The following is a 55614-nucleotide window of genomic DNA, read 5'->3' as shown; positions in this document are numbered from 1 at the left end:
AGGTCCGGGAGCATGCCCACCAGCGCTAGCGCCGCCGGGAGCGTTCCCGCGGCGCCCATGACCGCCATCCGCTTCATCCTGGTCTTCGGGATCATCAGCGCCCTGATGGACATGGTGTACGAGGGCGCACGGAGTGTTACCGGCCCGTTCCTCGGTGCGCTGGGCGCGTCCGCGCTCCTGGTCAGCGTGGTCACCGGCGCCGGGGAGGCTGTGGCCCTGGTCCTTCGCCTGGTGTTCGGGCGGCTGGCGGACAGGCCCGGGCTGCGGTGGGCACTGGCGATCAGCGGGTACGCGCTGACGGCCGTGTCCGTGCCGTTGCTGGGAATCACTGACGCGCTCTGGATTGCCTGCCTCCTGGTCCTGGCGGAACGGCTGGGCAAGGCCGTCCGGAGCCCGGCGAAGGACACCATGCTGGCCGAGGCAGGTTCGGCGCTGGGCCAGGGCAAGGCGTTCGCACTGCACGAGGCGCTGGACCAGGTGGGAGCGCTGCTGGGGCCGCTGCTGGTGGGGGTGGCCCTGGCGTTGTCGGGCAGTTATGGTCCGGGGTTCCTGCTGCTTGCTGTTCCAGGCCTGGCGGCCATGCTGATTCTCTTCCGGCTGCGGCGAAGGGTCCCGGATCCGGCCGTTTACGAGGCGGCGGACGCATCACCGGCCACCGCGGTCCCTGCTCCTGGCGGACCCGGTCCCGCTTCCGTGAAGGCCGTTCCCATGCCCCGGCAGTACTGGCTGTATGCCGCGTTCAGCAGCCTGACCATGTTCGGCTATGCAACGTTCGGGCTGTTGTCCTTCCACCTGGTGGCCACCGGGCTCCTCCCGCCGGCGGTGGTCCCTGTCCTCTACGCCGCGGCCATGGGAGTGGACGCCGTGGCCGCCCTGGCCTCCGGTTGGCTCTTTGACCGGGTGGGGCTGAAAGTCCTCCTGCTCCTGCCCGTCCTGGCGGCTGCGGTGCCGTGGCTGGGCTTCAGCAACAACACGGCGCTCGCGGTCACGGGCGTGCTGGTGTGGGGAGCGGCCATGGGCGTCCAGGAAAGCACCATGCGGGCAGGCGTGGCGGGCCTGGCCCCGGTGGCACGGCGGGGGAGTGCCTATGGAATGTTCACTGCGTGCTACGGCCTCGCCTGGCTGGCCGGGAGCTTCCTCATCGGTGTGCTGTACGAGTACTCAATCCCTGCCCTGGCCATCACCGTCACGGCAGTGCAGGCAGCCGCCATGGTGATCTTCGCCGTCGTCCGTCCTCATGCCGTGCGCCCCGGGCTGCAGTCTTCGGGGAACATACCTTCCTAGGCGACCGCTCCGGCGACCTCGGGGCATTCAGCGCAGCGGACGTCCGCAACCAGGGAACCGGCGTCGTCCTTTTGGAAGTGGGTGACGTGATTGGTGGTCCTGCCGCAGGTGGGGCAGAAGCTCTGGCTTTGTTTAGTCCACATGCATGAATAATACGGAACACCGTGATAAAGGAAAGATTGCCCACCTAAACCATGTGGATTTCCGCATGCCCGTGACCGGATCTTGACCAAAGCTGCTGGCGATTCTTCAGCGAACACTGAGTTTCGCCACGTAGTTTGGGCGCATCAGGCAGTACGGAGGCAGGACGGAAGGAGCGCAGGACAATGACCATCACCGATTACATCGTGGCTCTCGGCGGCATGCTGGCTTCACTCGGATGTGCAGGACTCGTGGCGGCCGGACTTATCAGGGCGCGGTCGCGGCACCAGGCATAACTCCCGCGGACCACAGGGAAGCTCGCTGCAGTTCCTAGGCAATCGCCGGGGGTTCGAAACGGGTTCTGGGCGCACCACTGGGCATCGCCTTCAGGATGCCGTCTGCCACGCTGCGCACCTTCAGGTTGCGGTTCCGTGAGGTGCCGGCGAGCCTGCTGAAGGCTTCGGCGTAGGAGCAGCGGTTTTGCGCCATCAGCACGCCGCAGGCAACGTCGATGCTGGTCCTGCTCTCCAGTACCTGCTTGAGGTTGTCACCCGCACGGATCACGCCGTGGACGTCGAGGGCCAGTTTCAGGCTCTGCGATGCCACCTCGCCGAACCATGACGCGTCAGCGAGGATCCTGGCGGGGAAACCGTAGTCGGGTGGGCCCAGGAAAACGAGGGCCGCGGACGAGCCGGGCTGCAGTTCCAAGGGGAGGGCAAGGGCTGCGCCGAGGCCGTGCTCCAGTAACCGCTTCCGGTAGGCCTGCCAGCGTGCGCCTGCCTGGCCGATCACTGTCGGAGCGGCCAAGGCGGAGCCCAGTGCCGTGGGGCCGTCCACGTGCTCGTCCTCCGAGGCTGCAAGGGCGGCGGTGCCCGCCGTGCTTCCGGCTGTGACGGTACAGGACCGTTGCCGGTGCAGCACGGCTGCGCACTCGACCGGCGTGCCCGCCGTGGTGCTCATCCAGCGGGCCGCTGCGCCGGCGAGTTTTTGCAGGGACTCTGCCTCGCCGTCGGCCCCTGTCACTAAATCCAGCAGGAACCCTTGCCGGTCGGGCCCCTTATTATCTGCCGGGCCAAAAGCCACCCTGCACCCCCATCTGCGATTGCCCCGTGGCCGTACTGCCTTGGGGGTTGCACAAAAACCTATTGGGCCCGCGCGGCAGCGGCACGAGTAGCCGGTACTCTACTTTTCCTGCAGGCCCTCCGCGGGTACCCGTTCGGCCGTTGACCCGTGGAGCCACCGCCGCGGCAAGTGGGCTACGATGGGTTTGTTAGACGGCCAAGCAAGTAGGATATCGAAGGAATTCGCATGAACCCGCACGGTGCAAGCGAAGGCTACTGGTACCCACCCCGCGAGGGCGCGCAGCCCGGTGCTGTTGACGTCATTAACGCCCTCAGGGAGTTCCGGACCTCTGAAAGTGCCATGAGAAGGCGCACCCGCTCCTCCGCCGCGATGGGGGAGACCGACCTGTTGGCGCTTCGGTACCTGATCGATGCGGAAGCTGCCGGCGTTGGCATCCGCCCCACCCAGCTTGCGGCCCGCCTGGGCATCACCTCCGCGTCCATGACCAGCCTGGTTGACCGCCTGGTGGCAGCCGGCCATGTGACGCGCGAGCCCCACCCCTCCGACCGGCGGGCTGTCATCATCCGGCCCACGCCCGGTGCCGACGAGGAGGTGCGGCACAACCTTAACCAGATGCACAAGCGCATGCTTGAGGCCGCCGAGTCGCTGTCGGTGGAGGAGATCAAAGCGGTGATGCACTTCCTGGGTTGCATGCGCGAGGCTGTGGATGCGGTGGTACCCGGTGACGTGGTGGGCTTGCGCTAGACAAGCGGCTAATCCTAGTTAGACTAGCTACATTGTTTAGAAACTATCGGATGGCGGATCGCATGACTGCAGTACTTGAACCTCAGGCAGCGGGACAACGGATCCACGTCCAGGCCGATGACGAATTTCAACTCCAGCCGACTGCACCCAGTGCGTTCGATGAATCCCCGGTGTCCGCGCTGCTGGACGGTCCGGCGCCGGCCATGGACCTTGACGGTCCGGCCGCACCCTTCCATTGCGGCGTGGCAATGACCTCCGGCCCGGTTCCGATCGCGTCCCTGGGGTGGGCGCCGCTTGAGCTCGGTGCATCGGAATGGTCCTGTACCTGCGGCTACACGGAGGACGGCAGCCCGGCCGGCGACCCCCTGGAAGCAGTCCGGCTGGCTTCGGCACGGGTGGAGAGCCTTCAGTGGGAGCTCGACGCTGCGCAGGAGCAGTTCGGGAATGCAGTCAGGAACGCCTCGAAGCACGGCGCGGGGGAGGGGGCCCTGGGCAGGGCTGCCGGCCTGAGCGCGGTGGAGCTCCGGGAATTCCTGGATGGCGGATCACCGCTGATGTAAGTTTTGGGCCCCGCGGGGGCCCGGGGGCTCCGCACAGCCCCGAAGTGCAGCCATCCGTCTGTTCAGATGCAGCTGCACTTCGGGTTGTTGGAGCGGTGGAAGAAGTGGTTGGCGGCCTGCTCTGGCCCGAAGCGTGGGCGCGGCGAGCGGCCGGGAGTCCTATGCGGCGAGGCGGGACGGCGCGGTGCGTGGATGTCGGCGGTCGGCCAGCACGCTGATGGTGCATGGTGCCTGGTCCGGATCGATCATTGCTGGCAGCTGCCCGCTCTCGGAAGCGGCGTGGAGCATATCCAGCGCTTCCGGATCCACCCAGGCGCTGGAGATATCGAGCTCCAGGTCCAGGCCTCCCCTGAGGGAGTTGGCGCGCTTTGCCACTACGTAGAGGGCGTTGATGCTGTGGATGGTGATATGCCCCTTTGCAATCACCTGGGCCTTGCTGTGGTCCAGATCGATCCGGACCACGATGTTCAGCTTAGAGTTCAAGATGTAAAGCCTTCCCCGGCATTGGCTGCGACGCTGCAGCTTCTTGCATGGCCTGTTTGCTTAAGCCTCAATTAGATTAGGCAACCGATGTGATGTGCGCAACACGGTGACGTTTATTACATCGACCGCAGTTTCCTATCACTTTGGGGTTCGCCAGTTGGCAGCCCGGACCGCTGCTTGGCCGTGGCCCGCCAAGCAATGAAACAATCGGACGGGGTGATCAGGGCACGCACAGAAACTACTGACCAACCCACTCCTGCCCGCGCAGCCCGCGGACGCACCGCAGTACCGCCACCGAAGGACACGCAATGAGCAAAGAACAGCTGATCATCATCGGCTCCGGCCCCTCCGGCTACACCGCCGCCATCTACGCCGCCCGTGCCGGACTGAACCCCCTGGTCCTGGCCGGATCCGTCACCGCCGGCGGCGCGCTGATGAACACCACCGAGGTGGAAAACTTCCCGGGTTTCCCGGCCGGCGTCCAGGGCCCCGAACTGATGGACGGGCTGCAGCAGCAGGCGGAAAAGTTCGGCGCGCGCATTGAGTACGACGACGCCACGTCCGTCGACCTGAAAGGTCCCGTCAAGCGCGTGGTCACCGGCGGCGGGGAGACCTACGAGGCCCAGGCCGTCATCCTGGCCACCGGCTCCGCCTACAAGGAACTCGGCCTGCCGGAGGAGAAGAAGTTCAGCGGGCACGGCGTCTCCTGGTGCGCCACCTGCGACGGATTCTTCTTCCGCGAACAGGACATCATTGTGGTGGGCGGCGGCGACTCCGCCATGGAGGAGGCAACCTTCCTGACCCGCTTCGGAAAGTCCGTCACCGTCGTCGTTCGCAAGGGCGAACTGCGGGCCTCCCGCATCATGGCGCAGCGCGCCAAGGACAACCCCAAGATCCGCTTCGCCTGGAACTCCGCCGTCACCGCCATTCACGGCGACGGCAAAGTCAGCGGCGTCACCCTCACGGACACCCGCACCGGTGAGACCCGGCACCAGGACGCCACCGGCATCTTCGTGGCCATCGGCCACCTGCCGCGCACGGAACTCGTGGCAGGCCAGGTGGACCTGGACGACGAAGGCTACATCAAGGTGGACGCGCCCACCACGTGCACCAACCTGCCCGGCGTCTTCGCCTGCGGCGATGCCGTGGACCACCGCTACCGGCAGGCCATCACCGCCGCCGGCACCGGCTGCGCCGCTGCCCTGGACGCCGAACGCTTCCTGGCCGCGCTTGAGGATGCCGCAAGCATCGCCACGGCGCTGGTGGAGGAGCCGACCCACAGCTGAACAGTGTGCAGCGGGAACGCTCCCCAGGTCAGACGACTTCGGGGAGCCTTCCCGTTAATACGGAAACGGGGGCCGATGACCAGCGCTCGCGTTCCGGCTCGTACGAGATCACCATGGACGCGTCGCTTTCGCGCGCCTCGTCGATGGCCAGCAGCAGGGCGTCCTCCATGTGCCTGGCATATTCCAGCCGCTCGGGCAGCGAACCCTGCAGCCCGCCGTCGTCAATCAGTACGTGGCCCTTGCCGTCCACGATGACCTTCAGTGAATACCCGCGGTCCTCGTGCAGGGACCCCCGGGTGGATGAAATCTCGGTGACTCGGTCTGACCGGACCAGCCCGTTGCCCAGCGTGCGGATCCATACTTCACCCATGAACTGACCTCCCCTTGGATTGGGACGCGCTTCAGCGCCCCATAAGGCGAACGCTACTCCTCGCCGGGCCCTTTGTGACCCCCACAATTTTGGGGAGCCTGCCATGGAATGTGACATATGGCCGGCAAGTAAAGTTATGGTGGGTGCCTTGCTTTCGGCTGGGTTCGGCTGACTTGAGAAGGACAATATGTGGTCAAAACTGGATACGTATCTCTTTCCGCTCCAGCCCTCTGCCCAATGTCCTTCGGGGACCTTTAAATTGCACGTCCCCTCCGGAAAGATGGAGTGGTCCGAAGGCATGTACGGCATCCACGGGCTCAAGAAGGGCGATGTGGTGCCTACCTGGGAACTGTTCATGGCCCACAAGCACCCGCTGGACCGGGAGCCGGTCCGTGCCCTCTGGACGAACCTCCTGGACGGCGGAGGCCAAGGGGCCCTGCTCCACCGGGTCATAGACGCCCGGGGCAGGGAACGGCGTGTCTTCTCCGCGGTCCAGGCCGTTGCAGAGCCGTCGGGGCAGGTGGAGTATGTCCGCGGACTCATGGTGGACGTGACCCAGAGCCTGCGCATCGAATCCCAGCACGCGGCTGAGGAAGCGATCGAAGGTGCGTACGGGCACAAGGCCCTCATTGAGCAGGCCAAAGGCATCGTCATGGCTCTGCGGGGTGTGGACGGCCAGGCGGCCTTCCAGGTCCTGGCCACCCGAAGCCAGCACGCCAACACCAAGCTGCATATCGTCGCAGAGGAACTGGTCAACGCGGCCGCGGACGGCAAGGCCGCCGAACTACTGGCCGGTTACTGAGCCCGGCTCTGGGGACCTTCGGCACTTCCGGGCAGGCTACCCTCCGGGCCACGCTGGTGGGCATGGCGGACAGGACTATCAGCCGCAGCGGCAGCATTGGCTCTGCCATAGTCAACGCCCTGCTGCTGTACGGGATCAACGTCTGGCCCGGGTGGCGGGTGCTGCCGTTCCTGACGGCGGACATGCCCCGCGCCCTGGACCTCATCAATGCCACCTTGATCGCGGGCATCATCGTGAACCTGGTCTGCGCGGTGATTCGCGCCAGGGTACTGCTGGCACTGGGAAACCTGGTGGTCATGGGCGTCGGCGTGGCCGCCATGATGCGTCTCTGGGAGGTCTTCCCGTTCGACTTCGGCACCAGCTGGTCCGGCTGGCCCGTTGTGGTAAGGGTGCTACTGGTTCTTGGGATCGTGGGCTCGGTCATCGGCGCCATTGTTGAGCTGGTCAACCTGTTCCGTGCCCTTGCCGGGCTCGAGCCGCGGGCCCGCTAAGACACCGGAGGCGCCGCGGACCGCCGGCGATGCAGGGGGTGCGGATCCGGCGGTCATAGGATAAATCTGATGACTTCCCCGGATGACCCCGTGCCCTTCAACCTGCGCAGCATTGCGGTGGCCGCCTTCGGCCCCACACTGCTTTTCGGAATCGGGCAGGGCGCCATCCTCCCGGTGGTGGCACTGTCTGCCCGCGACCTGGGCGCCTCGGTGGCGGTGGCAGCCCTGATCGTCACCCTGATCGGACTGGGGTCCTGGTTCTTCAACCTGCCCGCCTCCCTGGTGACCCTGCGCTTTGGCGAACGCTGGTCCATCGTGGGCGCCGCCGTCGCCGCCGGCCTGGCCCTCGCGGCCGCCGCCACTTCCTCCCTCGCCCCGAACGGACTATGGCTCCTCGCCGTGGCGATGACCGTCGTCGGGATGTCCGGTGCGGTCTTTGGCCTGGCGCGGCAAAAGTACCTCACCGAGGCCGTGCCCGTGGCATTCCGCGCCCGCGCGCTGTCCACGCTGGGCGGCGTGAACCGGATCGGGGTCTTCATCGGCCCCTTTGCGGGGGCAGCGGTAATGCAGTTCTTCGGCATCGCCGGCGCCTACTGGGTGGGGGTGGTGGCCATGGCGGCAGCCGCGATGCTGTCCCTGACCATCCCGGACCTTACGACGCCGGAGGTCCGCTTGGGCGCGGACGCAGGCCCCCAGCCCACGCTCCGCAGCGTCGCGGTGTCCCATGCCGGCGTGTTCCTCTCACTGGGGATGGGCATCCTGCTGCTCAGCGCCTTGCGGTCCTCCCGGCAGGTGGTGATCCCGCTCTGGTCCGACCACCTGGGCATGGATGCCACCTCAGCGTCCCTGATCTACGGGCTGTCCGGCGCCATCGACATGCTGGTGTTCTACCCGGCGGGAAAACTCATGGACCGCAAGGGCCGGCAGTGGGTGGCGGTTCCGTCCACGCTGCTCATGGGGACCGCGCTGCTCCTCATTCCGCTGACCGGGTCCTTTGTGGGGCTGCTGCTGGCTGCGCTGCTGATCGGGTTTGGCAACGGCATCAGTTCCGGGCTGGTGATGACCCTGGGCGCCGACTTCTCACCGGACCGCGGCCGGGGACAGTTCCTGGGCCTCTGGCGATTCATGGCGGACGCCGGCTCCACCGGGGGACCGGTGCTCCTCTCCGGGGTGACGGCCCTCGCCTCCCTGGGTCCGGGGATCGCCGCCACGGGCGTCCTGGGCTTCGCCGCGGCGGCCGTGTTCGCCGTCGTGATTCCCCGCCTGAAGCACCGCCGCAACTACTGAGGCGTGTTTGCGGGCCCGGTTGGTGGGTAGGCGCCCCGCCGAGGTTATTCTCGACTCATGAGTGATCCCGGCGCTGCTGCCCGCATCAGTCCGCTGCAGAAGGCTGTGTGGTGGGCGCAGGACTATGTGTACGCCGCGGGCTGGCAGGTCCGCGGGTTCCTCTCGCGCGTGCAGCCGGCGTCCTTCCGCAACGGCACCCGCCCGCCTGTGGTGATCATTCCCGGCGTGTACGAAAACTGGCAGTTCATGATGCCGCTCATCCTGGCCATCCACGACGCCGGGCATCCGGTGCATGTGGTCACGGTGCTCCAACGCAACAAACTGAAGGTGCCGGACGCCGCCAAACTGGTGGCACAGCACCTGGAGGAGGCGGGGCTGCGCGATGCCATCCTGGTGGCGCACAGCAAGGGCGGCCTGATCGGCAAGTACACCATGCTGTCCCTGGATCCCGAGCACCGGATCGCTCGGATGATCGCAGTGTGCTCGCCCTTTTCCGGCTCGCGTTACGCCCGGTACATGCTGCTGCCCAGCCTCCGGATCTTCTCGCCGCGGAACGCCCTGACCCTTCAGATGTCCCGCGAGTTGGCCATCAACAGCCGCATCACGTCGCTCTACGGACCGTTCGATCCGCACATTCCGGAGGGGAGCGTCCTGCCCGGGGCCACCAACATCGAGCTGCCGGTGGCCGGGCATTTCCGCATCCTCGGCGACCCCGCGACCGCCCGCATCATTGTGGAGCAGCTGAACCTTCCGGCCTGACGTCCCCGGGCAGTTGCGTTGTCCCTGATCCGCTTGGCGCTTTGGCGGCGATGCACCGGGCTATGAAGGCTGCGTCCCTGCCCACGCCGTGCACCATGGAGGATGCCAGCGACTGCTGGAACGTGGCTCCCAGGAAGTACAGTCCCGCCCGGGCTTTGGCCACCCCGCGGTCCTGGTCCGGCTCCCCGTCCGGGCCGAACACCGGCAGGTCAATCCACGCCAGGTCCGGCCGGAAGCCGGTGCACCAGATGACGTTGGCGATATCCGGTGTCCGTCCGTCAGCCAGCAGCGGCCGGCCGTCCCGGACGCCTTCCGTCCTGGGGACGCGTTCGACGCCGGCACGCACCAGGTCCCGGTTCTTCACCCTGACCAGTGGCCCGCTGTGTGCAAGGATCTGCGGGCGGGCCTTCCGGCCGGCGGGAGTGTTGAGGTTGAGGACGTGGGAGAACGCGAAGAAAACAGCGAGGGTGAGGGGCCGGGCCGCCACGGCGTCGATGGGCCAGGGGATCTCGCCGGGGTGCCGGCCGGAGAGGTAGGTCGTGCGGCCGGCGGCAAGCTCCAGGGCGATGTCCGCGCCGGAGTTGCCGGCCCCCACCACCAGGACGGGTCCTGGCGCGAGGTCCTTCGGGTTCTTGTAGCTTCCCGCCGTGAGTTGCTTGATGTCCGGGGCGAGCTGCCGTGCGAAGGCCGGCACCTTGGGTGTTCTGTCCCAGCCGGGTGCCACCACCACGTTGTCGGCTTCCAGGTATAGGCCGCCCGCTTCGATGGCGAAGCTGTTTCCGTTGTGGCTGAGGCGGTTGACCCGAATGTTGTTCCGGACCGGCAGCCCAAACTTCTCCGCGTAGCTGCTGAGGTACTCGGCAAACTCTTCACGCGACGGGTAAGACCAGGGCGGGGCAGGGTAGCGGCTTCCGGGAAGGGCATCGTACCGGGCAGGGGTGAAGAGCCTGAGGGAATCCCAACGGGTGCGCCAGCTGTCTCCGGTCCGTGGGTTCTCATCGAGGATGACGAACGAACGCTTGGCGCGGGACAAGTGGTGGCCCATGACCAGGCCTGCCTGGCCGCCGCCGATCACCACGGTGTCGAAGTGCTCTGACATGATGCCCTGCCCTTCCGTCCCCAGTTCCGCTGCGTTGACGCCGTGCGTTGCTGTCCGGGGCTTCCTGCTACAATTCATCCGAATAGTATTCGGATGAATTAAGGCTAGGCCCGGCGATGAGTGAAGTCAATGCCCCCGCACGGCGCTACCACTCGCCCCGGCGGAAGGAGCAGGCGGCCGCCACCCGCGACGCCGTGCTGGCCGCCGCCCGCGAGCTCTTCGTGGGGGAGGGGTACCGGGCCACTACGGTGGCGGGTATTGCGCGGAGGGCCGGAGTCGCCGTTGACACCATCTATGCCACCATCGGTCGCAAGCCGGACCTGCTGCGGGAGGTGGTGGAAACGGCCATCTCGGGCACCGGCCAGGCCGTGCCCGCTGAACAACGGGACTACGTGGTCCGCCTGCGGGAGGCGAAGTCAGCATCCGAGAAAATCTCGATCTACGCCCACGCGCTGGCCGCTATCCAGCCCCGCCTGGCGCCGGTCTATTTGGCGCTGCGCGACGCCGCCGGCACTGATCCCGACTGCGCTGCGCTGTGGACCGAGATTTCCGACCGCCGTGCCGCAAACATGCGGCTGTTTGTTAGGGACCTCGCCGCCACCGGGGAGTTGCGAACGGACCGCCCCGCGGCCGAACTCGCCGATGCGGTCTGGAGCATGAACGGGCCCGAGTACTGGGTGCTCCTGGTGGACCAGCGGGGGTGGGGTCCCCGGCAGTTCGCTGAGTGGCTGGCCGATGCCTGGTGCAGGCTGCTCCTGGCGGGGGACCGGTCCTAGGGGGCTGCCCGACAGCTAGGAATCAGCAGGCCCAAGGCGGCCTGTGTGGGCGGCCTGCTCATCCACGCCGGGGATCTCCCGACGGGGTTCCTTCAGCTCGATAAAGAGGCAGTGAGTCGGGGAAGAGCCGGTGTTCGTGCCGGAATGTTCCTGCGCGTCGAGCCAGCGTGCCTGACCTGCCTCCAGCTCTACGTCCGCTTCCCGGTCCCCTGACCGGAGGCGGCGGGCGAAGGAACTGAGTGTGACCATCACGCTGTCAGGGTGGGAATGGGTGCCGGTGGTGTCTCCGGGACCGTCGCTGTACTCGAGGACGCGGACCCGGTCGTTTTCGAAGACGAGCCGGTAGTGCTGCGGGTTCACTGCAATGGGATCGGCCACGGGAAACCCCTAGGTGAGTCTTTTATGGGACATCCGTACCATAACGGTACGTCTGTATCATAAGTCCTGTGTCCGTACGCCACAATGAAAAATATCTGGAGACCGGCAGGACCCGGCAGAAGTCGCGCACCCGGGAAGAACTGGTGTCCTCGCTCCGGGACCTGTTGAAGGACGGGCAGGATCCGTCGGTTGCGGAAGTCGCCGCCATCGCCGGGATATCGCGGACGACTGCCTACCGGTACTTCCCGGACAAGGAAGCCCTCCTGCACGCGGCCCTCCCCGAGACCGGGTTGGCGTCGCTGCTTGGCGAGGAGCCGCCGTCGGACGTCCGTGCCCGCCTGGTGCGCACCCTGGACGCGCACTTCGAGTTCATCCGGGCCTGGGAACCGCAGTTGCGGGCATCGCTGCGGCTGTCCCTTACCCCGGGGACCGCCCGACCCACTCTTCGCGGAGGCCGCGCTGTGGGCTGGTACCGCGACGCCCTGTCTCCGCTGGAAGCCGCCGGATCCGGGATCGACATCGCCGCCCTTGCCGTGCGGCTCCGTGCGGTTGCCGGAATTGAACCCTACGTCTGGCTGCGGGATGTGGCGGGTCTCCGGCCGGACCAGGCGTTCAGTGCCATGCGTGCCAACGCCCTGGACATTCTTGACGCCGAGATGGGTCGGCAACAGTAGCTGCCGCGGTGCCCCGGCAGGCGAGGTGCCAAGATGGCCATTTGCGATAGAAGCGCAGGTCAGACCTCGGTTGAACTTTCAAATACCTTGAGCCTTTGTTGACGTTTTCCCTCCTCGCTTCCTGAGGTTGGCCCGGCAAAGTGGTCCTCAGTTAGACCACCGCACGCCAACCAAGTCTGAAGGGACACATCATGAAGAACAGCACTCTGATCAAGGGCACCGCTGCCATCGCCGTGGGCGCAGCACTGCTGCTGGGCGGCGGCGGAACCCTGGCCGCATGGAACGACCAGGCAACCGCGGCTCCCGGGAACATCGTCTCAGGCGACCTGAAGGTTGGGTTGAACAGCGCTCCGGGCGTCTGGACCGACCGGGCCGGCGTGGACATCACCGCCAAGATTAAGGACGGCTCGTACTTGGTAGTTCCCGGCGACCTGCTCACGTTCAAGCAGGATCTGGACGTCACGCTCACGGGAGCCAAAATGGCCGCGAACATCACCGCAAGCGGCGCGAATGCCACTAACGGATTCGTCGGGGACAGCGTCAATGTCTCTGCGCCGGTCCTCACTGTTGGCACTGATGCTGTGGCGAATCCTCTCACCACTTCGAAGAAGGTCACTGCGACTATCACGTTCGAATTCAAGTCGGGCACGAAGGACCGGGTTGACGTCAACAAGACCTACAACTTCAATAACGTCGAGTTCACCCTCTCCCAGGTGCTCCCTGCAGGCGCGTAGTCCATGGATGCGGGTGGCTCTACCGCCACCCGCATAAATGAGCAGGCGACAGGACCATAACCAGGAGGGACCATGCGCACCAAGCGCAGGCTGCAGGCGGCGGCACTGACCGCCCTGGCAGTGGTCCTGGGCCTGTTCACGGTACAGGGAACCTATGCATTGTGGAGTGCGGCGGCGTCGTCCTCCCCGGGGACCATCACGTCCGCATCGTTCGATATGGCCCTCCAGGCGGTCAACACAGGTGCGACGACCAACATGACCCTCTCGGACGGGAAACCGGCAACTTTGACCCTGTCGCCGGCGGGAACGTTGGGGCCGGGCACGTCGGTTTACGGCGGCATGGTGGTCAGCAACAACACCAATGCCGGCGGCCAATTCAACACCGCCATCACCGCAAGCCAACCGAGCGTGGCGAACCTCAACGGGGGAGCCCTTGCCACCTACATCATCGTCAAAGCGAAGGTGGCAGCGTCACCCAGCGAATGCAGCACCGCCACCGCATACACAGCGATTGATACGGCCGGGCTCGTCTCGCCCACAGTCGCCAAAGCAGGGTCAACCGTCTTCTGTTTCCAGGTCAGCCTCATGTCTGGCACCCCATCAACAGTGAACGGACAACCACTGAAAGGACAAGCAGTGACTATCCAAACCACGCTCAGCGCGCGTCAGCTCTGCGGGGTACCCAATGTCTGCTGACCTGACCGAACGCCTGCTCGGCGGCGCAGCCGAACCCTCAAGGCAGTGGACCGGGACTGCGGCAACCACCCCGGCAAGAGGAAGCAAACGCAAAACCGCCTGGGCCGCCGTCGGACGCTTCCTGAGCATGGCCGCCATGCTGGTGGCGCTGTTCGCCGCCCTGGTCCTGGTTGTGGTGCCGGTGGCGACGGGTTCGCAGACCTACACGATCCTGACCAAGTCCATGGCGCAGAAGTATCCGCCCGGCACCTTCATGGTGATGAAGCCCGTGCCGTTCGATGAACTCACATACGGCGACGTCATCACGTTCCAGCTGTACTCCGGCCGGCCGGACGTGGAAACACACCGGATTGTGGGCTTCGGTTCCACCCAGCAGGGCGAGAAGACGCTGATTACCAGGGGCGACAACAACGGCGCCAACGATCCCAATCCGGTGCGTGCCATCCAGGTCAAAGGCAAGCTGTTCTATGCCGTCCCGTACGTGGGTTTCGTGGCCAACTTCCTGGGGAACTCCGACCGGGGGACGTGGACCGTTATCGCCGCCGTCGCCCTCATCGGCTACGGGGCCATCACGGTCTACAAGTCCGTTCGCAAGACCCGCAAGCACGATACCCCGGCTGCCGAGGCTGGGTAGATGGCACGGTTCCGGGACCTCCCAGGTGCGGCGCCCGCCGTCGGGGCCTTCGTGCTCACGGTGCTGCTGGGTGTTGGCGGCGCCTCGGCGTCGGCACTCTGGCAACAGGGCGCGACGGCGACGATGACGGTTACTGCCTCCGGAACCTGGCCGCCACCCGTGTTCAACACCCCCGTCTGCAGCAACGTAGACAACGCGAACAAGTACGTATCCCTGGCCTACTCGGGATTCTCCGAGGCTCCAACGAAACTCACCTTCTCGGCAGCCGGAACCAACGGGGTCTACGGGGCAAGTTCGGACCTGGCTGGCCCGTTCGGTACTTCCGGGAGCGTATCGCTCTTTGGAGACTCCGCGATCTTCACCCAAATCACCACCACCCCGGCGACTGTCAGGATCGTGGCCACGTTCGCAGGCGGTGCCCAGGCCACCGCATACGTGAAGGTGAGCCTGGAGATCGGCACGGGAAACAAGAAGATCTACTGTGCCTGAGCTTTCCACCCGCCAGTTCGGCGGAAGAAGGTGCCGCTGCATCCCCCCATGCAGTGGCACCGTCTCCCGCCGAGCTGGCATTTTGCGTGTTTGGGGAGGATGCGGGTCGCGGATGCATCTCCGCGTCGATGGGCCAGGCGCGCCGGGGACGGATATCAGGCCGGGGGCCCGCGGAAGGTGTTGTGCCGCCGTCGTGCCATCCCCGTGTCCGTACGGCCGGTGGCGTAGGGCGATCCGTACACTGGCACCATGTCATGCCGAATCAGTGAACTGGTCCTGAACTGCGACGACCCGGAACTGCTTGCGCGGTTCTGGAGTGACGTCCTTGGTTATGTCGAGCTGGACAGGGAGGACGGGATGATTGAGATCGGTCCGGCTCACGCCGGGTTCGGCGGCCTCCAGCCCACCATCATCCTGAGCGCCAGCAGCAACCCGCGGGTGGGGCGGCTTCCCCTGCACATCGACGTCAACCCGGTGGACCGGGACCAGGACGCCGAACTGGAACGGCTGCTGGCCCTTGGTGCCCGGCCGGCCGACGTGGGGCAGACCGGGGACGAACAGTGGCACGTCCTGCAGGACCCCGAAGGCAACGAATTCTGCCTCCTGCGCAAGCGCCTCAGTTCCTGAAACGGGGTCGCCGCGCGCCTCAACGGAAAGGGCGGGGAGGGGAGTGCCGGGTGGCGCCCACTTCAAAACGCCGCCCTGGCACCTGCAACTATTCACCGCGCCGATCAAGTTGCGGCACTCCAATGCATCAAGGTTGCCGCAAGACTTCCCGGCAGGACGCTGGATCGTGCTAGCGCGGGGCGCCATCCTGAAGGCGTTCCTCGGTAAAGCGCGATTTGCGTGAGCGCGGGACGCGGGCCGGGCATTGCCCGCCCAAACGGAGTCCCAGGCCCACCAATAACTTAGGGCCCATGACCCTTACGGGCCGGGCGCGGAACCGCTACATTGTTGCCACGCATGCGGGCGCTTCCCATCCGAGCCTGTTTGCCACTAGGGGGCGACGTGGAACTTTTCAGCGATAAACCCGCGCTTGCCGCGGCTGCCCTCACCCGGCTCGTCGCCGCGGATGCCCGGAGCCAGGGCATTCCTGCGGGCCGCCTCCAGGCCTACCTCAGCGACCTCGTGGTGCGCAACGGACCCAGCATCGTTGAGCAGCTGGCCATTGAACTGGCACGCCAGCACCTTGCCACGCTGGACCGGCTGGCCCGGGCCACCGGCAAACCCGCCGCACGCTACCTGGACGAACTGGAACTCGCCGCCGCCATGCAGGAAAGCATCGGCCGTGACAGTGCGCAGCTGGACACCACCGATCCCGGGGAGAGCACCTGAGAAGTGGACCGGTGGGGGAGGAAGCGCCCGGGTGAGGGGTTTACCGCTTGGGCGCCCCCTGCCGCCGTGCGGCGTACGCGAACAGCGACGTGGTGGCCATCGTGGCCAGGTATCCCGCGATGACGATCAGCGAGATGCCGGCCCAGAAGTAGTTGGTGGTGCTGGTTTCCTGCCACGGGCTGGGCGCAATCCGGATGAGTGAATACACGGCAACCCCGGCCGAACCCAGCCCGATCAGCACCGGCAGCGTGAGCCAGATCCGGGCCGAGCCGAGGTGGTCGCCGAACCCGTCCCACTCGTTCCAGGACCCGCGCCGGAGGATCAGCCAGCCCGCCGGAATCATGAAGGCCCCCACCAGCAGGAACGCCGCCACCACGTCCGCGGGCCGGTGCCACTGGTTGATCAGGGTGGACACCCCGGACGCGATGGCGAAGGAGCCGCCAACGAAGCCGGCCATGGGTCGCCAGCGCGGCGACGCCATGAGGAACACCGCGGCGGCAGCGGATGCCGCCAGCGTGGTGTGCCCGGAAGGCAACGAGTTCAGTTCCAGGGTGAGCACGCCTTTGTCCGGGCGCGGCGGCAGCAGGTCCTTGAGCACCTGCGTCGCCACGTTCGCGCCAATGCACGCGGCCACGGCAATCCCGGCCTCCGCCCAGTGCCGCCGGATCACGGTGACAAACAGGACCACGACGGCGGCCATCACCAGGGAGATGGTGGGCAGCCAGTCAAGGAACTGGGTGGCGGCCTTGCCCGCGGGCCCGTGGATCTCCACAGCTTCCACCAGCGCGGACTCATCGATGAACTGGCCCGTGGTGGTCTGGACGAAGAAGTAATAGGTGGCAACCAGCCCGGCAATGCACGCCACCGTGGACAGCACAAACAGGAACGCCGAGCCCGGGGCAGGCCGTGCCGGAGTCCTGATGGAGAGTTGCCGTGAGGAAGTCATCGCGATTAAGGGTGACACAAAAAGCTGGAAGGCCGCTCAGGCGGTGGGCTTGACAGGGTCCAGCCGCGGGACGGCGGCGGCGGCCACCAGCAGTGCCAACGCGCCCAGCCCGAACGGCAGGGCGGTGGCTGTGGCAATGGCGCCCACCAGCAGTGGTCCGCCGGCGTCGCCCAGTTCGCGCCCCAGCTCGGCCGAGCCCATGGTCCGGCCCATCCGCTCCGGCGGCGTGGTGTCCGCCAGGTGCGCGAACCCCAGCGGGGTGGCCACGCCGATGCCCGAGCCAACCAGTGCAGCCGCAAGGAAGATGGTGACCACTCCCGGGGCGGCCGCCACCAAAGCGATGCCCGCGGCAATCAGCAGCAGGCCCGTCGTCGTGCCCTTGTTGTCGGTGACGGCGTGCCGGTCCCGCAGACGGCCGATCCACGGCTGGGTGAGCACCGAGCCCAGTGCCACCACGCTCACTGCCGCCGTCCCGGCGAAGGCGTCCAGGCCGTGGCGGGTGGCCAGCGCGGGGAGGAAGCCGACGGCGGCACCCAGGGCACCTGTCGAGGCGGCAAGCACCAGCGTGGGGACCAGGAAACGGCGCTCGCCCACCTGCCGGGCCAGGTCCATCACGGTATACCGCTTGCGCGGCAGCGGCGCCAGGTGCGGCACCGACACCAGCACCCAGACGGCCGTGGCCGCCGCGAGCGCTGACAGCGTGCCGAACAGCAGGGAGAACCCGCCGGCCAGGATCAGGCCGGCGCCCAGCGGCGGCCCAATGATGTAGCCAAGGCTCTTCCAGGACCCGTACCGGCCAAAGTAGGTCCCGGCCTTTCCGCCGCGGGCCATCCTTGCCACCATGGCGGACGACGACGGCGAGAAGGCCGACGCCGCGGCCCCCTGTCCCAGCCGGGCCAGGGCCAGGATGAACGGGTCGGCGCCGCCGAGGCCAATCAGCGACAGTGCCGCGAAGGCGAACAGGCCGCCGACGATGACAGGTTTGGCGCCGATGCGGTCGCTGAGGGCGCCGAAGACCGGCTTGAGGAACACCTCCGCGACGTCGTAGAGGGCCAGCAGGATACCGAGGTTCAGCAGGGTCAGGCCGATGTTTTCGCTCTGCGCGCCCAGCCCCGCCGCGATGCTGTGGGCGCCGAAAGCCGTGACGAAGCCCGCCGCATACAGCGGTGCCGTCGACGAGCGGGTGGCCTGCGCGCCTGGCACGGATCTGTCGGGGGTCATAGCTGGGACTTTAGTACCTTCACAAAGTTGTGAAAACTTCTAAGACTTGGACCATGAATACCGTTGTCCAAACAGTGGGGTTGCACAAACACTTCGGCCACGTCAGGGCCCTCGACGGGTTGGACCTGGAAGTCCAGCGCGGGGAGATCCACGGATTCCTTGGCCCGAACGGCGCGGGAAAGTCCACCACCCTGCGCGTCCTCCTGGGCCTGGCGCGGGCAACCTCCGGCTCTGCCACCGTCCTGGGATACGAGCCCTGGACCCAGGCCGTGGAACTGCACCGCCGCCTGGCCTACGTGCCCGGCGACGTCCGGCTCTGGCCCAACCTCTCCGGCGGTGAAACCATCGACCTGCTCTCGCGGCTGCGCGGCGGCGCGGCGGACGGTGCCGCGTACCGCCGGCGGAAGGACCACCTGTGCCAGGTGTTCGACTTTGATCCGGCGAAGAAGGGCCGCGCCTACTCCAAGGGCAACCGGCAGAAGGTTGCGCTGATCGCCGCCCTCGCCACCGAAGCCGAGCTCTACCTGCTGGACGAGCCCACCAGCGGCCTTGACCCGCTCATGGAGGAAGTGTTCCGCCGGGAGCTGCTCGCCGCCGTCGACCGCGGGGCCACCGTGCTGCTGTCCAGCCACATCCTCTCCGAGGTGGAGGTGCTGTGCCAGCGCGTGAGCATCATCCGGGCAGGCAGGATTGTCGACGGCGGCACGCTGGACTCGCTGCGGCACCTCACCAGGTCGGAAGTTTCCTTCGCCGCGGACGGGCTGGACCCGGAGGCCCTGGCCCGGCTGGGTGCGGTGCATGACCTGGCGCTCGACGCCGGACGGGTCCGGTTCAGCGCGGACTCGGACCGGATCGCAGAGGTCCTTCCCGCCCTGGGCGCCTTGGGCGTGCAAGGTTTGACGATCGTCCCGCCGTCCCTGGAAGAGCTCTTCCTGCGGCACTACGGGGATACCTCGCTGGGCGCTGAAACCGGGGCCGAAACGCCTTCCGAATCCACCCACGGCTCCCGGCGGCACCTGCTGGGCGCGAGGGGGCGGAGCTGACATGGGCGTCCTCCTGGTCCTCTGGGGCCAGCGGATCCGCCGGGACCGCTGGCAGCTGCTGAGCTGGGTGGTGGCTATCGGTGCGTTTGCCATGTTCGCGGCCGCCGCCGTCACCCAGACCTACGGCAACGTGGCGAGCCGGACCGAGATCCTGCAGGTGGCCATTGCCACGCCCGCCATCCTGATGCTGCGCGGCCTGCCCCGGGGCGCAGACCAGGGCGCCTTCACGTTCTTCCTGATCTACGCGTTCATCGCCCTGCTGGCAGGCCTGATGAGCACCTTCCTGGCGGTACGCCACTCCCGGGCCGACGAGGAAAGCGGCGGCGCGGAAATGGTGGCCGCCACACCTGCCGGACGGCTGCTGCCCAACACCGCCACCCTGCTGCACGGCATCACGGCCAACATCCTGGTGGCGCTCGCAGTCTTTGCCGGGTTCATGTCGCAGGGCCTGGAGCCCCAGGGTTCCCTGCTCGCCGGCGCCGCGACGGGCGCCGTCGGCTTCGCTTTCCTGGGCGTGGGGCTGCTGGTGGCCCAGTTCATGGGGACTTCACGCGGAGCGAACGGCGTCTCCGCCGCGCTGGTGGTCCTGGCCTACGTCCTGCGCGGGATCGGGGACGCCACGGGGACGCCCGGCGCCAGCGGGACCACGATGACCGAAGGGGCGGCCAGCTGGTTCTCACCCATCGGCTGGGGCCAGCAGACCTTTGCGTACTCGGGCAACCGTGGCTGGCCGTTGCTGCTGCCGGTGGGGCTGGGCGCAGGCTGCCTCGCGGGGGCGTGGCTCCTCTTGGGCACGCGCGACAGCGGGGCCAGCGTCTGGGAAGCGCTGCCGGGACGGGCAGCCGCCCGGCGGGGCCTGAGCAGTCCGGTGGCCCTTGCCCTGCGGCTGCAGGCGGGATCCATCATCGGTTGGGGCTTCAGCGGCCTGGCCCTGGGCCTGCTGGCGGGGTCGCTCGGAAAGGCGATTGCCGCCGTCGACACCCCGGACACCAACATCACGGCGATGCTGCGCGCGATGCTCCAGTCGCAGGGAACCTCACTCACCCAGCTCATGGTGTCGGTGCTGTTCTCCATGGCCGGGGTCCTGGCTGCCGCGTGCGCCCTACAGGCGGTGATCAGGCTGCGGCAGGAGGAAGCGGCAGGGACCGCTGAACTCCTGCTGTCCGCCCCGGTGGGACGGGTCCGGTGGCTGGCCGGCTACCTGCTGCTCGGCGGGGCCGCCGTGGTGCTGGTGGTGGGCCTGGCCGGAGTGGGCGCGTGGGCCACTCTCACCGGCACCGGCGATGAATCCATGCCTGCCGACGCCCTCTGGCAGACCGCCGCCGCCCAGCTGCCGGCGGCACTGATCTACCTGTCGGTTCCGGCACTGGTGTTTGTCCTGTGGCCCGCCGCCACCATCGCCGCCAGCTGGGCCTTGCTGGCCCTTGGGGTGATGCTGGGAATCTTCGGGGCCATGCTGGGCATTGACCAAAGCCTGCGCGACCTCTCGCCGTTCGCCCACACACCAGTGCCCCGCGGCGACGCGACGGACTGGAGCGGAGCATGGTGGATGCTGTTGATTTCCGCCATTGCCGCCGCGCTGGCCGTTGCGGTGATGCGGCGGCGGGAGGTGGGTTCGGCATGAGCGCCGGCCCTGAGGTGGCAGCTGCCAGGGACACGCTGGCCACCGCGGCGTCCACCGCCGCCGCGGCCGAACGGACTGCGGCCGCGTTCGCCGCAGCAGGGTTCCCCAAGATGCCCGCCAGGACGCTGCTGGCGCTGGTGTCCTCCGAACAGGGGAGCCTCACGGCCGCCGAACTCGCGGACCGGCTGGGCGCCAGCGCCGCCGCGGTATCCGGCGCCGTCCGGTACCTGCAGACCGTGGGCTTTGTGCACCGGATCTCGCAGCCCGGCAGCCGCCGCGACCTCTATGCCCTGCACGAGGACGAGTGGTACGTGGTGTCCATGCGCAACAGTCCCGTCTACGAGAAGCTCGCGGCACTGACCGATGCGACAGCGGAAACACTCCCGGAGGGCTCCCCGGCACGCGCCAGGGTGGCCGAGATGGCCAGGTTCTACCGCTTCCTGAAAGCGCGGATGCCGGCACTTTTGGACGAATGGGAGCGCGAGCGGGAGGGGGAGCGGTGACCATCATCGACAACGCCGTCTACGTGAACGGGCTGCGCACCGAGGACCCGGAAGACCTTGACGAGACGTACTTCCTGCTCCGCCAGCGCGAGGGGATGGCGTGGATCGGCCTCTACCGGCCGGACGCGGAAGAACTGCAGTCCGTGGGCGAGGAATTCGACCTCAACGCCCTGGCCATCGAGGACGCGCTCGCCGGCCACCAGCGGGCCAAGCTGGAGCATTACGGGGAGTGCCTGTTCCTGGTCCTCCGGCCGGCCCGGTACCGGGATGACGTCGAGAAGGTGGACTTCGGCGAGATCCACGTCTTTGTCGGCGATGAGTACGTGGTCACCGTCCGGCATGCCGAGTCGCCGGACCTGGCCAAGGTCCGCCGGCGCATGGAGGCCATGCCGGAGTTCCTGGCTCTGGGACCCGATGCCGTGCTGTACGGCATCCTGGACCAGGTGGTGGACGAATACGAGCCCGTAGTGGCCGGCCTGGAAAACGACATTGACGAAATCGAGGACGACCTCTTCGGCGCAGACCCCGATGTGTCCCGCAGGATCTACGAGTTGTCCCGCCAGGTCATCACCTTCCAGCGGGCCACGAGTCCCCTCGCGGGAATCCTGCAGGCCCTCATGGCCGGAACCCCGGACCGCGATCAGGCCACCGAACTCAGGGACCATTACCGGGACGTCCTGGACCACGTCATCCGGCTCAACGAACGGGTGGCTTCGTTCCGCGCCTTGCTCCAGAACGCGCTCGCCGTCAACGCCGCCCTGGTGGCGCAGCGGCAAAATGACGAGATGCAGCGCATGACCGAGTCCAGCTTTGAACAGAACGAGCAGGTCAAGCGCATCTCCTCCTGGGCCGCCATCCTGTTCGCCCCCACCCTGGTGGCATCCATCTACGGCATGAATTTTGCCAACATGCCCGAGCTGGCCTGGACCTACGGCTACCCGTATGCGCTGGGCCTGATGGTGGCCATGGGCCTGGTCCTCTACCTGGCGTTCAAGCACAACAAGTGGATCTGAGCCGCCTTTCCTGAAACGGACTTCCCAGATTCATGCCCTACCATGGGCTACGAATCCTAAGCTTGCTTAGTAGTGGGGGGCTTGGCAGCCGATCTCGAGCGGAGAAGACCGGATGAGCAAGGCCGAAACCACCGTGCCACCCCACGTTGAGGGCACGGCCCCTGGCGCAGCACCCAGGTCCCTCCTGCGCCGTTTCAGTTCACTCCTCGGCCCCGGCCTGGTGACCGGTGCCGCGGACGATGACCCATCGGGGATTGCCACCTATGCAAAGGCCGGCGCCACCTTCTCCAACGGCATGCTGTGGACCGCGCCGGTGGTCCTGCCCATGATGATGGCGGTCCAGGAGATCTGCGACCGTACCGCGCTGGCTACCGGCGAAAGCCTGGGCAGGCTGGCCCGGCGCAAGTTCACCCGCCGCCCGCGGGTGGTGATCGCCGTGCTCATCATCGCCCTGCTGGTGGGCAACATCCTCAATGCCGCAGCGGACCTCATGGCAATCGGACAGGGCATGCAAATGCTTGGTGCCGGCCCTGACCACCTCTGGAGTGCTGTAGCGGGAATCGGGATTGCCGTGGCGCTCATCAGCGGTTCGTTTGCTTTCATTGCGAGGGTCTTCAAATGGCTGTGCCTCACCCTGCTGGCGTACGTCGCGGTGCTGTTCGTGGCCAACGTGGATTGGCCCGACGTCCTTGAAGGCATGCTGGGCATGAAGTTCAGTTTCGCCCCTGAATACCTTGGCCTGGTGGTTGCCGTGCTGGGCACCACCATCTCGCCGTACCTGTTCTTCTGGCAGAGCGCCCACCGGGTCCAGGAACTGCGGGCCGAGGACCACGGCGGTGACGAGGCCGTGGGCCTGAAGGACCGGCCGGACGCTGCCGCCGCCGCCCACACCCTCCGGAAGGCCCGGGCCGACGTCTTCATCGGCATGGTCTTCTCGGTCCTGGTGATGTTCTCCATCATGGCGGCCACGGCAGCAACCCTGGGCAGGGACGGCACCGAGGTGACTACGGCAGCCGACGTGGCCAAGGCGCTGGACCCTGTTGTGGGGCCGGCCGCCACCATCCTGTTCGCCGCCGGTTTCATCGGCACCGGCATCCTCGGCGTTCCGGTACTCGCAGCCTCCGGGGCAGCGGGGCTGGCCGGCCTGCTCGGCAGGGATTGGGGCCTGGACCTCAGCCCGCGGCGCGCCCCCTTGTTCTACACGCTGCTGGGGGTGGGCATTGTGGCCGGCGTCCTCATCAGCTTCTTCTCCTCCGACCCCATCGGACTCCTGGTCTTCAGCGCCACCGTCAACGGCATTGCCGCCGCCCCGTTTCTGGTGGTCACCATGCTGATCTCACGGGACAAAGCCATCATGGGCGAGTACCGCAACGGCAGGCTCGCAGCCACGCTGGGCTGGTTCACCGCCGCAGTCATGGTGGTGGCAGGCGCCGTGGGCGTCTGGACGACCCTCACCGGAGCGTAGCCCGACCGCCTCACGGTACTGCCGCCGTCGTACCCGCCCCTTTGAAACCCGTACCGCGACCCTACTGACCGATCCAACGAAAGGAACAACAGCATGGACCACAACGAAGCGCCGTTGCTGGACGCACTGGACAGCTATCACAAGTTGGACCGCTACGGCTTCACCCCGCCCGGCCACCGGCAGGGCCGCGGCGCGGATCCCCGCGTCCGGGACATTCTCGGGGCCGACACCTTCCGCGCGGACGTCCTCGCCTCGGCAGGGCTGGACGACCGCTCCTCTTCCGGCGGATACCTGAAGAAGGCAGAGCAGCTGATGGCTGATGCCGTGGGCGCCGACCAGGCCTTCTTCTCCACCTGCGGCAGCTCGTTGTCCGTAAAGGCAGCCGTCATTGCCGTGGCCGCCGGCAAAGGTGATTTGCTGGTCAGCCGCGATGCCCACAAATCCATCACGGCCGGACTGGTGTTCTCCGGCATCCAGCCGCGCTGGATCCGCCCGCGCTGGGACCCCAACCTGCATATTGCCCACCCGCCGTCACCCGCGGATGTGGAGGAGATGTGGGAACGCTACCCGGACGCGGCCGGCGCCCTGATCGTCAGCCCCACGCCTTACGGCACCTGCGCGGACATCGCCGCCATCGCGAAGATCTGCCACGACCGCGGGAAGCCCCTGATCGTTGATGAGGCCTGGGGTGCACACCTGCCGTTCCACGCGGACCTGCCCACCTGGGCAATGAGCGCCGGAGCCGACGTCTGCGTGGTGTCGGTGCACAAGATGGGGGCCGGTTTTGAGCAGGGTTCCGTCTACCACGTCCAGGGGGACCTGGTGGACGCCGCGCACCTGTCCCAGTGCGCGGACCTGCTGATGACCACCAGCCCCAACGCCATCCTGTACTCGGCCATCGACGGCTGGCGCCGCCAGATGGTGCAGCACGGGACAGAACTCCTTGGCAATGCCCTGGGCCTGGCCAGGAGGCTGCGCAGCGACATCGACGCGCTCCCCGGGATCCATGTGCTCGAGGACGAGCTCCTCGCCGAGGAATCCTCGCACGACCTGGACCGGCTGCAGATCCTCATGGACCTTTCGGGACTGGGGATCAGCGGCTACCAGGCGGCGGACTGGCTGCGGGAAAACTGCCGGATCGACATGGGGCTCAGCGACCACCGCCGCATCATGGCCACCATGTCCATGGCCGACGACGACGCCTCGGCGGAGCGGCTGCTGGGGGCGTTGCGGGCCCTTATCGACGCCGCCCCGTCACTTCCGGCCCCGCCGGAGGTTTCCGTGCCCTCGCCGTCGGACCTGGAACTGGAAACGGTTGCCCTTCCCCGGGACGCCTTCTTCGGTCCCCGCGAGGATGTGCCCGCCCGGGAAGCTGTGGGACGGGTCGCTGCCGAGCAGATCACGCCCTACCCGCCCGGCATCCCGGTGGTTGTTCCCGGCGAAAGGATCAACGAAGCCGTCATTGAGTACCTGGAATCGGGGCTAAAGGCCGGGATGGTCCTGCCCGATCCCGCCGACCCGTCGCTGGGCACCATCCGGGTGGTGCGGGAGTGACCAGGCCGTACCCGGCCTGCGGCGTACAGTAAACGGCATGCCCAACCCCGGTCTCCCGCCCGCTCCTGCCAACCCGCCCCAAGCAGTTCCCCCGCTGGCGGAACTGCTGGCCGGAGCACGCGTGGTCAGCCTGCCCATGCGGGTGAAGTTCCGCGGGATCATGCAGCGCGAATCCCTCCTGCTCCAGGGTCCCGCGGGCTGGGGCGAGTTCTGCCCGTTCCCGGAGTACGGCGACGCCGAAGCCTCCCGCTGGCTGGCTGCCGCCATCGAGGCGGGGTGGCAGGGTTTCCCGGCCCCGCTGCGGACGTCGGTTCCGGTCAATGCCACGGTCCCGGCCGTCGCCGCCCACCGGGTGCCGGACGTGCTGGCACGGTTCGGCCGGGTGGACGCCGTCAAGGTCAAGGTGGCCGAGCAGGGGCAGTCACTGGACGACGACGTTGCGCGGCTTCACGCCGTCCGCGCCGCTTTGCCGGATGCGGCCGTCCGCGTGGATGCCAACGGCGGGTGGGATGTTCCGGGCGCCGTGGAGGCACTGACGCGGCTGGCGCCGGTGGGGCTCGAGTACGCAGAGCAGCCGGTGCCATCCATCGAGGGCCTGGCCGAGGTCAGGACCCGGCTCCGAGACGCGGGAACTCCCGTGCTGATCGCCGCGGACGAGAGCGTCCGCAAGGAGACCGACCCCCTCCGCGTGGCCCGGGCCGGCGCGGCGGACCTGATCGTGGTCAAGGTGGCACCGCTTGGGGGAGTGCGGCGCGCCCTGGACATCGTGGCACAGGCCGGACTTCCCGCCGTCGTCAGTTCAGCTTTGGACACGTCCGTGGGCATCCGCGCCGGGCTGGCGCTGGCCGCCGCCCTGCCGGACCTGCCGTACGCCTGCGGCCTGGGCACGGTGTCGCTGTTCGAATCGGATATCACGCTGGACCCCTTGGTGGCCGACGACGGCGCCATCCGCCTCCGCGACGTGGCCGCCGACGCGGGGCTGCTGGAGCGGTTTGCAGCTCCCGCTGAGCGGCGGGACTGGTGGTTGGACCGGCTTCGCCGCGTCCACGCCCTCCTCACCCCGTCGATTGCCGAGTAGATAGGGTGTCGCTGTGCGCGGGGAGAAGCTGACAGTGCGGGTGGGCTGGCTCTGCCTTGCTGCCGTCAGCGCCGGCATCCTGGTGTTCGGTGTGGTGGTTGCCCTGTTTCCGCCGGCCGGGGATGCCGGCCTGTACCGGGCGGACGGGCTGGCTTCGGCGGGACTGGGCCTTTTCGGTGTGCTGATCGTGCTGGTGCCCTTCCGGCGGCGCGAACGATGGGCCTGGTACGCGCTCTGGTTCTACCCGTTCTTCTGGGCGGCACACCTCATAGGGAACCTCCCTCCGGGCGACGACCACATCCACCAGATGGTCTTCATCGCCCTTTCGCTGACCGGACTCCTGCTGCCGGCCCGCGCCTTCTTCCCGCCTAAACCATCGATTGCTGCGTAATTGTCGTTGTGGGGCTCCACAACGACAATTACGCAGCAGTCGATGAGGGATTTGGCAACGTTCCTGCAGGTCACGGGCGGTTAACCCTAACTTCATCAACTGGATGGGTTCCTGTAGGAAGCGGCTGGAAGGGTGATCGGGCACCCCAGAGAGATTCCTTGGAAGGTTCCCCATGTCTGAAACCGCCCGCAAGTTCACCCTGCTGCCCATGCTCGGCCATACCAAGGGCAAGCGCAGCCCCGTCACCTGTGCGCTCAAGTGCGACAACGCCTGCGCCGGCGACGTCTGCAACACCAGCTCCAACAGCTACTTCCGCGACATCGCCTCCGCGACCATGTCCCGCCGCGCCGCCCTGGGCCTTGGCGCCGCCGGTGCGCTCGCCGTCGCCCTCGGTTCAGCCGTGAGCTCCGCCGAACCTGCCTCCGCCGCGGGCCTGTCCAAGGCCGCCAAGGAAGGCTTCGGCAACTCCAAGCTTCAGTTCACGGCCATCAAGCCGGTCGACAAGGCCGTCGACGCCTTCACCGTGCCGGAGGGCTTCACCTGGCAGCCGATCATCCGCTGGGGCGACCCGCTGTTCAGCGATTCCCCCGAGTTCGACCTGAACAACCAGACGGCAGCAGCCCAGGCCCGCCAGTTCGGCTACAACAACGACTACACGGACATCGTGGAAATCCCGGGCAGCAAGGGCCGCCGCGCGGTGCTGTTCACCAACCACGAGTACACCAACGAAAACATCATGGTCCCGGCCGGCTATGACCCGGTGGAAACCCGTGCCATCGGCCGCGCCGCCCACGGCCTGGCCGTGGTGGAGCTGGAGCGCAAGAACACCACCAAGCCGTGGAGCTACGTGAAGGGCGCGCCGCTGAACCGCCGCTACCTTTCCGACACCACCTACGAACTGACCGGCCCGGTTGCCGGCTCGGCGCTGGTGAAGACTGTGGCCGACCCGTCCGGCCGCGCCATCAAGGGCACGTTCGGCAACTGCTCCGGCGGCACCACCCCCTGGGGCACCATCCTCTCCGGCGAGGAAAACTTCAACGGCTACTTCGTCGCCGGCGGCACCTCAGCCGGCGACAAGCGCTACGGCCTCACCGCCAAGCCCACGGCACGCAAGTGGGAACTCGATGACCCCCGCTTCGACACGCGCAATGCCGGCTACGAGAACGAGGCCAACCGCTTTGGCTGGATCGTCGAAGTCGACCCGTTCGACCCCACCTCCACCCCCAAGAAGCGCTCCGCCATGGGCCGTTTCAAGCACGAGGGCGCCAATGTGATCGTGGCGGAATCCGGCCACGTGGTGGCCTACATGGGCGACGACGAGAAGTTCGACTACCTCTACAAGTTCGTCTCCAAGGGCAGGTACGTGGAAGGCGACCGCAGGAACAACATGAACCTGCTCTCCGAGGGCGACCTCTACGTTGCCAAGTTCACCGGCAACTCGCCCGCCGCGGAGATCACCGGGACCGGGGCGCTTCCGTCCGACGGCGCGTTTGACGGGACCGGCGAATGGCTGCCACTGGTGGTCGGTGGAAAGTCGGCAGTCCCCGGCATGTCCGCCGAAGAGGTCCTGGTGTATACCCGCCTGGCCGCGGACAAAGTGGGCCCCACCAAGATGGACCGCTGCGAGGACGTCCAGCCCAGCCTGCACACCGGCAAGGTCTACGTGGTCTGCACCAACAACTCCGACCGCGGCACCGGCACCAAGGAAGGCGCCACGGAGGTCAACCCGCGCACGCAAAACCGCGACGGCCACATCGTGGAAATCACCGAAACCGGCGACCAGACCTCCACGAAGTTCAACTGGACCCTCCTGATGGTCTGCGGCGATCCGGCGCAGGGCGATGTCACCTACTTCTCCGGCTACCCGGCGGACAAGGTCTCGCCCATCTCCTGCCCGGACAACGTGGCGTTCGACTCCGTGGGCAACCTCTGGATCTCCACCGACGGCGCCCCCTCCGGCATCGGCTACAACGACGGCCTCTTCAAGGTCACCCTGGACGGCGCCGAGCGCGGCAAGGTGGAGCAGTTCCTTTCCGTTCCCCGCGACGCCGAAACCTGCGGCCCGGTCATCCACGATGACGAGCGCACCGTGTTCGTCTCCGTGCAGCACCCGGGCGAGGAGGGCACCTTCGAGGCGCCGCACTCGTTCTTCCCGGACTACGTCCCGGCAGGCACGACGCCGGCACCCGGCCAGGTGCGCGCGCCCCGTCCCTCAGTGGTCCAGGTGTTCCGCGGCTAACCCCTTCCAACCAGGGACGCGCCATCACTTCTGGCCGCTTTTCCGGGGACGCGCCATCACCTTTGGTGGCTTTTCCGGGGACGCGCCATCACCTTTGGTGGCTTTTCCATCAACGCCCGCTCACCTTCTGCCCCTTCCGGCGGAACGGTGGGCGGGCGTTCCGGGGTTAATCGCGCGCCTTATCCAGCTGCCGCGGAAGCGCTCCATGTGATGCTTGACACGTGTTAGGTCGGTCATCTACAGTTCCTAACACGTGTTAGGAAGGAAATGACATGACCGGAGCCATAAACGGGCACCTGCGGGACATCACCCGCCGTACCGCCCTTGGTGCCCTCGGCGCGGGAATCATCGGAGCAACCGTGGCGTCGTGGCCGCGGCTCTCCGGAACGGACATTCCGGGCCGCGGAGACAACAGCCTCAGCATCGCCATCATGGGCACCGCCGCGGACGCCGCCGCCCGCCAGCGCGCCATCGACGCATTCACCCGCCTCCACCCGGACATCCGGGTCAAGGTCCAGGCCATCCAGGCCGTGGACTGGAAAGACTTCTTCACCAAGATCCTCACCATGGTGGCCGCGGGCACGCCGCCGGACGTGGTCTACGTCGCCACCGAGGGCGCCCAGCTGTTCGCCGAAAAGCTGGCCCACCCGCTGGACGAATACATCCGCCGCGACGCCGCGGACATGCGCGAATTCTTCGATGATGTCCACCCCAGCCTGGTGGAAGCCTTCATGTACAAGGGCAGCCTCTACCAGCTCCCCATGGACTGGAACGCGGCCAACATGTACTATAATACCGCCGCGTTTGCGCAGGCAGGCCTGGACCGGCCAGCGGACGACTGGACCCACATCGATTTCCGCAACAGCCTCGCCGCGATGCGCAAGGCCCGGACCTCTGACTTCACGCCCTACTACTGGACCAACAGGCTCTTCGGCGGCGTGGTGCCGTGGCTCTACGCCAACGACACCAGCTTCCTCAAGGAGACCAGGTCCGCGGGCGGCGACTGGCTCTGGGACGGCTTCTACGCCAACGACCCCTCCCGCAGCCTCCGCTCCGGCGGTTACCAGTGGCTGGAACCGAACGCCAACGACGACCGCGTGTTCGAGTCCTTCGACTACCTCCGGGGCCTGGTTAAGGACGGACTGGGCGTCCGGCCGGAAGAAGGCGGCGGCAGTTCCCTGGTGGGCCTCTTCGCCTCCAACCGCATTGGAACCACTCCCGCCGGCGGCTACTGGGTGCAGGGGCTGCACGAGGCCGGCATGGGCGCCAACGACTTCGACGTCCAGTTCTTCCCGCGCTGGAAGACCCAGCGCCACCAGTTTGGCACCGCCGGCTACGCGATCATGAAGACCGCCAAGGACAAGGACGCCGCCTGGGAATGGATCAAGTTCAGCTCCAGCCGCGAGGCAATGGAACTGATCTTCCCCAACCCGATCACCACGCCGGCGCGCCGCTCCATGGTCAACGAACAGCTGTACGCCGGCAAGGGCCCCGCCCACTGGAAGGTCTTCTACGACACCCTGGACCGGTTCCCCACCACGGGCCCCATCCCGGCACCACCCCAGCAGGCCGCCGTCGAAACGGCCCTGATGAAGAACGTATCCCTTGCCGTCAGCGGGGACGAGCAGCAGCTCAAGCAGGCCCTCGCATCCATGCAGCGCGACCTTGAACTTGCCCTGAGGAGGCAGTCATGAGCACCACCACCCCGCCCCGGGAACGGCCCGAGCGGGCGGCCGGCCGGGCAAGTACGACGACGGCCCGCACCCACGGCGCCGGCGGCACCAGCCGTGCCACCACCGTCGGCGGCCGCAGCGGAGCCAGGCACAACCAGCGCTGGCTGGCCTGGATCTTCCTGGCCCCCACCATCCTGGGCATGGGCCTGTTCACCCTGATCCCCATCGTGGCCTCGGTTGTCCTGGCCTTCTTCCGCTGGGACATCATCTCGGCACCAACCTTCGTGGGCTTCGACAACTTCTCCGAAGTGGTCCAGGACCCCACCGTGAGGGTGTCCTTCCTGAACACCCTCGTGTTCGTGGTGGTGGCCGTGGCACTCCAGCTGGGCCTGGCATTGGCACTGGCGGTCATGGTGCAGGAGAAGATGCCGGCGTGGCTGCGGGTGTTCTTCCGGTCCGCGTTCTTCTTCCCGCTGATCCTGTCCGCCGCCTCGGTGTCCATCTTCATGCGGTACCTCTTCAATGAACAGTTCGGCGTAGTCAACTGGTTCCTGTCCCTGGTGGGCATCCCCGCCGTACCCTGGCTGACCACACCGGGCGGATCGGCCGCCGTCGTGATCCTGGTGTACGTCTGGCAGAACTTCGGCTTCTCCTTCCTCCTGTTCATCGGTGGGCTGGCGTCCATTCCGGTCGAGACATATGAGGCGGCCGCGATTGACGGCGCCACCGGCTGGCGCAAGCACCTCCACGTGACGCTGCCGCTGCTGAGCCCCACCACCCTCGTCGCCTCCGTCATGGCCATCATCAGCGCCCTGCAGGTCTTCGACCAGCCCTACGTCCTGACCCGCGGCGGTCCCGGCGACTCCACCCGCACCGCCGTCATGGTGATTTTCGAATCGGCGTTCCAGCGGCTCGAATTCGGCCAGGCGTCCGCGATCGGCGTGCTGCTCACGCTGATCATCATGGCCATCACGGCCGCACAGTTCCGGCTCAGCAAACGATTCGTCTTCTACCAGTAAGGCCAGCCATGACAACCACAACTGACCACGGCCTGGCCGGACATTCACCCCGGCTCTCCCAAGGCCTCCCCGTCACCACGCCCAACCGGAAGAAGTTCAACTGGAGCTTCGCCGTCCGGACCCTCCTGCTGCTGCTCGCGGCCGCCCTCACGCTCGGTCCGGTGCTCTGGACGCTGTCCACGTCGCTGCGGTCGCCGTCGGAATCGTTCAAGCTGCCGCCGTCGTTCATACCCTGGAACCCGGACTTCACCTCGTACGGGGAGGTATTCAAGCAGCTGAATATCTTCCTGCTGGTCCTCAACAGCGCCCTGGTCACCGGAATAATCGCGGTGGGCCAGATGGTCTCCGCCGCCTTGGCCGGCTACGCGTTCGCGCACCTGAAATTCCGCGGACGCGGGGCGCTGTTCTCGATCGTGCTGGCCACGATGATGGTACCCGTGCAGGTGACGATCGTCCCCGTCTTCATGCTGATCCGCGGCATGGGCCTGTCCGACACCCTGCTCGCCCTGATCCTCCCCGCCATCCCGACGGCATTCGGCACGTTCCTGATGCGCCAGTACTTCATGGGGCTGCCGGCCGAACTCGCCGAAGCCGCCTCGATCGACGGCGCCAGCCCGTGGCGGACATTCCGTTCCGTGTATGCGCCCCTGGCGATGCCCGGCATGGCGATCGTGGGAATACTCGCGTTCAACTTCCACTGGAACGAGTTCTTCCGCCCGCTCATCCTCACCATTTCCGAACAGAACTTCACGCTTCCCTTGGGTCTCGTGTCGCTCCAGGGAAACCTGGGCACCGGCAGCATCTCGGTGGTCCTGGCGGGCGTAGTCCTGTCCATGATCCCCGCGCTGGTGGTCTTCATCTTCGGCCAACGCGCCCTGCAGGACGGCCTCACGGCCGGAACCGGCAAGTAAAACTCCCTCCCTCCAGCCCGAAAGGCCGTTCCATGACCTCCCCGGACCTCGCCGCCGTCCACCCTGGCACCGTCACCTTCGACGACGTTGCCGCCGCCCACCCCGACCCCGCCTTCCCCCGCTTCCACCCGCGCCCGGCGCAGGGCTGGATCAACGACCCCAACGGCATCAGCTTCATCAATGGGCGGTACCACGTCTTCTTCCAGTACAACCCGGACTCGGCCCGGCACCACCGGATCGCCTGGGGACATGTGAGCTCGGCGGACCTGGTCCGCTGGGAGGAGCACCCCGTGGCGCTTCGCCCGCAGGACGGCGGCCCCGACGAGTACGGCTGCTGGACCGGGGTGGTCACGGACGACGACGGTGTTCCCACCGCTGCGTACTCCGGCGTCCGCGGCGACGGGGGGCACTCACAGGTGGTCATCGCCCGCGGCTCGGAGGACCTTATCCACTGGGAGCAGGCAGGCCACGTGGCCGCCACCATGCCCGCCGACGGAGAGGTCACCGCCGTGCGGGACCCGTTCATTTTCCGCTTCAACGGCAAGCGGTACGCCATGCAGGGCGCCGGACTGGCCAATGGGCACGCCGCCCTGCTGCTCTACACCGTGGACGACCTGGCCGACTGGAAGTACCAGGGCATCTGGCTGACCTCGGAGAACCGGGTTGCCGCTACGTTCACGCCGGCCGAGATCTGGGAGTGCCCGCAGCTGGTGCAGGTGCCAGACAACGATGCCCCGGGCGGGGGCACCTGGCTGATGATGTTCTCCCTCTGGCTCGCCGGCGACTCACACGAACACGCCAACGGGGTGGGCCACCTGATCGGATCGCTGGCCGAGGACCCCGCCACCGGGCTGCCCGTCTTCACGCCGCGGACCGGCGGAAAGTCCGACCTGGGCCGCGACTTCTACGCTCCGCAGGTGGTGTCCCTGGAAAACCGGGCCCTGCTGTGGGGATGGGCCAACGAAGGCCCGGGGCGGGACGGGCGCCGCAGCCGCAGCCAGGAAGAGATCGACGCCGCCGGGTGGGCCGGAGTCCTGACCTTCCCGCGCGAGCTGTCGATTGTGGACGGCGCCCTGGCAGTGCGCCCAGCCCCGGAAATTGATGCCTATCGCGGAGAGCTGCTCGCCGGCCAGGCATCCGGGACGGTGCGGTTGCCTGCCTTCGCCGAGGCTGTGGTCACCGCAGGAATGGGCGGTGCTGTGGAGCTGCTCCTGGTGGGGAACGGAAGCCGGCAGGTGGTCTTCAGCGGCAGCGTCGACGCGGGGGAGGAGCTGCGAATGTTCGTGGATGCCTCCCTGGTTGAGGTGTACCGTTCCGGGTCGGTGGCAACCACGCTGCGTGCTTACCCGGCTGTGGGGGAGGAGTGGCAACTGAGCCTTCCCGCAGGGGCAACGGCGGACGTCTGGAGCCTGGCCAGGCCCGCGTAGCCCCCTCCAAACCGGCCCGGCGGGTCCCGGCCGCGGCGTGGTCAGCGTCCGGCCGGGACCGGGCCGGTGGATTCCCTGACCACCAACCGGCAGGGAACCATCGTTTCCCCCGCGGTGCCGGAGACGGCGGCGGCAGCCGGGCCGTCGTCGTCGGACGTTCCCTCCGGTGCCGACCCCACCTCGGCGAGCAGCGACGCCATGGCGGCGGCTCCCATCTCCCGGAGCGGCAGGGCCATGGTGCTCAGCGCCGGGACCATGGCCTTCGCGATGCGGAACTCGTCGTCGTACCCCATGACGGACACGTCCTGCGGGACGCCGAGGCCCAGCCGGTAGCAGGCCAGCACCACACCGATGGCCAGGCGGTCGTTGGCGCACAGGATGGCCGTGGGCCGGGCGGCCGGTTCCACGCCTTCGAGGAGTTTCATGGCGCCGTGGAAGCCGGCGTCGATGTCCCAGCCCACCTGGATGACGCGGTCCTCGTTGACAGGCATCCCCGCGCCGCTGAAGGCCGCACGGTAGCCCTCGATCCGGCGGGGCGCCGCGGGCGTCAGGGAGTCACCGGCGAGGAACGCGATGTCCCGGTGGCCCAGCGACATTACGTGCTCCGCGGCTTCCCGGCCGCCGCGCACTTCGTCAGGAATCACGGCCGGAAGCCCTGCCTCCGGCCGGTCATCGAAGCAGTTGGCAAGGATCGACGGGACGCGGGCCATGTTTGCGGGCACGTGCAGTGGCCGCAGGCCCACGGTCACATACATGAGGCCGTCCACCTGGCGGTCCAGCAGGGTTTCCACGGCGCTCTCGTCGCGGGACTCGTCCAGCTCGGTGTCCATCACCACGGTCACGAAGCCGTGTTCCCGGGCCACCGCATCCGCGCCGGCAATGATGTTGCCGTCGAACGGGCTGGTGACCACCTGGTCGGACACGATGCCAATGACCCGCGACTGCTGGTTGCGCAGGCTCAGGGCGATCTTGTTGGGGGAGTAGTTGAGCGCTGCGGCCGCTTCCCGGATCCGCTGCTGGCTTTCCAGGGCCACGTTTCCGTCGCCGCGGCCGTTCAGCACCAGCGACACGGCACTGCGCGAAACGCCCGCCAGCTTGGCGACGTCGAGGGCGGTGGCCTTGCGCTTCATGGTCGTCCTTCGGATGCTGGGATCTCTTGCTTGGGTGAAGTTTACCTAACTCGTGTGAGCTTCCGCTCTCTCCCGACGCCCAATCACCTTTAGCCCCCTTTTTGGGAACGCCCATCACCTTTAGCCCCCTTTCGGGAACGCCCCATCACCTTTCGGGCCTATCAAGGCAGGAGGTGATGGGGCGTGTGGTGGATTGGGGCAGGAGGTGATGGGGCGTGTGGTGGATGGGGGCAGGAGGTGATGGGGCGTGTGGTGGATTGGGGCTGGAGGTGATGGGGCGTGTGGTGGATTGGGGCTGGAGGTGATGGGGCGTTGGAGGGTGGCAAACTGGGTTGGTGACTTCGTTGAACGAACCAACCCCGGACACCCCCGGGCTGAGCAGCCCTGACGCCCCCGACGCTGAGCTGAGTGCGCTCGCTGCGGCGAGGATCGCCGTCGACGTCCTGCTCGACGGCGGCGTGCGGCACGTGGTGGTATCGCCGGGTTCGCGGTCGGCGCCCATGGCATACGCCCTCGCCGAGGCCTCCGCCGCGGGCCGGGTGGACCTGCTGGTCCGCATCGATGAGCGTTCCGCAGGATTCACCGCGCTAGGCCTGGCCCTGTCCAGCGGCTCGCCCGCAGCCGTCCTGACCACGTCCGGAACCGCCGTCGGAAACCTCATGCCCGCGGTGATGGAAGCCAACCATGCCGCCGTCCCGCTGATCGTCCTGTCAGCAGACCGGCCCGATGAGCTGCGCGGAACGGGGGCCAACCAGACCACGGTGCAGCCGGACCTCTTTGGCGAGCACGTCCGGTTCGCCGCCGATGTTCCCGCCGGCAGCAACCCCGAGCGGGCCGTCCAGACCGGACTCTCCGCAGCCACCGGCGCATTCCCGGACCTTGCGCCGGGCCCGGTCCAGCTCAACCTCGCGTTCCGCGACCCGCTGGTTCCGGCCCCCGGGGACCGGCTGCCCGACGCCGTGGAGCGGCAGCGCTACCGGGTGGGATCCGAGCCCCTGGTCATGAACCTGCCGGCGGCGCCGGACACCCTGCCCGAGCGGCGCACAGTGGTGCTCGCCGGGCACGACGCCGGTCCGGTTGCCGAAGCATTTGCCCGCGCCCACAACCTGCCGCTGCTCGCTGAGCCATCCTCCAACTCCCGCTTCGGTCCAAACGCCGTGGGCCCGTACCGGCTGCTGCTGGAGCACTTCCGGGCCGGTTCCGCGCAACCGATCGAACGCGTGGTGCTGTTCGGCCGGCCCACGCTGTCCCGTCCGGTGGCCGCGCTGCTGGCCAGTGCCGACGTCGAATCGGCCCTGTACCAGCCGGTTCCGGTCGCCTGGTACGAGCCCGGGCGCCGCACCGAGCTGCCGCTGGAAAACCTGGCGGACCTGGCCGAATTCGCCGGCCGCGGCAGTTCCACCTGGCTGGACACATGGTTGCTGGCCGGATCGGCCGCGCAGCACGCGCTGGACCGGGTGGTGTCCGCGGAGGCCGCCGCCAACGGACCGTCCGTGGCGGCGCTGGTCTGGAAGCACTCACGCGGCCAGCTGCTGCTCGGTTCCTCCAACGGCATCCGCGACGTTGACCTCGCCGGCCTTCCCGCCGCGGATCCAGCCGCCATCGTGTACGCCAACCGGGGCCTGGCCGGCATCGACGGCACCATCTCCACCGCCACCGGCATCGCCCTCGGCGGCCGGCAGCAGACCACCGTCCTGCTGGGCGACGTGACCTTCCTGCATGACGCCGGCGGCCTCCTCCTCGGCGCTGGCGAAGAACAGCCGGACCTGCGGATCGTGGTCCTGAATGATTCCGGCGGCGCCATCTTCAGCCTGCTCGAGCACGGGGGAGTGGAGGAAGGCGGCCGCTACGGAGACGCCGTCGAACGCCTCTTCGGCACCCCGCACTCGGTGGACATCGCGGCACTCGCCGCAGCGTACGGCGTCGGACATTCCCGGGTCAGTACGACGGCGGGACTCGCCGAGGCGCTGGGCCGGCCTGTGCACGGGCGCAGCATCGTGGAGGTCCGCACGGACCGCCGGGCGCTGCGGGAGCTCCACGCCCGGATCAAGGAAGCAGTTTCTGCCGCCGTGGAGGCAGTGCTCTCCGGGCAGTAACTGCCGACGCGCAAGATACGCGACGACGCGGAAATGCCCTGCCGCTGCCGGAATACCGGCGGCGACAGGGCATTTGCGTGTCGAAAGTGAGGAACCGTGTCAGAGCACGCGGCCTAGGAACTCCTTGGTGCGCGCATGCTGCGGGTTGGCGATGATCTCGCGGGGATCGCCCGACTCCACCACCACACCGCCGTCCATGAAGGTCAGCGTGTCACCCACTTCGCGGGCGAAGCCGATCTCGTGGGTCACCACGATCATGGTCATGCCGGACTTGGCCAGGTCCTTCATCACGTTCAGGACATCGCCCACCAGCTCCGGGTCCAGGGCGGACGTGGGCTCGTCGAACAGCATGAGTTCCGGGTCCATGGCCAGGGCCCGGGCGATGGCTACGCGCTGCTGCTGGCCACCGGAGAGCTGGGAGGGGTAGTGGCCGGAACGGTCCGCCAGCCCTACGCGGTCCAGCAGTTCCAGCGCACGCTTCTGGGCGGCAGCCTTGGACTGGCCCTTCACGTGCACCGGCGCTTCCATGACGTTCTGCAGCGCGGTCTTGTGGGGGAACAGGTTAAACCGCTGGAACACCATGCCGATTTCGCGGCGCTGGGCGGCGATTTCCTTGGTCTTGAGGTCGTGGAGCTTGCCGTTGACCTCGCGGTAGCCGATCAGCTGGCCACCCACGGAGATCCGGCCGGCGCTGATGCTCTCCAGAAGGTTCACGCAGCGCAGCATGGTGGACTTGCCGGAACCTGACGGCCCGATCACCACCGACACTTCGCCCTGGTTGACGGTCATGTCGATGCCCCGGAGTACATGGTGGTGCCCGTAGTACTTGTGGAGGCCCTCGATCTTGACCAGCGGCTTCTCTGCTGTGACGGTCATCGTGCACTCTCCTCGGGGAAGTCCGTTTCTATTGACCGTCCGCCGTCCTGGCTCAGGGCCACGCGGGCCGACTTGGCCACTGGCTTGCCCGCCGGCGCGAGATTGTCGACGCCCTTGCCGTAGTACGCCTCAATGTAGTGCTGTCCCACCATCAGGATGCTGGTGATCACCAGGTACCAAATGGCGGCCACGATCAGCAACGGAACCGGGAGGTAGGTCCGGTTGGCCAGGGCGTTGGTGGCGAAGGTGAGGTCCAAGGTGAACGGCACGGCCAGGACCAGCGAGGTGGTCTTCAGCATGCCGATGGTTTCGTTGCCCGTGGGCGGAACAATGACGCGCATGGCCTGCGGCAGGATGATCCGCCACATGATCTTCGTCTTGCCCATGCCCAATGCCTCGGCCGCCTCCATCTGCCCGCGGTCAACGGACTTCAGGCCCGCGCGGAAAATTTCCGCGAGGTAGGCCGATTCGTTCAGGCCGAGGCCGAGGATGGCTGCCACGGTGGCGTTGATGACTGCCGCGGTGTCCAGGCTGAAGAGCTCGGGTCCGAACGGCACGCCCGCGCTGATCTTGGGGTACAGAACCGAAATCAGGCCCCACAGCACCAGCTGGGTGTAGACGGGTGTTCCACGGAAGAACCACACCCACACCCAGCTGGACCAGCGGAACACAGGGTTGTCAGACTGGCGCATGAACGCCAGCAGGATGGCCAGGACGATGGCCAGGACCATGGAGGTGACCGTCAGCAGAAGCGTCCAGCCCACGCCCTGGACCACCTTGACGTCCAGGATGTAGGTGCCCACCACATCCCAGCGGAAGTTGGGGTTGGTAAACAGGCTCTGCAGGAACAGAACGACCAGCGCCAGGATGATGAACGCGCTGATCCATCGGCCCGGGTGGCGCACCGGCACGGCTTTGTTCAGTACCGGTGCGTCGTCCTTATGCTGGCCGTCCATGTGCACACCTGACTTGTCGTCGGTAACGCGAAAACTCAAGACTTGACCGCCGGGTTGACTTCGGACTTGGTGATGGCGCCTTCAGAGTTGCCCCAGCCGTCCAGGATCTTTTTGTAGGAACCGTCTTCCATCAGCTTGGTGACAGTCTTCTGGATGACCTCTGCCCAGGCGGTGTCAGCCTTGGCCACGGCGATGCCCTGCGGAGCGGAGTCGTAGACGTCGCCCAGCTTCTCCAGCTGGCCGTTGGTCTGGGTCAGGGCGTAGCCGATGATGGGGGAGTCGGCAGCCATGGCGTCGATGCTGCCGTTCACCAGGCGGGTGGTGACATCCGTCTGGTTCTTCAGGGTGACGATGTCGATGGGCTTCTTGCCGTCAGCAACACACTTCTTGTTGCGGTCGGCCAGGTCCGGATCTTCCTGTACGGTGCCGGTCTGCACTCCGATGGACTTGCCGCACACGTCGTCCAGGGAGAACTTGTTGGGGTTGCCCTTCTTCACGGCCCAGGCGGTGCCTGCGTTGAAGTAGCTGACCATGTTCACTGCGCCCAAACGCTCCGGGTTGATGGTGAACGAGGAGATGCCCAGATCGTACTTGGGGCCGAGGGCCGGGAGGATGCCGGTGAACTCTGCGGTCTGGACCTGGACCTTGAGTCCCAGGGTGGCGCCGATGGCCTTGGCGATGTCCACGTCGTAGCCGACGGGTGTCTGGCCGTCCGTACCGAGGAATTCGGCGGGGGCGTAGCTGGTGTCGGAGCCGACCGTGATGGTGCCCTTGGACTTGATGGCGTCCGGGACCATGGCGGCCAGGGCGTCGTCCTTCTTGACGGTGGTGGGATCAAAGCTGGCGCTGGCGCTGCCCGACGAGGTGGCCGCGCTGGAGGGACCCGTTTCCGAGGCGTTGGTGCATGCTGAGAGGGCCAGGGCGCTGATGGCGATCATAGTGGCGGCGGTCAGCTTGGAAGTGCCCAGGAGGGTACGGGGAGTCTGCATTTCTTACCTTTTGTTGCAGGGGCTATGAGGTACTAACGCGGCTTATAGTGTAACGCTCAACAAGAGAGGTACGTCACACGCAACTAAGTTTCACTATTGGATAACTGTAGCGGCGACAAAATCAAGCCTTTCAGAGCAGCAGTCGTCTGTCATCCCAGACTCCTTACCCAGGAGGGCGCAAAAGAACTTCAGCTGTTGATGCCCAGGGACTCCAGCATCGGCCGGAATTTGGCCCAGGTCTCGGCGAGTTCGGCCTCCGGCTGGGAGCCGTCAACAATGCCGCAGCCGGCATACAGCCGCACGGTTTCGGGGGACTCGATGACCGCGCCGCGCAGGGCAATGCCCCACTCTCCGTTGCCGGCCGCGTCCAGCCAGCCCACCGGACCGGCGTACGGCCCACGGTCCAGGTGCTCCAGCTTGCGGATCAGTTCACCGGCCACCAGTGTGGGCGTCCCGCAGACCGCGGCGGTGGGGTGCAGCGCGTTGATCAGGGCCAGGCAGGTGGGCACGTGGCCTTCCACCTCGGTGAGCTCGGCCTTGACGTCGGAGGCCAGGTGCCAAACGTTGGGCAGCTCCAGGATGAAGGGTTCGTCATGGGCATTCATCGCCTCGGAGAACGGCGCCAGCTGCTTGGTCAGCGACTGGATGGCGATCTCATGCTCATGCCGTTGCTTCTCCGAGCCGGCCAGGACGCGAGTGGCGTAGTCCATCGGCGGGCCGTCCTCGCCGTGCGCATCGCGGCGGTCCAGGGTGCCGGCCAGCACGCGGGCCTGGGCGGTCCGGCCCTCCACCTGGATCAGCATCTCGGGCGTGGCCCCGACCAGGCCGTCCACGCCATAGGTCCAGCATTCCCGGTACCTGGCGGCAAGCTCGCGGAGCACGTCTGCGGCATGTACGCCGGAAGGAATAGTTGCCACGACGTCCCGGGCCAGCACCAGCTTTTCCAGGGCGCCCGTGCGGATTTCGGCAACACCGGCGGCCACGGCCTCCATCCAGGCTTCCTCGCTGAGCGAGCCGGTGTGCAGCGTTGCGCCGGCAGCCAGCGGGAGGGGGCGGACGACGGCGCCGCGCGCCTGGCCGGGCACGTCACCAACCGGCGCGTCCCCGGCTGGGTCCGCTGCCGGCGTCGTGCCTTCCGTGGCGGAGGCAGCGTCGGAACCGCCGTCCAGCCAGCGGTCCAGCGCGGCGAGGGCCGTCTCTTCGGTGAGCGGGCCGCCGTCGAACGTCAGCTGGGTGAGCCATGCCTGGTTGTCCCGCACGCCCACCACGATCTCCGGCACGATCAGCCGTGACTCGTGGGCTGACGTCTTGGAGAAAGCAAAGGAACCAAAAGCCACGGGACCGGTGCCGGGCAACTCCACGGAATCCGCCACCTCGGCTTCCAGGACCAGGTGCCGCCACCAGATGTCCGCCTCAAGGAACCGGTCCGGCCCCGTGGCGGTGAAGCGTGCGATCTCGCCGAAACCGGCCAGCCCGGCTTCGCGGCGGGTCCAGCAGAGGACATCGTCACGGACCAGAAACGAAGGCAGTCCCCCGGGGAATGCTTTGCCATCCAGGGGGACCGTCAGGGTGCGGAACGTGCTCGTCATGATGGATCAACAGTACCCCCGACAGTAATTCACAGTACTTCGCAGTAACTTTCCGCCCCTGGCCACGTCGAATCCGTACTGGTCAGCACCGTCAGGAACATTTGAGACAATGTCATGGTGAACCGAGCATCCTTGGATAAGCGTCCGGACGAAGTAGCCACGATGTTTGACGACGTCGCACCTAAATACGACGTCGTCAACGATGTCCTCTCCATGGGGCAGACCCGCCGCTGGCGGAAGATCGTGGTGGATGCCATGGAAGTCTCCAAGGGCCAGCGGGTCCTGGACCTCGCGGCCGGAACCGGTACCTCCAGCGAACCGTATGCCGACGCCGGCATAGACGTGGTGGCCTGCGATTTCTCCCTGGGCATGCTCAAGGTGGGCAAGCGCCGCCGCCCTGACATCGACTTCATTGCCGGTGACGCCACCAACCTGCCGTTCGCCGACAACACGTTTGACGCCACCACCATCTCCTTCGGGCTGCGGAACGTGAACGAACCCAAGAAGGCGCTGGCCGAGATGCTGCGCGTCACCAAGCCCGGCGGCCGCCTGGTCATCGCAGAGTTCTCGCAGCCGGTGGTTCCGTTGTGGCGCACCATGTACACCGAATACCTGATGCGCGCCCTGCCGGCCATCGCCGTCAAAGTCGCGTCCAACCCGGACGCATACGTCTACCTCGCCGAATCCATCCGCGCCTGGCCGGACCAGGACCACTTGGCCGCATGGCTGCAGGAGAGCGGCTGGGAGAAGGTCACCTACCGCAACCTCACCGGCGGCATCGTGGCCGTGCACCGCGCGTTCAAGCCTGCCGATTCCTCGCCCGACGGCGCTGCTGCCGCCATCGCTGCGCACAAGGGCCCGGTGGCCAAGCTGCGCCGCAACACTGTCCGCTGACCTGTGAAGGTACTGATTGTCGGCGCCGGTCCGGCCGGATCCACCGCCGCGTACTACCTGGCCAAGGCCGGCCTCGACGTCACAGTCCTGGAAAAGACGCAGTTCCCGCGCGAGAAGGTCTGCGGTGACGGGCTGACACCGCGTGCCGTCCGCGAGATCCAGAAGCTCGGCCTGCCGCACCCGGAGAACGATGGCTGGCGCCGGAACAAGGGCCTCCGCCTGATCGCCGGCGGCCGCACCATCGAGCTGCCTTGGCCCGAGGTGTCCGACTTTCCGCAGTACGGGCTGATCCGCACGCGCCTGGGCTTCGACGAGGAACTGGCGCGGCACGCGGAGGCGGCCGGGGCCACGATCCTTGAGCGGCACAGCGTCACGGAGGCCCTCCGGGACGACGCCGGCCGGGTCACCGGTGTCCGCGCAGCGCTCCTGGACGGGTCCGGACGCAAGACGGGGGAGACGCGTGACTTCAGCGCCGACGTCGTCCTTGCTGCCGACGGCAACTCCACCCGCACCGCCGTGTCCCTTGGGATCCAAAAGCGTGACGACCGCCCGCTCGGCGTCGCCGTCCGCACCTACTTCAGCTCCCCGCGCACCGACGACGACTGGATGGAAGGCTGGCTGGAACTCCCCGGCCGCGACGGCAAGCTGCTGCCCGGCTACGGCTGGGTGTTCGGAGTGGGCGACGGCACCTCCAATGTTGGCCTGGGCATCCTGAACTCCTCCAAGGAATTCGGCAAGCTCGATTACAAGCAGGTCCTCCGCGAATGGACCGCCGGGATGCCCGCCGACTGGGGTTTCACGCCGGAGAACCAGGTGGGCGAAATTCGCGGCGCAGCCCTGCCAATGGGCTTCAACCGCACCCCGCACTACTCGCCCGGCCTGCTCCTGCTGGGCGACGCCGGCGGCATGGTCTCGCCCTTCAACGGCGAGGGCATCTCCTACGCCATGGAGTCCGCGCGCTTCGCCGCCGAGTTCATCATCGACGCCTCCTCACGCACGGCTGCTTCAGGCGGAACGTACGACGCCGATGCGCACCTTGCGCGGTACGCGGACTATGTGCGGAACCAGTGGGGCTCGCACTTCACGCTTGGGCGGGCCTTCGCCGCGCTGATCGGGAAGCCTGCCGTCATGAAGCTTGCACTGCGCACGGGCATGCCCATCCCGGTGCTGATGCGGTTCGTGGTCCGGTTCCTTGCCAACCTCACAGACCCGTCCGCGAAGGGCTTCGAGGACCGGGTGATCCGCGTCCTGGAATCACTGGTGCCGGCCACATCCAATACCCCGTCAGCTCCGAACCAGCGGTATCCGCAACAAAAAGTTAGGGTTAACCCGTGACCAACTCCGCAGACCATAGCTGGACGCACGCCGGGCACGGCCTGCCGGACTCCGAACCCAGCCTCAACACCACCGCCATCGCCACGGGCCTCCAGCTGCCTGCAGGCTTTGCGGCCATCGCGGGGGATGCCGAGCTGGGCCCGGCCATCACCAACAACCTGGCCAAGGTGGAGAAGAAGCTCCGCGAAGCCATCGCCAACTCGGATCCCCTGGCTGACGCAACGTCGCGCCACCTGGTGGAGGCCGGCGGCAAGCGGATCCGTCCGCTGCTGACGCTGCTGTGTGCCCACCTCGGTGACGCGTCCCTGCCCGCCGTGGTGCAGGCCGCCGTCGTGGTGGAACTGACGCACCTGGCAACCCTGTACCACGACGACGTCATGGACTCCGCGCCCTTCCGCCGCGGCGCTCCCACGGCTCACGAGGTGTGGGGCAACTCTGTTGCCGTCCTGACCGGGGACCTGATCTTCGCCCGTGCCTCGATCCTGGTGTCCGAGCTCGGCGGCCGCGCACTCGGCATCCAGGCGCGCACCTTTGAGCGGCTGTGCCTGGGCCAGCTGCACGAGACCGTCGGTCCGCGGCCGGACGAGGACCCGGTGGCGCACTACTTGTCCGTCATCGCCGACAAGACCGGCTCCCTGGTGGCCGCCTCCGGCCAGTTCGGTGCCATCTTCTCCGGCGCCGACGAGGCGTACGAGGACGTCCTGGTGGAGTATGGCGAGAAGGTGGGCGTGGCCTTCCAGCTCGCCGATGACGTCATCGATGTCACCGGGGTGAAGGTCAAATCCGGCAAGTCCCCGGGAACTGACCTGCGCGAAGGGGTACCCACCCTTCCGGTGCTGCTCCTGCGCAAGGCTGCCGTTGATGGCGACCAGTCCGCCGTCGACCTCCTGAAGCTGATTGACGGCGACCTGTCCTCCGACGAGGCGCTGGCTGCCGCCGTGGCCGGACTGCGCGAGCACCCTGTCACCGCGGAGTCCTGGGTGGTGGCACGGCAGTGGGCCAAGGAAGCCATTGATGCCCTCGCTCCGCTGCCGGAGGGCGTGGTTAAGGAGTCGCTGTCCAACTTCGCGCTGGCTGTGGTGGACCGCGCCAGCTGATTACTGTTCGTTAGGAGCCCGGGACCTCTGGTTGATCCAGCTGCGGAGGTGCCGGGCTTCTTCGTGGTGCCGATCCGGCCGTGGCAGCCGGGCTTAACGGGATAGCCCCGGTCCTCAACAACCGAAGCTGCTGTGAACCGGGGCTATCTCTCCGTTCGCATCAGACCCGCCGGAGGCGTTTAGCGGATCCGTGAATAGCTTATGACAGGTTTGTCATAAGACGCAAGTCCTCTGTAACTGTTTGTGTCAAAGAGTTTTTGGGGAGCTCCGCCGGCTGTGGATGCGTCCTCGCTCAATTGCGTGATTTATAGCTGGCCACGCAGCCCGCACCCCTTCAGTACGCGGGACCCGCCGCCTGCGCAGCCCAGAAATCACGCAATTGCGTCAGCGACTCTGGGGGCGTTATCCACATGGACAGAATCCTCTGGTTCGTCGCGGGCTGCGCACGGACACGATGAGGGATGGACATCTGCGACTACCTGGCCAGGCGCGGGGGAGCAGCCCGCTCTCTTGAACTGCAAAGGGCGGGCTTCACGCGGACCCCGGTGGGACAGGCTGTGGCGCTGGGCGTTGTGGTCAGAACCCGGCGCGGTGTCTATGCGCTGCCCGGCGATGGACGGGTGGCAGGGGCTCTGGCAGCCGGCGGGCGGCTCACGTGTTTGTCCGCCGCCCCCATCTACCGGCTGTGGACTCTCAACGGCCCAACAGGCCTGCACTTAAGCCGGAGCCACCCCACCCATACGTCCGGAGTCGTCGACCACGGCCGGCCCAAGCATCCGCGGCATCCCTGGCTGCCCGTGCTGGGGCTCGCCGATGTGCTTGTTCATGCCGTGCACTGCCTGCCGGAGCTGGAGGCGCTGGTGATGTTGCAGTCGGCTGTGGGCGCCGGTGACATCTCGCGCGATTTCCTCTACGCGCGCTGCCAGGGACGCCGCAACGGGCGCGCCAGGGCGGTGCTGGACCTGGTGATTCCCCGCGCGGACTCCGTGCTGGAGGTACTCGCAAATGTCCATTTCGCGCGGGCCGGACTACGGGTTCGGCGGCATGTCTACATTGCCGGAGTTGGAGAGGTGGATTTCCTGGTCGAGGAGTGCCTGGTGGTGGAGACGGATGGCTCAACGCATTTCGAGCCGAAGTCCATCAAGCGGGACCAGCGGCGCAACAACCGGAGCATAGTTGGGGGCTACCTGGTGTTGCGCTACTACTATGAGGACGTTGTCCACCGGCCCGAGGCCATGGTCGCGGAGGTTCAGGCGGTGCTGCGGGTGTGGCGGAGGCCGACGAACAGCCGGCTCGGCGACCTTTTTACGTGATTTATGGGCTGTTAACCGGCGAGTGCCCCTGCAAACGCAGGGGCACAGCTGAAGGTCCGGTCCATAAGTGACGCATTTACGTCAACGGCGGACGGGGAGGCTTACTCTTCCTCTTCGTCCTCGAACGCCCACTCGAACATGTCGAAGACGAACTCGGAGAAGGTGCCTTCCTCGGACTTCCACTGCCCGCGGGCATTGTTGCGGCGGTAGACGATGGGGTCCGGGACGCTGAGGTCGCCCACGCGGAAGCCCCAGGTGAACGCTTCCTCTTCGTCTTCGAGGAACATGAGGAAGCCTTCATCGTCGACCTCGAGCTCTTCGGGGTCCCAGAAGTAGTGGTAGGCCTCCATGAGGTCCTCGCAGCCGCCCAGTGCAAGGTAGAACTCGCGCAGGACCAGGGGGATCTCGAATTGGTGCTCTGCGAGGGCCTTGTCCAGCTCCTCGGGCGTCAGGCCATCCGCTTCCTGCCATTCGTCCTCGAGATACTTTGGAACAAGCGCGCGGAACTTCTCGAGGAACATGTCAGTCATGCTCATATCCTAGCTAATCGCGACGCTCCCAAAATGACATGGAAGCGAACGTCACAGCCCTGGATCGCTTGCCCTGCGCTGCCAGCCGCGGACGGCAAGCGGCGCCTGCCAGGAGCGGCGCCAGGCGAGGACGCGGAACGTGAAAACCAGGGCGGCAATGCCGGCCGCGGTCAGCACGTTGAACACGCCAAGAACCCACAGCACCGCCGTCAGCGAGGATCCCACGAAGGCCGGCAGTGCGTAGATGTCCTTGGGGTTGAACAGTTCGGGTACCTCGTTGGCCGTGATGTCCCGGAGCAGGCCGCCGCCCACCGCCGTCGTCACCCCCAGCAGCACCGATGCCACCGGGTTCAGGCCGGTGGCCAGCGCCTTGAGCGTGCCGGTCATGCAGAAGAGGGCCAGGCCGGCGGCGTCGAACAGGACCAGCAGCGACGTGTAGCGCTGGACGCTGGAGAACAGGAAGAACACCAGCACCGTCGCCAGCAGCGGCGGCGCCAGATACGCCGGGTTGGTGAACGCCGCCGGAACGATGACAAGGATGACATCGCGGATCACACCGCCGCCCAGGCCCACCAGGGAGGCCAGAAGCAGGGATCCCACAATGTCGATCTGCTTCCGCGCCGCCAGCAGCGAGCCCGATACCGCGAAGAAGAACACGCCCAGCAGGTCCAGCCAGACCGGGGAGTTGTCAAAGGCGAATGTCATGGGGCGTCCCGGTATTTCAAAGAGGGCGGACAGGGCGGCTCCAACGTTACGCTAGCCCCTATGAACAGCCCCATCATGATCGCCTGTGCCCATGGGACGTCCAACACACAGGGGGCCGCGGAGGTCAACGCCCTGCGCGCCGCCATCGCGGAACTGCGCCCGGGCCTTGATGTCCGGGAAGCCTATGTGGACGTCCAGCAGCCGGATCTGGTGGATGTGGTGGCCGGCCTGCCGGACGGGGAGGCTGCCGTGGTGGTGCCGCTGCTGCTGAGCGTTGGCTACCACGTGAAGGTCGACATCGCCCGGGCCGTGAAGAGCAGGCCGGGCAGTGCCGCCGCAGCGCCGCTTGGCCCGGACCCGCGCCTCGCGGCCCTGCTGGACCAGCGGCTGCGGGAGGCCGGCACCACCGACAATGACGTCATTGTCCTGGCGGCGGCGGGCTCGTCCAACCCCAACGCCGCAGTGAGCGTCGAGGAGCTGCTGGGCCAGCTGCGGGCATTGCGGTCCAACCGGATGGTGGCCGCCTACGGTGCCTCCGCCCAGCCGTCGGTGCCCGACGCCGTCGCCATGCTCCGCGAAGAGCTCGCCGGGGGTGCCGGGGCGGGGGAGTCCGCCGGAGCGGTCGACGTCGGAGGCCGGGTGGTGATTGCCTCGTATCTCCTGGCGCCGGGCTTCTTCCACGACCAGCTGGCGAAGGCGGGTGCCGACGTCGTGACCCAGCCCCTGCTGCCATCCCCGACACTCGCGGAGATCGCGCTCGACAGGTACGACGCCGCCGTCGCCGCCATGAACGAAACGCCTGCGGAAGCACCCGTGGCGGCCCCCGCCGAAGCCCCGGACAAGGCTCCTGCCGATGCACAGCAGGGTGGGTTCTTCAAGGCCCTCCAGCGTTTCGTGACGAAATATTTCCCTAGGTGACTTAGCGTTTCCGGGCCTTTGTGACGGTATTCGGCGCCGCCCTACAGTCGATGCATGACTGATACAGCTCTAGCCGGAGCGTCGGCGGACTCCGCTGCCCCCAAGCGCCCCGCCCGCCCGTCCCGCCCCGCTGCGAAGCCGCATGGCCAGTGGAAAGTGGACGGCAAGACGCCGCTGAATGCCAACGAAACCTGGAAGCAGGAAGACGACGGCCTGAACGTCCGCGAGCGTATCGAGACCATCTACGCCAAGGAAGGCTTCGACGCCATCCCCGGCCAGGACCTGCATGGCCGTTTCCGCTGGTGGGGCCTGTACACCCAGCGCAAGCAGGGGATCGACGGCGGCAAGACCGCCACCCTGGAGCCGCACGAGCTCGAAGACAAGTACTTCATGCTGCGCGTGCGGATCGACGGCGGCGCCCTCACCACCGAGCAGCTGCGCGTCATCGGCCAGATCTCCGTGGACTTCGCCCGGGACTCAGCCGACCTGACCGACCGCCAGAACATCCAGCTGCACTGGATCCGGGTCGAAGACATCCCGGAGATCTGGAACCGCCTGGAGTCCGTGGGCCTTTCCACCACCGAAGCCTGCGGCGACGTGCCCCGCGTCATCCTCGGGTCGCCCGTGGCCGGCATCGCCAAGGACGAGATCATCGACCCCACCCCGCTCATCGCCGAGCTGGGGGAGCGGTTCATCGGCAACCCGCTGCTGTCCAACCTGCCCCGCAAGTACAAGACCGCGATCACTGGCCACCCCAGCCAGGACGTGGTCCATGAGATCAACGACTGCGCGTTCGTGGGCATTGAACACCCCGAGCTCGGCGCCGGCTACGACCTCTGGGTTGGCGGCGCGCTGTCCACCAACCCGATGCTCGGGAAGCGCCTCGGTGCGTTCGTGAAGCCGGACCAGGCCGCGGACGTGTGGCTGGGCGTGACCAGCATCTTCCGTGACTACGGTTACCGCCGCATGCGCACCAAGGCCCGCCTGAAGTTCCTGCTGGCCGACTGGGGTCCGGAGAAGTTCCGCCAGATCCTCGAGGACGAATACCTGGGCTACAAGCTGGCCGACGGCCCCGCCGCGCCCAAGCCCGCCACCCCCGGCGACCACGTGGGCGTGCACGAGCAGAAGGACGGCAAGTTCTTCATCGGTGCCACCCCGATCGCAGGCCGCCTTTCCGGTTCCGGCCTGGTCAAGCTGGCAGACACCCTGGAGGCCCGCGGCTCCTACCGGCTGCGCACCACCCCGCACCAGAAGATCGTGGTGCTGGACGTCGAGAAGGACCAGGTGGAGCCGCTCATCGCCGAACTGGACGGCCTGGGCCTGTCCGCCCGCCCGTCCGTCTTCCGACGCGGCACCATTGCCTGCACCGGCATCGAATACTGCAAGCTGGCCATCGTCGAGACCAAGTACACGGCCGCCACCGCCGTCGCCGAACTCGAGCGCCGCCTGGCGGACCTCGCCGGCTCGGGCCAGCTGCCGCAGGCATTGTCGCTGCACATCAACGGCTGCCCTAACTCCTGCGCCCGCATCCAGACGGCGGACATCGGCCTCAAGGGCATGATGCTGCCAACGCCCGACGGCGACCCCTCCCCGGGTTTCCAGGTCCACCTGGGCGGCGGGCTGGCCAACAATGACCGCGAGGAAGCCGGGCTGGGACGCACCGTCCGCGGCCTGAAGGTTTACGTCAACGACCTGCCCGACTACGTGGAGCGCGTGGTCCGCCGGTTCGTGGCCGACCGCACCGAAGGCCAGACCTTCGCCGAATGGGCCCACGCAGCAGATGAGGAGGCACTGCAGTAATGGCAAAGCATCTCGCACCCGCACCGGCCAAGCGGCCCCAGGAAGAGCTGAAGGCCCTGGCCGAGGCCGGCGCCGCCGAGTTCGGCTGGGACGCCCCCGCCCGCGACGTGATCGCCTGGGTGGAGCGCAACTTCGACCTGCCCGCCGTCGCCGTCGCCTGCTCCATGGCCGACGCCGTCCTGCCCGCCCTGGTCGCTGACCAGATGCCCGGCGTCGACGTCCTGTTCCTGGAGACCGGATACCACTTCCCGGAAACCTACGCCACGCGTGACGAGGTAGCCGCGAACCTCCGCGTCAACGTGGTGGACGTCCTCCCGGAGACCACCGTGGAGCAGCAGGACCGGCTGCTGGGCAAGGACCTCTTCGCCCGTGACGCCGCCCTGTGCTGCGCCCTCCGCAAGGTGGCCCCGCTGCAGCGGACCCTCGCCGGCTACGAACTGTGGTTCACCGGCGTCCGCCGCGACGAAGCCCCCACCCGCACCAACACGCCGCTGGTCACCTGGGATGAGAAGAACGGCCTGGTCAAGGTCAACCCCATGGCAGCGTGGACGTTCGACCAGTTGGTCCAGTACTCGGACGACAACCTTTTGCCCGTCAACCCGCTGCTTTCCCAGGGGTACCCCTCCATTGGCTGCCAGCCCTGCACCCGCAAGGTGGCGCCCGGCGAAGACCCCCGCGCCGGCCGCTGGGCAGGATCCGACAAGACAGAATGCGGACTACACGTATGAGCACTTCACTTACCGAGGAGACCCAGGTGACCGACGCCGCCGTATCCACGCGCCTGTCCAGCCTGGACACCCTCGAATCCGAAGCGATCCACATCATCCGCGAGGTTGTTGCCGAATTCGAGAAGCCCGCGCTGCTGTTCTCCGGCGGCAAGGACTCCGTGGTGATGCTGCACCTGGCCACCAAGGCCTTCTGGCCGGGCAAGGTCCCCTTCCCCGTGCTGCACGTGGACACCGGCCACAACTTCCCCGAGGTCATCGACTTCCGCGACCGGACCGTGGAGCGGTTGGGCCTGAAGCTGGTGGTGGGCTCCGTGCAGGAGTTCATCGACCGCGGCGAACTCGCCGAGCGCGCCGACGGCACCCGCAACCCACTGCAGACCGTCCCGCTGCTGGACGCCATCCAGCGGAACAAGTTCGACGCCGTGTTCGGCGGCGGCCGCCGCGATGAAGACAAGGCCCGCGCCAAGGAGCGCATCCTGAGCCTCCGCGACGAGTTCGGCCAGTGGGACCCGCGCAACCAGCGCCCCGAGCTGTGGAACCTGTACAACGGCCGCCACACCGTGGGCCAGCATGTCCGTGCGTTCCCCATCAGCAACTGGACCGAGCTGGACATCTGGCGGTACATCGAGCGCGAGAACATCGAGCTGCCCGGCCTGTACTACGCCCACGAGCGCGAAGTCTTCGCCCGTGACGGCATGTGGCGCGCAGTGGGCGAAGTGTCCCAGCCCCGCCCCGATGAGGAAGTCATCACCAAGACCGTCCGCTACCGCACCGTGGGGGACATGTCCTGCACCGGTGCCGTGGAGTCCAACGCCTTCACCGTGGCGGACGTCGTGGTCGAAGTTGCCGCCTCCACCCTGACCGAACGTGGCGCCACCCGCGCAGATGACCGCATCTCCGAGGCCGCCATGGAAGACCGCAAGAAGGACGGGTACTTCTAATGACCACCGAAGCAGTTCTCCCGGCGGACCTGGAAACAGCCCTGCCCACCACCCTCTTCCGCTTTGCCACGGCAGGATCGGTCGACGACGGCAAGTCCACGTTGGTGGGCCGCCTCCTCCACGATTCGAAGGCCATCCTGGCTGACCAGCTCGACGCCGTGGCCCGCACCTCCGCGGACCGCGGGTTCGGCGGGGACAAGGGCGGCATCGACCTGGCCCTGCTGACCGACGGTCTCCGCGCCGAGCGCGAACAGGGCATCACCATCGACGTGGCCTACCGCTACTTCGCCACCGACCAGCGCAGCTTCATCCTGGCCGACTGCCCCGGGCACGTGCAGTACACCAAGAACACGGTGACGGGCGCGTCCACTGCGGATGCCGTCGTCGTCCTCATTGACGCCCGCAAGGGTGTGCTGGAGCAGACCCGCCGCCACCTGTCCGTGCTGCAGCTGCTGCGCGTGGCGCACGTGATTGTGGCCGTGAACAAGATCGACCTGGTGGACTTCAGCGAGTCCGTGTTTCGCGACATCGAAGCCGACGTGCAGCAGGTGGGCCGCGAACTGGGCCTGGGCTCGGACGGCATCAGCGACCTGCTGGTCATCCCGGTGTCCGCGCTCGACGGCGACAATGTGGTGGACCGCTCGGAGCGCACCCCCTGGTACACCGGCCCCGCGCTGCTGGAGGTCCTCGAGACCCTCCCCGCCGCCGATGAGCTCGAGAGCCACCTGGAGAGCTTCCGCTTCCCCGTGCAGCTGGTCATCCGGCCGCAGGGCGCCCTGGCTCCCGACGCCGTCGCCGCCGGCCTGGACGTGGAAGCGTACCGCGACTACCGCGCGTACGCCGGCCAGATCACCGAAGGTTCGGTGAAGGTGGGGGACCAGGTGTCCGTGCTGACGCCGGGCCAGTCGCCGCGGACCACCGCCGTGGTGGGTATCGACTTCGCCGGCTCCTCCCTGCAGGAAGCCGCCGCCCCGCAGTCCGTGGCCATCCGGCTGGCGGACGAGTTCGACGTCGCCCGCGGTGACACTATCGCCGCCGCCGGAACGGTCCGCGAAGCCTCCGCCGACCTCTACGCCGCCCTGTGCTGGCTGTCCCCGAAGCCGCTCCGCGAGGGCCAGAAGGTCCTGGTCAAGCACGGCACCCGCACCGTCCAGGCGATGGTCCGCAGCGTCTCCGGCAAGCTGGACCTGGCTACCTTCAAGCTTGAGGGTGCCTCCAGCCTGGAGCTCAACGACATTGGGCACGCGCAGCTCCGCCTCGCCGCCCCGCTGCCGCTGGAGAACTACCTGCACCACCGCCGCACGGGCGCGTTCCTGGTGATCGACCCGCTCGATGGGAACACCCTCGCCGCCGGGCTGGTCAAGGACCACCCGGGCGACCACGAGGACGAGCGTTACAGCATCTAGTTCCGCCCAGATCGCTGAAACCCTGCGGGGCCGCCGTAATTTTACGGCGGCCCCGCAGTCTTTCCGGCGATTTCGAGGGCCTGCGGTAATCCGCACAATAACCCGCAGAGGTTCCCCCCGAACCTTTTGTGGCCGCGGGTGGCATGGGAAGCTCAGGGATCGCTTCGCCGGTGCCGCGATTCCAGGTTCCGGCCTGTTCGTTGAGGGGGACACGATGCCTGCCATCCACCGGTGGAACACCAAAGCCGCCATCCGCTTCGCACGCGACGCCCGCGAGTGGGGAATTCGCCCGCGCCGAGCGCTGATCATCGCTTTGCTGCCGCTGGGCATCGCCCTCGCAACCGCGGCCACCGTCCTGCACCCGCCACTGTTCATCTGGCTCCTTGATGAGGACTCCCTGGTCGAGTGGCTCCAGTTCTTCTCACTGGTGGCTGCAGGCATCTTCCTGCCCCTCCTGGCCTTCCGCCTCTCCAGAACCGGGCACAAGATCATGGCATTGCTTTACGGCGTGGTCGCCGCCGGCGTCTGGTTCCTGGCCGGGGAGGAGATCTCCTGGGGACAACGCATCTTCGGCTGGCAGACACCGGAAGAAATGGAAGCGATCAACCGCCAAGGCGAGACCACCGTGCACAACATCGGCGGGGTGCAGGAACTGGTACCCGCAGCCATGCTGCTGGCAAGCCTTTACGGCGCGTGTGCTCCCTTGGTGTGGAACGCCGTCCGCGGCCGCTGGAAGCACCTGGAGTCTGCACACCTGCTGGTTCCGCCGCTGTGCGTGGTGCCGGCCTTCGGGCTGGCGGCGGCCTACCGCCTCTTCCGCCTGCTGGTGTGGCCCTCACCTGACTACGGCATCTCCGAGTATGGCGAAGTGATGGAACTTTCCCTGTACCTTGGGCTCGCACTGTTCTGCTGGTTCAACCTGCGCCGCCTGGTGGTTGCCCGGGCCGCCGCCCGCGCGCCGCGGCACCGCCTCACCGCCCCCGCCTAGGTTCCCTATCGGGGTTCGCACGCGCGTGGCCGGCGCCGGCTGTCACCTTCAAGGATTGCCTTGAGTTTCTGCAGGTCCTTCCGGGTCTCCCGGCGGATCATTGGTTCCATAACCAGGCCGGCCAGGCGGGAGAAACCCGAGGGGCTCCCGCTGTTGCCGAGCGTCATGCGCGTCCCGCCGTCGTCGTCCGTCCATGTGTAGGTGGTCTGCATGGGGAAGGGGCCCTGGGCGGTGCGCATCACCAATCTCTGGCCGGGGACGTACTCCACGAACTCGTAGGTGTAGTTGAGCTCCCGGCCCAGGAACTTCGCAGTGAACGCCACCTTCGAGCCGGGGCCGAGGGGACCGCTGTCCAGCCGCTGCGATTTGTGGATGTTGACGTACCACCGGGGCGCATTTTCCGGGTTCGCCGCAAAGCCCGCGACTTCCTCACGCGGCCTGTCGATGTGGATATCCGTCTGGACACTGACCATTGCTGCATCTCCTTTCGAAGCGCGGGTTTAGCCTAGGACTTACCCTAGTCCTGGTCACCGCGGCGGGAGGCGGACATGGAAACCATCAGCCCGAAGCTTCTCAATTGGGCGTCCATCCTGGATGACAAAACCCGCGCGCAGGCCGTGATGACGGCGGCCCTGCCGTTCATCTACCCCCACCTGGCGCTTATGCCTGACGCACACTTGGGCAAGGGGGCCACCGTGGGCTCCGTCATCCCCACCCTGCGCGCCATCATCCCGGCGGCCGTGGGCGTGGACATCGGCTGCGGCATGATCGCGGTGCGCACCCAGTACTCCGTGAAGGACCTGCCGAAGGACAGGAAGCGTCTTCGCGAGGACATCGAGCGGGCCATCCCGCTCTCCGCCGGGCACAACAACAGGCAGGTGCTGCCCACGGCTGAGCCCCGGATTGCGGACCTGAAGCGGCGGGCCGCGAACGCCGGGTTCAACCCGGCCCAGTATGTTCCCAGGTGGGAGCTGCAGTTGGGGTCCCTGGGCTCCGGGAACCACTTCATTGAAATCTCCGCGGATGAGGACGACGGCGTGTGGCTCTTCCTGCATTCGGGCTCGCGCGGGATCGGCAACAGGATCGCCCAGCACCACATCGGAGTGGCCCG

The 55614-nt window shown here is 67.2% G+C and carries 58 protein-coding genes (2 of these 58 only partly in view); 42 read left to right on the top strand and 16 right to left on the bottom strand.

The genetic code is table 11. The features are described from left to right. On the top strand, positions 1–29 hold the end of the coding sequence (gene ftsW / locus PUN51_RS02420) for a putative lipid II flippase FtsW (protein WP_224026796.1). Its footprint begins 1297 nt before the window's first position; only the last 29 of its 1326 coding nucleotides appear in the window; its start codon lies off the left edge, out of view; its stop codon occupies positions 27–29. Continuing rightward, entirely contained in the window at positions 13–1284 is a 1272-nt protein-coding gene (locus tag PUN51_RS02415) for an MFS transporter (protein ID WP_275179741.1), read from the top strand. The genes ftsW and PUN51_RS02415 overlap by 17 nt, the downstream gene beginning before the upstream one ends. Here PUN51_RS02415 and PUN51_RS02410 read toward each other — a convergent pair. Next, a complete protein-coding gene (locus PUN51_RS02410; RefSeq protein WP_159631085.1) occupies positions 1281–1427 on the bottom strand; it encodes a hypothetical protein in 147 nt (48 codons plus the stop codon). The two genes, PUN51_RS02415 and PUN51_RS02410, sit on opposite strands and share 4 nt — an antisense overlap. A 328-nt stretch (positions 1428–1755) precedes the next feature. Beyond that, the gene (locus tag PUN51_RS02405; protein WP_236560739.1) at positions 1756–2448 is read right to left on the bottom strand and encodes an ANTAR domain-containing protein; all 693 of its coding nucleotides are present in this window, start codon (positions 2446–2448) and stop codon (positions 1756–1758) included. 285 nt (positions 2449–2733) lie between these two features. Here PUN51_RS02405 and PUN51_RS02400 point away from each other — a divergent pair, with 285 nt between their 5' ends. Next, complete coding sequence (locus PUN51_RS02400; protein WP_159631088.1) at positions 2734–3252, top strand: MarR family winged helix-turn-helix transcriptional regulator; 519 nt, start codon at positions 2734–2736, stop codon at positions 3250–3252. Between the two features lie 62 nt (positions 3253–3314). Then, a complete protein-coding gene (locus PUN51_RS02395) occupies positions 3315–3812 on the top strand; it encodes a hypothetical protein (protein ID WP_275179740.1) in 498 nt (165 codons plus the stop codon). A gap of 159 nt (positions 3813–3971) precedes the next feature. Here PUN51_RS02395 and PUN51_RS02390 read toward each other — a convergent pair whose 3' ends face one another. Then, on the bottom strand, positions 3972–4295 hold the full coding sequence (locus PUN51_RS02390; protein ID WP_159631090.1) for a hypothetical protein: 324 nt from the start codon (positions 4293–4295) through the stop codon (positions 3972–3974). A gap of 308 nt (positions 4296–4603) precedes the next feature. On the opposite strand from PUN51_RS02390, the gene trxB reads away from it, so the two are divergent. Continuing rightward, entirely contained in the window at positions 4604–5581 is a 978-nt protein-coding gene (gene trxB / locus PUN51_RS02385; protein WP_159631104.1) for a thioredoxin-disulfide reductase, read from the top strand. A 28-nt stretch (positions 5582–5609) separates the two neighbouring features. Here trxB and PUN51_RS02380 read toward each other — a convergent pair whose 3' ends face one another. Then, positions 5610–5951 carry a hypothetical protein gene (locus tag PUN51_RS02380; RefSeq protein WP_159631106.1) on the bottom strand — a complete coding sequence of 114 codons (342 nt, stop codon included), beginning with the start codon at positions 5949–5951 and terminating at the stop codon, positions 5610–5612. Between the two features lie 280 nt (positions 5952–6231). Between PUN51_RS02380 and PUN51_RS02375 the strand changes: the two genes are divergently transcribed. The 4 genes from PUN51_RS02375 to PUN51_RS02360 all read left to right on the top strand — a co-directional run bounded on the left by PUN51_RS02375 (position 6232) and on the right by PUN51_RS02360 (position 9290). Then, positions 6232–6753, top strand: coding sequence for a PAS and ANTAR domain-containing protein (locus PUN51_RS02375; protein ID WP_275179739.1), 522 nt, complete (start codon positions 6232–6234; stop codon positions 6751–6753). 62 nt (positions 6754–6815) lie between these two features. Further along, entirely contained in the window at positions 6816–7244 is a 429-nt protein-coding gene (locus PUN51_RS02370; protein WP_275179738.1) for a hypothetical protein, read from the top strand. Between the two features lie 69 nt (positions 7245–7313). Beyond that, positions 7314–8531 (top strand): MFS transporter, encoded by a 1218-nt coding sequence (locus tag PUN51_RS02365; protein ID WP_275179737.1) that lies wholly within the window; start codon positions 7314–7316, stop codon positions 8529–8531. A 57-nt stretch (positions 8532–8588) separates the two neighbouring features. Continuing rightward, positions 8589–9290 (top strand): esterase/lipase family protein, encoded by a 702-nt coding sequence (locus PUN51_RS02360; RefSeq protein ID WP_275179736.1) that lies wholly within the window; start codon positions 8589–8591, stop codon positions 9288–9290. Here the strand turns inward: PUN51_RS02360 and PUN51_RS02355 are convergent. Next, positions 9259–10467, bottom strand: coding sequence for a flavin-containing monooxygenase (locus tag PUN51_RS02355; protein ID WP_275179735.1), 1209 nt, complete (start codon positions 10465–10467; stop codon positions 9259–9261). The two genes, PUN51_RS02360 and PUN51_RS02355, sit on opposite strands and share 32 nt — an antisense overlap. Positions 10468–10505: 38 nt before the next feature. Here PUN51_RS02355 and PUN51_RS02350 point away from each other — a divergent pair, with 38 nt between their 5' ends. Then, a complete protein-coding gene (locus tag PUN51_RS02350; protein WP_275179734.1) occupies positions 10506–11165 on the top strand; it encodes a TetR/AcrR family transcriptional regulator in 660 nt (219 codons plus the stop codon). Between the two features lie 15 nt (positions 11166–11180). On the opposite strand, the gene PUN51_RS02345 is transcribed toward PUN51_RS02350, so the two are convergent. After that, the gene (locus PUN51_RS02345; RefSeq protein WP_275179733.1) at positions 11181–11543 is read right to left on the bottom strand and encodes a cytoplasmic protein; all 363 of its coding nucleotides are present in this window, start codon (positions 11541–11543) and stop codon (positions 11181–11183) included. A gap of 68 nt (positions 11544–11611) precedes the next feature. Here PUN51_RS02345 and PUN51_RS02340 point away from each other — a divergent pair, with 68 nt between their 5' ends. From PUN51_RS02340 to PUN51_RS02310, 7 genes are all read left to right on the top strand, one after another. Then, positions 11612–12217, top strand: coding sequence for a TetR/AcrR family transcriptional regulator (locus PUN51_RS02340; protein ID WP_224026784.1), 606 nt, complete (start codon positions 11612–11614; stop codon positions 12215–12217). A 191-nt stretch (positions 12218–12408) separates the two neighbouring features. Continuing rightward, a complete protein-coding gene (locus tag PUN51_RS02335) occupies positions 12409–12951 on the top strand; it encodes an alternate-type signal peptide domain-containing protein (protein ID WP_159636233.1) in 543 nt (180 codons plus the stop codon). A 72-nt stretch (positions 12952–13023) separates the two neighbouring features. Then, positions 13024–13647, top strand: coding sequence for a hypothetical protein (locus tag PUN51_RS02330; protein ID WP_275179732.1), 624 nt, complete (start codon positions 13024–13026; stop codon positions 13645–13647). Further along, the gene (locus PUN51_RS02325; RefSeq protein WP_275179731.1) at positions 13637–14281 is read left to right on the top strand and encodes a signal peptidase I; all 645 of its coding nucleotides are present in this window, start codon (positions 13637–13639) and stop codon (positions 14279–14281) included. The genes PUN51_RS02330 and PUN51_RS02325 overlap by 11 nt, the downstream gene beginning before the upstream one ends. Then, positions 14282–14770 carry a hypothetical protein gene (locus PUN51_RS02320; RefSeq protein ID WP_275179730.1) on the top strand — a complete coding sequence of 163 codons (489 nt, stop codon included), beginning with the start codon at positions 14282–14284 and terminating at the stop codon, positions 14768–14770. Positions 14771–15019: 249 nt separating this feature from the next. Beyond that, complete coding sequence (locus tag PUN51_RS02315) at positions 15020–15397, top strand: VOC family protein (protein ID WP_275179729.1); 378 nt, start codon at positions 15020–15022, stop codon at positions 15395–15397. 381 nt (positions 15398–15778) lie between these two features. Further along, positions 15779–16105 (top strand): hypothetical protein, encoded by a 327-nt coding sequence (locus tag PUN51_RS02310; protein ID WP_275179728.1) that lies wholly within the window; start codon positions 15779–15781, stop codon positions 16103–16105. A 40-nt stretch (positions 16106–16145) separates the two neighbouring features. Here the strand turns inward: PUN51_RS02310 and PUN51_RS02305 are convergent, their stop codons facing one another. Next, positions 16146–17051, bottom strand: coding sequence for a phosphatase PAP2 family protein (locus PUN51_RS02305; protein ID WP_275179727.1), 906 nt, complete (start codon positions 17049–17051; stop codon positions 16146–16148). A gap of 36 nt (positions 17052–17087) precedes the next feature. Then, positions 17088–18272: an MFS transporter gene (locus tag PUN51_RS02300; protein WP_275179726.1), complete on the bottom strand. Its 1185-nt coding sequence runs from the start codon at positions 18270–18272 to the stop codon at positions 17088–17090. A 53-nt stretch (positions 18273–18325) separates the two neighbouring features. On the opposite strand from PUN51_RS02300, the gene PUN51_RS02295 reads away from it, so the two are divergent. From PUN51_RS02295 to PUN51_RS02235, 13 genes are all read left to right on the top strand, one after another. After that, a complete protein-coding gene (locus PUN51_RS02295; protein ID WP_275179725.1) occupies positions 18326–19315 on the top strand; it encodes an ABC transporter ATP-binding protein in 990 nt (329 codons plus the stop codon). 1 nt (position 19316) lies between these two features. Next, positions 19317–20939 (top strand): ABC transporter permease, encoded by a 1623-nt coding sequence (locus tag PUN51_RS02290; protein WP_275179724.1) that lies wholly within the window; start codon positions 19317–19319, stop codon positions 20937–20939. Continuing rightward, positions 20936–21442 (top strand): GbsR/MarR family transcriptional regulator, encoded by a 507-nt coding sequence (locus tag PUN51_RS02285; protein ID WP_224026770.1) that lies wholly within the window; start codon positions 20936–20938, stop codon positions 21440–21442. Before PUN51_RS02290 ends, PUN51_RS02285 begins: the two co-directional genes overlap by 4 nt. Beyond that, positions 21439–22455 carry a magnesium/cobalt transporter CorA gene (corA, locus tag PUN51_RS02280; protein ID WP_159636203.1) on the top strand — a complete coding sequence of 339 codons (1017 nt, stop codon included), beginning with the start codon at positions 21439–21441 and terminating at the stop codon, positions 22453–22455. Before PUN51_RS02285 ends, corA begins: the two co-directional genes overlap by 4 nt. A gap of 112 nt (positions 22456–22567) precedes the next feature. Next, complete coding sequence (locus PUN51_RS02275; protein WP_275179723.1) at positions 22568–23920, top strand: Nramp family divalent metal transporter; 1353 nt, start codon at positions 22568–22570, stop codon at positions 23918–23920. Positions 23921–24013: 93 nt separating this feature from the next. Then, the gene (locus tag PUN51_RS02270) at positions 24014–25474 is read left to right on the top strand and encodes an aminotransferase class I/II-fold pyridoxal phosphate-dependent enzyme (protein WP_159636197.1); all 1461 of its coding nucleotides are present in this window, start codon (positions 24014–24016) and stop codon (positions 25472–25474) included. A gap of 37 nt (positions 25475–25511) precedes the next feature. Beyond that, the gene (locus tag PUN51_RS02265; protein ID WP_275179722.1) at positions 25512–26552 is read left to right on the top strand and encodes an o-succinylbenzoate synthase; all 1041 of its coding nucleotides are present in this window, start codon (positions 25512–25514) and stop codon (positions 26550–26552) included. 13 nt (positions 26553–26565) lie between these two features. After that, a complete protein-coding gene (locus PUN51_RS02260; RefSeq protein WP_275179721.1) occupies positions 26566–26943 on the top strand; it encodes a hypothetical protein in 378 nt (125 codons plus the stop codon). A gap of 172 nt (positions 26944–27115) precedes the next feature. Continuing rightward, positions 27116–29182: a PhoX family protein gene (locus tag PUN51_RS02255; RefSeq protein WP_275179720.1), complete on the top strand. Its 2067-nt coding sequence runs from the start codon at positions 27116–27118 to the stop codon at positions 29180–29182. A gap of 272 nt (positions 29183–29454) precedes the next feature. Next, positions 29455–30876, top strand: a complete 1422-nt coding sequence (locus PUN51_RS02250; protein WP_224026766.1) for an extracellular solute-binding protein — start codon at positions 29455–29457, stop codon at positions 30874–30876. After that, on the top strand, positions 30873–31874 hold the full coding sequence (locus PUN51_RS02245) for a carbohydrate ABC transporter permease (RefSeq protein ID WP_275179719.1): 1002 nt from the start codon (positions 30873–30875) through the stop codon (positions 31872–31874). The genes PUN51_RS02250 and PUN51_RS02245 overlap by 4 nt, the downstream gene beginning before the upstream one ends. Positions 31875–31882: 8 nt before the next feature. Continuing rightward, the gene (locus tag PUN51_RS02240; protein WP_159631128.1) at positions 31883–32785 is read left to right on the top strand and encodes a carbohydrate ABC transporter permease; all 903 of its coding nucleotides are present in this window, start codon (positions 31883–31885) and stop codon (positions 32783–32785) included. 32 nt (positions 32786–32817) lie between these two features. Then, positions 32818–34212, top strand: a complete 1395-nt coding sequence (locus tag PUN51_RS02235) for a glycoside hydrolase family 32 protein (RefSeq protein ID WP_275179718.1) — start codon at positions 32818–32820, stop codon at positions 34210–34212. A 41-nt stretch (positions 34213–34253) separates the two neighbouring features. Here PUN51_RS02235 and PUN51_RS02230 read toward each other — a convergent pair whose 3' ends face one another. Continuing rightward, positions 34254–35342 (bottom strand): LacI family DNA-binding transcriptional regulator, encoded by a 1089-nt coding sequence (locus tag PUN51_RS02230; RefSeq protein WP_275179717.1) that lies wholly within the window; start codon positions 35340–35342, stop codon positions 34254–34256. Positions 35343–35677: 335 nt separating this feature from the next. Here PUN51_RS02230 and menD point away from each other — a divergent pair, with 335 nt between their 5' ends. Next, positions 35678–37438 (top strand): 2-succinyl-5-enolpyruvyl-6-hydroxy-3-cyclohexene-1-carboxylic-acid synthase, encoded by a 1761-nt coding sequence (gene menD / locus PUN51_RS02225; protein WP_374114909.1) that lies wholly within the window; start codon positions 35678–35680, stop codon positions 37436–37438. Positions 37439–37537: 99 nt separating this feature from the next. Here the strand turns inward: menD and PUN51_RS02220 are convergent, their stop codons facing one another. The 4 genes from PUN51_RS02220 to PUN51_RS02205 form a co-directional block, all read right to left on the bottom strand. Beyond that, positions 37538–38314, bottom strand: coding sequence for an amino acid ABC transporter ATP-binding protein (locus tag PUN51_RS02220; protein ID WP_141182203.1), 777 nt, complete (start codon positions 38312–38314; stop codon positions 37538–37540). Continuing rightward, positions 38311–39270: an amino acid ABC transporter permease gene (locus PUN51_RS02215; protein ID WP_275179716.1), complete on the bottom strand. Its 960-nt coding sequence runs from the start codon at positions 39268–39270 to the stop codon at positions 38311–38313. Before PUN51_RS02215 ends, PUN51_RS02220 begins: the two co-directional genes overlap by 4 nt. A 35-nt stretch (positions 39271–39305) precedes the next feature. Continuing rightward, the gene (locus tag PUN51_RS02210; RefSeq protein WP_159631138.1) at positions 39306–40259 is read right to left on the bottom strand and encodes an ABC transporter substrate-binding protein; all 954 of its coding nucleotides are present in this window, start codon (positions 40257–40259) and stop codon (positions 39306–39308) included. A 188-nt stretch (positions 40260–40447) separates the two neighbouring features. After that, a complete protein-coding gene (locus PUN51_RS02205) occupies positions 40448–41848 on the bottom strand; it encodes an isochorismate synthase (protein WP_275179715.1) in 1401 nt (466 codons plus the stop codon). A gap of 117 nt (positions 41849–41965) precedes the next feature. Between PUN51_RS02205 and PUN51_RS02200 the strand changes: the two genes are divergently transcribed. The 4 genes from PUN51_RS02200 to PUN51_RS02185 all read left to right on the top strand — a co-directional run bounded on the left by PUN51_RS02200 (position 41966) and on the right by PUN51_RS02185 (position 46487). Next, positions 41966–42742 carry a demethylmenaquinone methyltransferase gene (locus tag PUN51_RS02200; RefSeq protein ID WP_275179967.1) on the top strand — a complete coding sequence of 259 codons (777 nt, stop codon included), beginning with the start codon at positions 41966–41968 and terminating at the stop codon, positions 42740–42742. A gap of 3 nt (positions 42743–42745) precedes the next feature. Further along, on the top strand, positions 42746–44077 hold the full coding sequence (locus PUN51_RS02195; RefSeq protein ID WP_275179714.1) for a geranylgeranyl reductase family protein: 1332 nt from the start codon (positions 42746–42748) through the stop codon (positions 44075–44077). Then, positions 44074–45174: a polyprenyl synthetase family protein gene (locus PUN51_RS02190; RefSeq protein ID WP_159631146.1), complete on the top strand. Its 1101-nt coding sequence runs from the start codon at positions 44074–44076 to the stop codon at positions 45172–45174. The genes PUN51_RS02195 and PUN51_RS02190 overlap by 4 nt, the downstream gene beginning before the upstream one ends. A gap of 461 nt (positions 45175–45635) precedes the next feature. Continuing rightward, positions 45636–46487, top strand: a complete 852-nt coding sequence (locus tag PUN51_RS02185) for a DUF559 domain-containing protein (RefSeq protein WP_275179713.1) — start codon at positions 45636–45638, stop codon at positions 46485–46487. Between the two features lie 101 nt (positions 46488–46588). On the opposite strand, the gene PUN51_RS02180 is transcribed toward PUN51_RS02185, so the two are convergent. Both PUN51_RS02180 and PUN51_RS02175 read right to left on the bottom strand, forming a co-directional pair. Continuing rightward, positions 46589–47017: a hypothetical protein gene (locus PUN51_RS02180; RefSeq protein WP_159631150.1), complete on the bottom strand. Its 429-nt coding sequence runs from the start codon at positions 47015–47017 to the stop codon at positions 46589–46591. A 51-nt stretch (positions 47018–47068) separates the two neighbouring features. Continuing rightward, positions 47069–47722, bottom strand: a complete 654-nt coding sequence (locus PUN51_RS02175) for a trimeric intracellular cation channel family protein (RefSeq protein ID WP_159631152.1) — start codon at positions 47720–47722, stop codon at positions 47069–47071. Positions 47723–47782: 60 nt separating this feature from the next. Here PUN51_RS02175 and PUN51_RS02170 point away from each other — a divergent pair, with 60 nt between their 5' ends. The 6 genes from PUN51_RS02170 (at position 47783) to PUN51_RS02145 (ending at position 54503) form a co-directional block, all read left to right on the top strand. Beyond that, entirely contained in the window at positions 47783–48640 is an 858-nt protein-coding gene (locus PUN51_RS02170) for a sirohydrochlorin chelatase (protein WP_275179712.1), read from the top strand. 54 nt (positions 48641–48694) lie between these two features. Further along, on the top strand, positions 48695–50440 hold the full coding sequence (locus PUN51_RS02165) for a nitrite/sulfite reductase (protein WP_275179711.1): 1746 nt from the start codon (positions 48695–48697) through the stop codon (positions 50438–50440). Further along, positions 50440–51168 (top strand): phosphoadenylyl-sulfate reductase, encoded by a 729-nt coding sequence (locus PUN51_RS02160; RefSeq protein ID WP_275179710.1) that lies wholly within the window; start codon positions 50440–50442, stop codon positions 51166–51168. Before PUN51_RS02165 ends, PUN51_RS02160 begins: the two co-directional genes overlap by 1 nt. Beyond that, positions 51165–52109, top strand: coding sequence for a sulfate adenylyltransferase subunit CysD (gene cysD / locus PUN51_RS02155; protein WP_275179709.1), 945 nt, complete (start codon positions 51165–51167; stop codon positions 52107–52109). Before PUN51_RS02160 ends, cysD begins: the two co-directional genes overlap by 4 nt. Continuing rightward, complete coding sequence (locus PUN51_RS02150; protein ID WP_159631160.1) at positions 52109–53515, top strand: sulfate adenylyltransferase subunit 1; 1407 nt, start codon at positions 52109–52111, stop codon at positions 53513–53515. Before cysD ends, PUN51_RS02150 begins: the two co-directional genes overlap by 1 nt. Positions 53516–53729: 214 nt before the next feature. Further along, positions 53730–54503, top strand: a complete 774-nt coding sequence (locus PUN51_RS02145; protein ID WP_275179708.1) for a hypothetical protein — start codon at positions 53730–53732, stop codon at positions 54501–54503. Positions 54504–54508: 5 nt separating this feature from the next. Here the strand turns inward: PUN51_RS02145 and PUN51_RS02140 are convergent, their stop codons facing one another. Further along, complete coding sequence (locus PUN51_RS02140; RefSeq protein ID WP_275179707.1) at positions 54509–54976, bottom strand: SRPBCC family protein; 468 nt, start codon at positions 54974–54976, stop codon at positions 54509–54511. Between the two features lie 75 nt (positions 54977–55051). On the opposite strand from PUN51_RS02140, the gene PUN51_RS02135 reads away from it, so the two are divergent. Beyond that, positions 55052–55614 carry the 5' end (the start) of an RtcB family protein gene (locus tag PUN51_RS02135; RefSeq protein ID WP_275179706.1) on the top strand. The gene runs 604 nt beyond the window's last position, so 563 of the gene's 1167 nt are visible here — the first part of the coding sequence; its start codon is at positions 55052–55054; its stop codon lies beyond the right edge, outside the window.

The organism is Arthrobacter sp. NQ4 (genome assembly GCF_029077345.1).
In the GTDB taxonomy this organism is placed as follows: domain Bacteria; phylum Actinomycetota; class Actinomycetes; order Actinomycetales; family Micrococcaceae; genus Arthrobacter.
Note: the sequence above shows the minus strand (reverse complement) of the source record. Positions and strands in the feature narration are given on the sequence as shown.

Excerpts from the sequence above, each read along its gene's own strand:
- PUN51_RS02415 (WP_275179741.1), top strand. The coding sequence starts at position 13 with ATGCCCACCAGCGCTAGCGCCGCCGGGAGCGTTCCCGCGGCGCCCATG.
- PUN51_RS02410 (WP_159631085.1), bottom strand. The coding sequence starts at position 1,427 with ATGTGGACTAAACAAAGCCAGAGCTTCTGCCCCACCTGCGGCAGGACC.
- PUN51_RS02400 (WP_159631088.1), top strand. The coding sequence starts at position 2,734 with ATGAACCCGCACGGTGCAAGCGAAGGCTACTGGTACCCACCCCGCGAG.
- PUN51_RS02395 (WP_275179740.1), top strand. The coding sequence starts at position 3,315 with ATGACTGCAGTACTTGAACCTCAGGCAGCGGGACAACGGATCCACGTC.
- trxB (WP_159631104.1), top strand. The coding sequence starts at position 4,604 with ATGAGCAAAGAACAGCTGATCATCATCGGCTCCGGCCCCTCCGGCTAC.
- PUN51_RS02380 (WP_159631106.1), bottom strand. The coding sequence starts at position 5,951 with ATGGGTGAAGTATGGATCCGCACGCTGGGCAACGGGCTGGTCCGGTCA.
- PUN51_RS02375 (WP_275179739.1), top strand. The coding sequence starts at position 6,232 with ATGGAGTGGTCCGAAGGCATGTACGGCATCCACGGGCTCAAGAAGGGC.
- PUN51_RS02370 (WP_275179738.1), top strand. The coding sequence starts at position 6,816 with ATGGCGGACAGGACTATCAGCCGCAGCGGCAGCATTGGCTCTGCCATA.
- PUN51_RS02365 (WP_275179737.1), top strand. The coding sequence starts at position 7,314 with ATGACTTCCCCGGATGACCCCGTGCCCTTCAACCTGCGCAGCATTGCG.
- PUN51_RS02360 (WP_275179736.1), top strand. The coding sequence starts at position 8,589 with ATGAGTGATCCCGGCGCTGCTGCCCGCATCAGTCCGCTGCAGAAGGCT.
- PUN51_RS02355 (WP_275179735.1), bottom strand. The coding sequence starts at position 10,467 with ATGAATTGTAGCAGGAAGCCCCGGACAGCAACGCACGGCGTCAACGCA.
- PUN51_RS02350 (WP_275179734.1), top strand. The coding sequence starts at position 10,506 with ATGAGTGAAGTCAATGCCCCCGCACGGCGCTACCACTCGCCCCGGCGG.
- PUN51_RS02335 (WP_159636233.1), top strand. The coding sequence starts at position 12,409 with ATGAAGAACAGCACTCTGATCAAGGGCACCGCTGCCATCGCCGTGGGC.
- PUN51_RS02330 (WP_275179732.1), top strand. The coding sequence starts at position 13,024 with ATGCGCACCAAGCGCAGGCTGCAGGCGGCGGCACTGACCGCCCTGGCA.
- PUN51_RS02325 (WP_275179731.1), top strand. The coding sequence starts at position 13,637 with ATGTCTGCTGACCTGACCGAACGCCTGCTCGGCGGCGCAGCCGAACCC.
- PUN51_RS02320 (WP_275179730.1), top strand. The coding sequence starts at position 14,282 with ATGGCACGGTTCCGGGACCTCCCAGGTGCGGCGCCCGCCGTCGGGGCC.
- PUN51_RS02315 (WP_275179729.1), top strand. The coding sequence starts at position 15,020 with ATGTCATGCCGAATCAGTGAACTGGTCCTGAACTGCGACGACCCGGAA.
- PUN51_RS02305 (WP_275179727.1), bottom strand. The coding sequence starts at position 17,051 with ATGACTTCCTCACGGCAACTCTCCATCAGGACTCCGGCACGGCCTGCC.
- PUN51_RS02300 (WP_275179726.1), bottom strand. The coding sequence starts at position 18,272 with ATGACCCCCGACAGATCCGTGCCAGGCGCGCAGGCCACCCGCTCGTCG.
- PUN51_RS02295 (WP_275179725.1), top strand. The coding sequence starts at position 18,326 with ATGAATACCGTTGTCCAAACAGTGGGGTTGCACAAACACTTCGGCCAC.
- PUN51_RS02290 (WP_275179724.1), top strand. The coding sequence starts at position 19,317 with ATGGGCGTCCTCCTGGTCCTCTGGGGCCAGCGGATCCGCCGGGACCGC.
- PUN51_RS02285 (WP_224026770.1), top strand. The coding sequence starts at position 20,936 with ATGAGCGCCGGCCCTGAGGTGGCAGCTGCCAGGGACACGCTGGCCACC.
- PUN51_RS02275 (WP_275179723.1), top strand. The coding sequence starts at position 22,568 with ATGAGCAAGGCCGAAACCACCGTGCCACCCCACGTTGAGGGCACGGCC.
- PUN51_RS02270 (WP_159636197.1), top strand. The coding sequence starts at position 24,014 with ATGGACCACAACGAAGCGCCGTTGCTGGACGCACTGGACAGCTATCAC.
- PUN51_RS02265 (WP_275179722.1), top strand. The coding sequence starts at position 25,512 with ATGCCCAACCCCGGTCTCCCGCCCGCTCCTGCCAACCCGCCCCAAGCA.
- PUN51_RS02255 (WP_275179720.1), top strand. The coding sequence starts at position 27,116 with ATGTCTGAAACCGCCCGCAAGTTCACCCTGCTGCCCATGCTCGGCCAT.
- PUN51_RS02250 (WP_224026766.1), top strand. The coding sequence starts at position 29,455 with ATGACCGGAGCCATAAACGGGCACCTGCGGGACATCACCCGCCGTACC.
- PUN51_RS02245 (WP_275179719.1), top strand. The coding sequence starts at position 30,873 with ATGAGCACCACCACCCCGCCCCGGGAACGGCCCGAGCGGGCGGCCGGC.
- PUN51_RS02240 (WP_159631128.1), top strand. The coding sequence starts at position 31,883 with ATGACAACCACAACTGACCACGGCCTGGCCGGACATTCACCCCGGCTC.
- PUN51_RS02235 (WP_275179718.1), top strand. The coding sequence starts at position 32,818 with ATGACCTCCCCGGACCTCGCCGCCGTCCACCCTGGCACCGTCACCTTC.
- PUN51_RS02230 (WP_275179717.1), bottom strand. The coding sequence starts at position 35,342 with ATGAAGCGCAAGGCCACCGCCCTCGACGTCGCCAAGCTGGCGGGCGTT.
- PUN51_RS02220 (WP_141182203.1), bottom strand. The coding sequence starts at position 38,314 with ATGACCGTCACAGCAGAGAAGCCGCTGGTCAAGATCGAGGGCCTCCAC.
- PUN51_RS02215 (WP_275179716.1), bottom strand. The coding sequence starts at position 39,270 with ATGGACGGCCAGCATAAGGACGACGCACCGGTACTGAACAAAGCCGTG.
- PUN51_RS02210 (WP_159631138.1), bottom strand. The coding sequence starts at position 40,259 with ATGCAGACTCCCCGTACCCTCCTGGGCACTTCCAAGCTGACCGCCGCC.
- PUN51_RS02205 (WP_275179715.1), bottom strand. The coding sequence starts at position 41,848 with ATGACGAGCACGTTCCGCACCCTGACGGTCCCCCTGGATGGCAAAGCA.
- PUN51_RS02185 (WP_275179713.1), top strand. The coding sequence starts at position 45,636 with ATGGACATCTGCGACTACCTGGCCAGGCGCGGGGGAGCAGCCCGCTCT.
- PUN51_RS02180 (WP_159631150.1), bottom strand. The coding sequence starts at position 47,017 with ATGACTGACATGTTCCTCGAGAAGTTCCGCGCGCTTGTTCCAAAGTAT.
- PUN51_RS02175 (WP_159631152.1), bottom strand. The coding sequence starts at position 47,722 with ATGACATTCGCCTTTGACAACTCCCCGGTCTGGCTGGACCTGCTGGGC.
- PUN51_RS02170 (WP_275179712.1), top strand. The coding sequence starts at position 47,783 with ATGAACAGCCCCATCATGATCGCCTGTGCCCATGGGACGTCCAACACA.
- PUN51_RS02165 (WP_275179711.1), top strand. The coding sequence starts at position 48,695 with ATGACTGATACAGCTCTAGCCGGAGCGTCGGCGGACTCCGCTGCCCCC.
- PUN51_RS02160 (WP_275179710.1), top strand. The coding sequence starts at position 50,440 with ATGGCAAAGCATCTCGCACCCGCACCGGCCAAGCGGCCCCAGGAAGAG.
- cysD (WP_275179709.1), top strand. The coding sequence starts at position 51,165 with ATGAGCACTTCACTTACCGAGGAGACCCAGGTGACCGACGCCGCCGTA.
- PUN51_RS02150 (WP_159631160.1), top strand. The coding sequence starts at position 52,109 with ATGACCACCGAAGCAGTTCTCCCGGCGGACCTGGAAACAGCCCTGCCC.
- PUN51_RS02145 (WP_275179708.1), top strand. The coding sequence starts at position 53,730 with ATGCCTGCCATCCACCGGTGGAACACCAAAGCCGCCATCCGCTTCGCA.
- PUN51_RS02140 (WP_275179707.1), bottom strand. The coding sequence starts at position 54,976 with ATGGTCAGTGTCCAGACGGATATCCACATCGACAGGCCGCGTGAGGAA.